Below are 56,565 nucleotides of genomic sequence, written 5' to 3'. Positions count from 1 at the left end.
CCAGCCCGCCCTGGAAGTTGGTGGCGCCGACGCTGAGCATCCCCTCGGGCGGCGGCTGCCGCGGGTCGACGACGACGAGCGGCGTGCCGGTGTCCTCCAGCGCGCGCCGGGCGCCGGCGTCGGGCACCGCGACGACGCTGACCAGGCCGTCGGTGCCGCGCTCCAGGGCGTGCCGCACCCAGGCGCTGCAGTCGTCGGGGTCGGGTTCGACGGCGAGGACGACGTCGAGGCCGAGCCGCCGCGCGCCGGCGACGGCGCCCCGCACGACGGCCTCCGACCAGGTGCCCTCGAAGTCCACGATGCGCACGTCGATCATCCCGGTGGGCCTGGCCGACGGCGGACGGACCGCGTAGCCGTGCCGCTCCAGCACCTCCTTGACGCGCGCGCGGGTGGCGCCTGCGACGTCGGGCCGGGTGTTCAGGACCTTGGAGACGGTGGGTACCGAGACGCCCGCCTCGGCCGCGACGACGGCGAGCGGGGTGCGGGGCGGGTCGGCTGCCATGGGTCCTCCGGCGACGTCGGCGAGATGCGTTTCCGAAATCAGGATCGTAGCCGATGCCGCACCCGGCGGAACGCGTCCGCTGCAGCAAGCCTGACGTTTCGCAGACGATCCGACACTCGCGCCGCGCACCCGTTGACACACCCCCGCGACGCGTCTAGTCTCCCGGCGTCTTTCCGAGATGCGCCGTCGAAATTTCGGAGGCGCCGGTCGGCGCGGATCACAGTGCGGGATCGCAGTGCGGATCACGGTGCGGATCAAGACGCGGATCAACAAAGGAGTGATCGTGAACAGGACACCTCGCCTCGTCGCAGCGGCGACAGCGTCGACCCTCACGCTGGCCCTCGCCCTCGCCGGGTGCGGGCGCGGCGACGGGACCGGCACCGCGGCCGAAGGCTCCAGCGAGCTCACGGAGGGACCCGCCACCGGCACCATCGAGGTGTGGGCGATGGGCACCGAGGGTGAGCTGCTGCCCGAACTCGCCGAGCGGTTCGAGGCGGACAACCCCGACGCCACGGTGAACGTCACGCCCGTGCCGTGGGAGTCGTCCACCGAGAAGATCAACACGGCCATCGCGACCGGCGAGGTGCCCGACGTGATGCAGGTGGGCACCACGCTCATGAGCGGCTTCGTGGGGCTCGGCGGTCTCGCCCCCACGCCCGAGGAGATCGACCCCGCGGCGTTCTTCCCGGGCGCCTGGGACACCACGGTGGTGGACGGCACGTCGTACGGCGTGCCCTGGTACGTCGAGTCGCGTGTCCTGTACTACCGCACCGACCTCGCCGAGGAGGCCGGCGTCGAGGCGCCGGAGACCTGGGAGGACCTGACGGCGTTCGCCGCGGGCCTGCAGGACGCCGGGGCCGACCACGGCATCGCGCTGCAGACGCGCGGCAACTCCACGGCGCTCATGTACCTGCCGTTCTACTGGCAGGCGGGCGGCGAGATCATGGACGACGCCGGAGAGTTCACCCTGGACAACGACGCCCAGGTCGAGGCGCTGGAGTACTACTCGTCGTTCATGCGCGACGGACTCGCCCCGCCGGTGCTCGTCGAGGACGAGAAGGTGCAGAACTTCATCGACGGCAGGCTCGGCTCGTTCGTGTCCGGCCCCTGGGAGCGGGCGAACCTGCTGACCACGGCGGGCGACGACTTCGAGGAGTCGTTCGGCGTCGTGCCGCTGCCGCAGGACGTGGAGACGGCGTCGTTCATCGGCGGCTCCAACCTCGCCGTCCTCGCCGACGCCGCCAACCCCGACGCCGCGTGGAAGTTCGTCCGGTTCGCGACCGACCCGGCCACCCAGGTCGACTGGTTCGAGATCTCCAGCGACCTGCCGGCCGTCCAGGCCGCCTGGGACGACCCGGCCCTGGCCGACGACGACGCGGTAGCCGTGTACGACGGCGTCCTGGAGACCGCACGCTCCACCCCGGCGATCCCGACCTGGGCCGAGATCGAGCACGAGATCGACCTCCTCATCGAGCAGGTCGTCGCCGGCGACCTGAGCCCGGAGGACGCCGCCGCACGGATGCAGGAGGCCGCCACCTCGATCGGGACGGGCCTGGACCGGCCGTGACCGTCTCCGCACGACGCCGCCGCACCGGGATCGCCGCCTGGGGTCTCGCACTGCCGTTCACCGCGCTGTTCGCGGTGTTCCTGCTGGTCCCGGTCACGTCCTCGCTGTACATGGCGTTCACGGACATGCGCGGGGCCGACCTGCGCACGCCGTGGGCCGTGAACTTCGTGGGGTTCGACAACTTCGTGACGGCTCTGGCCGACCCGAAGTTCCAGCAGGCCGCCGGCAACACCCTGTACTTCGTGGGCGTCGCCATGCCGCTGACGCTCGCGATCGCGCTGCTGCTGGCGGTGCTGCTGAACTCGGGTCTGGTGTGGTTCCGGTCGGTGTTCCGCGTGGGCTTCTACGCCCCCGTGGTGACGTCGATCGTCGCGGTGGCCGTGGTGTGGCGGTTCCTGCTGCAGCCCGACTTCGGGCTCGTGAACTCCGCGCTCGGCGTGATCGGGATCGACGGGCCGCGCTGGCTCACCGACGAGGTCTGGGCCATGCCGTCCCTCATCGTGATGGCCACCTGGCGCAACGTCGGCTACTCGATGGTGATCCTGCTCGCGGGTCTGCAGGGCATCCCCCGCGACATGTACGAGGCGTCCGCCATCGACGGCGCCGGCGCGGTGCGGCAGTTCTGGTCCGTCACGGTCCCGCTGCTGCGGCCGACCCTGCTGTTCTGCGCGGTCATCACCGGCATCGGCTACCTGCAGTTCTTCGAGGAGCCGTTCGTGATGACCCAGGGCGGCCCGCTGGGCGCCACCAACTCGGTGGCGTACGAGATCTTCAACCGGTTCGGGTTCGGCGACTACGGCCTGTCCGCGGCGATGAGCTACCTGCTGTTCCTCGCCGTCGTGATCCTGTCCTACCTCCAGTTCCGACTGCTCAGGACGGAGAAGTGATGACGTCCACGTCCAGCCGTCCCGCGCCGGGGGCCGCCGCGCGCGACGTCGTCGCCGGCCGCTCCCCCGCCCGCGGCACCCGAGCGCCCGGCGCCACCGCGCGCCGCACCGGCCCCCGCGCGATCGTCCTCAACGTCGCGCTCCTGATCGGGCTCGCGGCCTCGATCGCGCCGCTCGTGTGGATGCTCCTGTCCTCGGTCAAGCCCGAGGGCGAGATCCGGCAGTTCCCGCCCACCCTGATCCCCGACCAGGTGACGTGGTCCAACTACACCGAGCTGTTCGCCTCCCTGAGCTTCCCGCGGTACTTCCTCAACTCGGTGGTCGTCGCGGTGGCCGTGACCCTCGGGTCCGTGCTGTTCAGCGCGATGGTCGGGTACGCCCTGGCCAAGCTCGACTTCCCCGGCAGGCGCACGCTGTTCGCGCTGGTCATGGGCACGCTGATGGTGCCCGGCATGGTCACGTTCGTCCCGCTGTTCGTGCTCGTGGCCAATCTCGGCCTCGTCAACACCTACGCGGCGCTCGTCCTGCCGTTCCTGGCGGCGCCGTTCGGGGTGTTCCTGATGCGGCAGTTCATGCTCGACGTGCCGGACGAGCTGCTCGACGCCGCCCGCGTGGACGGCGCCGGCGAGTTCCGCACGTTCTTCCGCATCGTGCTGCCCCAGACGCGGCCCGCGCTGGCGACGCTCGGCATCCTCACGTTCCTCGGCTCCTGGAACAACTTCCTGTGGCCCCTGGTCGCCGTGCAGTCCGCCGACCGGTACACCCTGCCAGTGGCACTGGCGCTGTACTCGACGGGCCAGAACACCGTGCGGTACGGCCTGCTCGTGGCGGGCGCGACCGTCATCGTGCTGCCCATCCTCGTCGTCTTCCTGATCCTGCAGCGCCACATCGTGCAGGGCATCTCGACCACCGGCCTCAAGTAGCCACCTTCGTACCACCCCGAGGAGTTCTTCCCGTGACCGAACAGCTCACGCTGCCCACCGCGCCCGGCTTCCTGTGGGGCGCCTCGACCGCCGCGCACCAGATCGAGGGAGGCAACGTCAACAGCGACTGGTGGGCCAAGGAGCACGCCGCCGGGACACCGTGCGCGGAGAGCTCCGGCGACGCCGTCGACAGCTATCACCGCTACCCGGAGGACGTCCGGCTGCTCGCGGACGCCGGACTCAACGCGTACCGCTTCTCCGTCGAGTGGGCGCGCGTCGAGCCCGCGGAGGGCGAGATCTCGCGGGCCCAGCTGGCGCACTACCGGCGCGTGATCGACACGTGCCTGGCGGCGGGCGTGACGCCGGTGGTCACACTGCTGCACTTCACGCTGCCCCGGTGGTTCGCCGAGCGCGGGGGCTGGTTCGCGCGCGACGCCGTCGACGCCTACGCGCGCTACGTCGAGACGGTCACTTCGATCCTGGACGACGTGCGGCACGTCGTGACGATCAACGAGCCCAACATCACCTCGATGATGCTCGGCGCGAGCCGGCGCAGCACGCTGGACGCCGTCGGACTCGCCGCCCCGGACGAGGCGGCCTCCGAGATCCAGGCCACCGCCCACCGGCGCGCCGTGGAGGTCCTGCGCGGCCTCGGGCACGTGCGGGCGGGCTGGACCGTCGCGAACCAGGTGTTCCAGGCGGCGCCGGGCGCCGAGGCCGCCCGCGACGCCTACGCCTACCCCCGGGAGGACTACTTCCTCGAGGTGGCGCGCGACGACGACTTCGTGGGCGTGCAGAGCTACCTGCGCACGATCATCGGCCCGGACGGCGAACCCGTCCCGTTCGGCGACGACGTCGAACGCACCCTCACCGGCTGGGAGTACTACCCGCAGGCACTCGGTGAGGCGCTGGAGTACACCCACCGCCTCACCGGCGGGGTGCCGATGCTCGTCACCGAGAACGGCGTCGCGACCGCCGACGACGACCGGCGCATCGACTACACCACCGGCGCGCTGGAGGGCATGGCCCGGGCGATGTCCGGCGGCTGCCGCGTCGAGGGGTACCTGCACTGGTCACTGCTGGACAACTACGAGTGGATGAGCGGCTTCGCCCCGACGTTCGGCCTGATCGCCGTCGATCGCACCACGTTCGAGCGCACGCCCAAGCCCAGCCTCGCGTGGCTCGGCAAGGTCGCCCGCACGGGCGAGCTACCTGGCTGATCCGCGGGCCGACGACGGCCGCCGCCGGGCCCTACGGCGACCGCGCCGCCACGACGACCACCGTCACGACCACTTCCGTCACGACCACCACCGTCACGACTACCACCGTCACGACTACGACGACGTAGGGAGACACACGATGAGAAGATTCCGGACCACGGTGGCGACAGCCGCCGTCGCCGCCCTGACGTTCACGGCCGTGCCCGCGAGCGCCGGTACGGACCCGGCACGCGTTCCGGACCGGGACGGGGTCCCGGCGCCGGCCGACCCGAGCGGAGGCATGGCGCCGGCCGCCGACCGGGCATGGAGCGCGGACCCCACGCGCAACCCGGCCGACGCGGAGACCCCGTCGGCCGGGGACCGCCGTCAGCTGCGCACCTGGGCGGCCGACACGTGGCGCTCGTTCGACGCCCTGGTGGTCGACGAGACCGGCCTGCCGGACGACAACATCGGCGGGGACCTCGATCCGGGCGGCCGCGGCGGGTACACCTCGCCGACCAACATCGGCGCCTATCTGTGGAGCACGGTCGTGGCCCGGGACCTCGGGCTGATCGGGCGCCGCGAAGCGCGCGAGCGCATGGCGACCACGCTGGACACCGTCGCCGGGCTGGAGCGCCACGAGCCGAGCGGCATGTTCTACAACTGGTACGACCCGGCGACGGGCACGAAGCTCCTGGAGTTCCCGACGAGCGGCGATCCGATCAAGCCGTTCCTGTCGAGCGTGGACAACGGCTGGCTGGCCACGGGCCTGCTGCTCACGGCGCGCGCGGAGCCGTCCCTGGCCGGGGAGGCGGACGCCGTCCGCGAGCGGATGGACTTCGGCTGCTACTACGACGCGGCGCAGAACCAGATCCGCGGCGGGTTCTGGGACGACGACCCGCAGGAGACCGCTCCGGTGCCAGGTGACTACTGCGGCATGGGCGCCGACGTCTGGTACACGGGCCATCACTACGGCGCGTTCAACACCGAGCCGCGGATCGCCTCGTACCTCGGCATCGCGGAGGGACAGATCCCGGCGGAGCACTACTTCGGCACCTACCGGACGTTCCCCGACACGTGCGACTGGTCGTGGACCGAGACGCGTCCGGTCGGCGAGTGGGCGGAGTACCTGGGGGTTCCGGTCTTCGAGGGCGCGCTGCCGTACCGCGGCATGCGCGTGGTCCCGACGTGGGGCGGGAGCATGTTCGAGGCGCTGATGGTGCCGCTGTTCGTGCCGGAGGAGCGGTGGGGCCCGCGCTCGTGGGGCCGCAACCATCCGCTGTACGTGCGCGGGCAGATCGAGCACGGGATGCGCGAGGCGGACTACGGGTACTGGGGCTTCTCGCCGTCGAACGATCCGGCGGGCGGGTACCGGGAGTACGGCGTCGACCAGCTCGGGCTGGACGGTCCGGGCTACACCTCCGACCAGGAACGCACGAGTGTCGACCAGCCGTACGAGGGCTGTCGCGAGGGTTCGCCGGCGCCCACGGAGTACGGCGACGGCGTCGTGACGCCGCACGCCTCGTTCCTGGCGCTGCGCTACGCACCTCGCCAGGCCATGGCGAACCTGCGGAACATCGCCCGGGACTTCGACGCCTACGGCCCGGGCGGCTTCTACGACGCCGTGGCCGTGCGCAGCGGCCAGGTCTCGCAGCGCTACCTGGCGCTGGACCAGGGCATGATCATGGCCGCACTCGGCAACGCGCTGGCCGACGACGCCGTCCGGCGCTACGTCGCACCCGGCGCGCTGGAGCGGGAGGTCCGTCCGCTGATGGCGATGGAGACCTTCGCGGTCGGCCGCGAGTGATGTCCCGGACGTGCCGGACGCTCGGGTCGCCTCGGGCGGCCCGGGCGTCCGGCAGGCTGGACGTCCGCATCACGTACGAAGGAGCAACCCCGTGATCTCCACCGCCGTCGACCTCGCCGCGCGCCTCGGGCGCACCGTCCTCTACCAGATCTATCCGCAGTCCTTCGCCGACGCGAACGGCGACGGGATCGGCGACCTCGCCGGGATCGCCGGGCGCCTGGACTACCTGGCGTGGCTGGGCGTGGACGCGATCTGGCTCAGCCCGTGCTTCGTCTCGCCGTTCGCGGACGCCGGGTACGACGTCGCCGACTTCCTCACCGTGGCCCCGCGCTACGGCACGAACGACGACATGGCCCGGCTGACCGAGGAGGCGGGCCGCCGCGGCATCTCGGTGCTGCTCGACCTGGTGGCCGGGCACACCTCGGACCAGCACCCGTGGTTCCGCGCCGCGGCCGACGACCCGGACGACGACCGGTTCGTCTGGAGCGACGTGCCGGTGGACGGGTTCCAGCCGGGTCGTGGCGCGCGCGGCGGGTACTACCGGCCCAACTTCTTCCCGGTGCAGCCGGCGCTGAACTACGGCTACGCCCGCCCGGACCCGGCCGAGCCGTGGCGCAGCCCGGTGAACGCGCCGGGTCCCGTGGCCAACCGGGCGGCGCTGCGCGAGATCATGGCGCACTGGTTCGGCCTGGGCGTGGCGGGCTTCCGTGTGGACATGGCGTCGTCGCTGGTGAAGGACGATCCGGGGCACGTGGAGACGGGCAGGGTGTGGCGGGAGATGCGCGCCTGGCTGGACCGTGAGTGGCCCGGCCGGGTCATCGTGAGCGAGTGGGGCGACCCGCGGGTGTCCGTCCCGGCGGGCTTCCACGCGGACTTCTTCCTCCAGTTCGGCGGGGACGACGACGGCCTCCCGCTGCGCTCCCTGTGGAACAACGGCGCCGGGACGGTGAACCTGTCCTGGGGCGAGGTCCCGGCCTGGGCCGACGCTCGCGCACGGGGTGACGCCGCGACGTTCGTCCGGGCGTGGCGCCAGGCAGCGGACGCCATCGCGGCCGACGGGCGCGGCGGCGTGGTGGGCCTGCCGACGTCGAACCACGACTTCACCCGGCTCGTCGCGGGTGCGCGCGACGCCGAGCAGGCCCGCGTCGCACACGTACTGACGATGACGTGGCCTGCGATGCCGTCGGTGTACTACGGCGACGAGATCGGCATGCGGTACGTGCCGGGCACACCGACCCTGGAGGGCTCGCGGCTGAGCCCGACCTACGACCGGTCCGGCTCGCGCACGCCGATGCAGTGGGGCGATCTGGTGCCGGGCATGCTCGGCCCGGGCAGCCCGGCGATCTCCACGTACCTGCCCCAGGACCCCGATCCGGACCGTCCCACCGTCGCGGCCCAGCTCGCCGACGAGGGCTCGCTGCTGCACCTGGTGCGCGAGCTCATCGCGCTGCGCCACGGGGACCGACGGCTCGACGTCGCCGCGCCGGTCGACGTCCTGGCCACCGGATACCCCCTGGCGTACCTGCGGGGCGGCACGCTCGCCGTCGTCCTCAACCCCGGTGGCGCCGGCGTGCGCCTCCCGCTCGACGGCGCGGCACGCGCCCGGGCGCTCGTCACCCGGGGCTGCCGCGTCTCGACGGGCGACGGCGGGCCCGACGTCGTCCACCTCGCCGGCCACGGCTACGCCGTGCTCGACCTGGCGAGTGCGTAGCACCTGACCGCGACGGCTATCGGAGGACGCCGCGCACGATCTGCTCGGTGAGCCGTTCCTGGAACCCGCGGTCGGCGGCGTCGGCTCCGGACGCGGAGCGGCCCAGCACCCCGAGCAGCAGCGCGCCGAGGACGGCGTTGGCCGCGTCGCCGACGTCGTCCACGGTGAGGACTCCCGCGGCGGCGCCGTCGCCGAGGAGGTCCCGCAGCGGGCCGGCGATCCAGGTGTCGTTCGCGTCGAGCGCCTCGCGCAGCTGGAGGTTTCCCGCGAGGCCGCCGAGCAGTCCGGCGCAGATACCGGGCCGGTCACCGAGGAACCGGGCCAGCGTCCCGATCGTCGTGCGCAGCCGCGCCTCCGGCGGGTCGTCCGGATCGACCGCGGCCCGCACCACCTCCGCGCCCTGGCGGGCGTGCGAGGTCAGCAGGAAGGCGACCAGGTCGTCGCGACCGGCGAAGTAGTAGTAGAGGGTCGCGCGCGAGGCGCCCACCAGCCCGGCGACGTCGGCCAGGCGCGGTGGCGGGTCGCCGTAGAGCACCTGTTCGCTCACGTTGAGCAGCCGACCTGCCAGTTCCGGGGGTGGAGTCTTCACGCAGTCAGTGTACGGATCTTGTTTTAGACTCCAGTCCAGACTACAGTCCAAACCATGATCCAGATCAACGCATACGGTCCCTGGGCGGTCGTCACCGGAGCCTCGTCCGGCATCGGCGAGGGCTTCGCCCACCAGCTCGCGGCGGCAGGGCTGAATCTCGTGCTCGCCGCCCGTTCCGCCGACAAGCTCGAAGCGCTGGGCGCCGCTCTGGCGGGGAGCCACGGCATCTCCTACCGAGCGGTCGCCGTCGACCTCAGCCTCCAGGACGCGGCAACGACGCTCATCGAGGCGACCGAGGACCTCGACGTCGGCCTTCTCGTCTCCAACGCCGGCACCGGCGTGCCCGGCCGGTTCCTCGACCAGGAGATCACCGACCTGCGCCGGCGCCTCGTCCTCAACGCCGGCTCGCACCTCGAGCTGGTCCACGCCTTCGGCCGGCGATTCGCCGCCCGGGGCCGCGGCGGAATGGTGCTGGTGTCCGCGCTCGGCGCGGCGCACGGCATCCCTAACATGGCGCAGGACAGCTCGGCGAAGGGCTACCTGCTCCATCTCGGCGAGACGCTCCACCACGAGCTCGCCCGGGACGGGGTCGCCGTGACGGTGGCCATGCCGGGCAACGTCGACACGCCGATCATCGACAAGCTCGGGTTCGCCCGGACGGACCTGCCGGTCCGCCCCCAGCCGGTCGAGAAGGCCGTCCGGGAGATGATCGCCGCGTTCCTCAAGGGCAGGGCCACCCACGTTCCCGGACGGATGATGCGCACGATGGCCCGGCTGATGCCACGCTCGCAGTCGATCAGGATGAACGGCCGGATGCTCGGGAAGGCGGCGCGCAACCTCGCGGAGCGGGAGCAGGTCGGGGCATAGGCGGACCGTGGAGCGACACGTCCTTGCGCAAGGTCGACCGACGTGCAAATGTTTACGTCACCATCGGTATCAGCGTGGCGTTCACACACCTCGATGCCCCGGACGGCGGCGCAGTGACGCGCCCCCAGATCGGAGTCCCATGAAACGAGCAATCCGGACCAGCGCCCTGACCGCCGTCGGCCTCCTCACGGCGGCGACGGTGGCCGCCGGCCCCGCCGTCGGCGCCCCGTCGGGCGGACCGCCGGACCGGGCACAGCCCGGCACCACCGAGTTCCGCGGCGTCAACTGGGCGGACCCCCGCGACAACTACGCCGACGACGAGGTGGTCCCCTCCGGCCTCAGCACGGACGACAGCTACCGCACGACCTACCGCAAGGCGTCCCGCATCGTCCGCGAGTTCCGGAAGGAGGTGCGGGCCAACACGGTGCGGCTGCCGATCAACCCGTCGAGCGTCGGCACCGACTGGTGGGACTCCTACCAGGGCGCCGTCGACGCCGCCACGCGGCACGGCTTCAAGGTCATCCTCAGCTACTGGGAGGGTCCCGACGGCAAGGACGGCCGGGCCGACGACCCCGCGGCCTTCGACGCGATGTGGGACACCGTCGTGGACGAGTACGGCAAGAATCCGCGCGTGTACTTCGAGCCGATGAACGAGCCGTTCGGCTACTCCCTCGACGAGTGGGTCGACCTGACCGCCGCATGGCTCGACGAGCACGACGACGTGCCGCGCGGCCGCGTGATCATCTCGGGCACGGGCTACAACGACGACGTCACGGGCGTCGGCGCCGCCGAGGAGCTGGAGGGCACGCTGCTGTCCCTGCACTTCTACGGGTTCTGGGCCGACCACACCACCGAGGACGAGTGGAAGGCGAACCTGCTCCCCCGCCTCGGCGAGTACGGGTGGCGCACGGTCGTCAGCGAGGCCGGCTCCCCGATGACGACCGGCCTCAACTACGGCAACCACGAGGGCGACACGTACACCTCGTACCTCGGGGCACTCACGGAGGTCGCGCGCGACCAGGGCATCGGCATCGTCTACTGGCCCGGGCTGCGCACGGGCGACGCCTACACGCTGACCGAGATGGTCGGCGACGGCGACCTCGAGGTCACGAACGAGTCCGGGCTGGCCCAGCTCCAGTGGGGCTGGGGCCTGCGCAGGCACGAGGACCTGAACGACCTGCCGCCGGCGCCGCCCGGCGCCCCGCTGATCAGCGTGCACCACAGCGGCGACGGGAACGTGTGCGTCGACGTGCCGGGCTTCTCGACGACACCGGGGACGGCGCTCGGCCTGTGGTGGTGCAACGGCGGCGGCAACCAGTCGTTCGACTGGAACGCCGACCGGGAGCTCACCGTGTACGGGGACATGTGCGTCGCGCCGGGCAACGGACTCGTCGCGGGAAGCTCGCTCGTCGTCACCGACTGCACGGGCACGCCCGAGCAGCGGTGGGAGCTGCACGACGACGGCGCGATCAGCAGCGTCGGCGACCCGGCACTGTGCCTGGCGAGCCCGGAGGACTCCTGGGGGCTCTCGCTCGAGGCCTGCGCCCCGGGCGCGACGACCCAGCAGTGGACACGCTCGGCGTAGCAGGCACGACGGCGGCCGCCGCGCACCCGCGCGACGGCTGCTGGGCGCCGTCGTGCCCGCCACCTCCGACGTCGTGCGAGCCGGCCACGACCTGTTCGGCTGGATCGGCCGGCACGGCCTCGCCGTCGTCGGCCCGACGCTGGAGGAGCATCTGGTCGACGACGACGGGCGCGGCGGCACCGTGCTCGAGATCCCGGTGCGGCCCGCCCCGGGGCGCGTGTCCGGTCCCTGAGGGTCAGCCGACGGCGTCGCGCAGCTCGCCGAACATCGCGAGCAGCCGCTCGTCCATCTCGACCTGGGCGAGGACGATGCAGATCGTCCCGTCCGGATCGACGAAGAAGTCGGTGCCGTATCCGCCCGACCAGCCGAAGCGTCCGCGGTGCGGGCCCTCCGCCGTGACAGAGACGCCGAACCCCCAGCCCAAGCCGTCCCAGAAGCCGGGGAAGAAGCTCTCCGGGGTCTTGACCGCGGCGTCGACCTGGTCGGTGCGCAGCTCGTCCAGGAGGGCGGGGCCCACGAGTTCGCCGTCGAGCAGCGCGCGCAGGAACGCGTGGTAGTCGGCGAGCGTCGAGACCAGCTCGGAATGGCTCTCGTCGAACGGCGCGGGGCCGGTGTGGAAGCCGCCGCCCGCGGGCTCCGCCTCGACGAGCCCTTCGGGCGTGCGGCGATACGCCGGCAGGAGGCGATGCGCCTGGTCGTCTGGTACGCGGAAGCCGGTGTCCGGCATCCCCACCGGGTCGAGGACCGACCGCCGCAACAGCTCCGCCGTGCTGGTGCCCGCGACCCGTCCGAGCAGGATGCCCAGGATCCCGAACCCCAGGTGGTACCGCCATCCCCGGCCGGGCTGGTGGGCGAGCGGCAGCGTGGCCAGCGCGTCGAGCCAGTCCTGAGCGCCCCGGCCCACCGGGTCGTTGTTCGCCTCCAACCCGGCGTCCCGCAATGCCCGCTGCAACGGCGAGTCGACGGTGATGATCCCGTAGCCGGCCTGGTTCGTCAGCAGGTCGCGTAGCGAGACCGGGCGCTCCGCGAGCACGGTGTCGTCGACGTCGGCCATCGGGTGCGCGAGCACGCGCCGGTCGGCGAGCTCGGGCATCCAGGACTCGATCCCGTCGTCCAGCGCGATGGCGCCCTGCTCGACGAGGCGCAGCGCTGCGACCGTGGTGATCAGCTTCGTCATCGACTGGATGCGCACGATCGCGTCGGCCTTCAGGGCCCCGCCGTCGACCCCTGCCGACCCGACGAGCAAGGGGTCGCACTCCGTGCCGTGGGTCGCGATCGCACCGGGGATCGTCCCCGCCTCGACGTGCCGGGCCAGGACCTCGCGCAGACGCTTCGCCATGCCCGCGAGCCTATCGAGCCGATGCGGGAATCCCCGCACGTCGTCCCGGCCAGGCCGGTGGTCAGTCCACCCACCGCTCGTACTGCACGAAGAACCGGGTCGAGTCCGCGTCCGTGTCGATCACCCCGGTGCACACCCGGCGCAGGTCCACCGGACCCCGGAATGCACACGCCCTGTCGTCGGGCACGATTGCGCGCGCCAGTTCGTCACCCGTCATGCCCTCCGCGGCCTCGACCGTCAGCTCCAGCCAGCAGCCCCCGGAGCCGCACCCCATGCCCTCCGCAGCCAGGTGAGCGCCGTCGGGCAGCGCGGGCAGGGCCGACGCCGGGGGTACGGCCGCCTCGTCGACGAGCAGGGACAACGGGGGCAGGGCGAGGCCGACCCCGGCAACCACCGCGAGCACCGCCGCACCCGCGATCACCGAGCGTGATCGGACCATGTACTCCTCCTCCGTGGGCTGCCGTGACCCTATCGGCCGATCAGCTCCGGCTCGACGCGCGCCGCCGGGTTCGATCCCGGACCTCATGGTGGACTTCATCATTTCCCTCGACGGCCACGCGGCGGCGGCCGGCCTGTCCCCACCGTGCTCGACGGTCCTCCCGGGGCAGGCGGCTGAACGCCGAGAGCCGGGTCCGGTGCGGCGCCACGGAGAGAGTCGTCAGGGGTTCACGATGCCACCGCAGGGCGGGCGCCACCTGGGAGCGGACGAGCGGGCGCCGTGTCGGCAGCCGTGCGGAGGGACCCCACCGAACGGGCCGTGCCGGACCGGCGCGCCGCACCGGGAGACATGCCGTGATGACGTTTGAAGGCCCGGCCGAAAGCGGCCTCGGAACCGTAGCCGACCTGTCGGGAGATCGCGGCTACCGGGTCGGTCGTGGTGGTCAGCGCGACGTACGCCTGCTCCAGGCGCCAGCGGGCCAGGTAGCGCATCGGAGGCTCACCCAGCAGGCCGGTGAACCGCTCGGCGAACGCCGACCGGGACATGCCGGCCAGCTGGGCCATCTCCACCAAGCTCCAGGCGAGTTCCGGCTGCGCGTGCAGGTGGCCGAGCACGCGGCCCACGTGCGGGTCCCGCAAGGCGGCCAGCCAGCCGGTGCTCGCCTCCCGCGAATCGCGCAGCCACCGGCGCAGCACCTGGATGACGAGCACGTCCGCCAGACGCGTCATCACCGCCTCGCCGCCCGGCGCGAGGGTCTGGGCCTCGTGGGCGAGCAGGCGCAGGACCGTCCCGAACGCACCCGGTTCGCCGTCGTCCCAGGGGTCCACCCGGATCACGTCGGGCAGCTCCTGGACCAGCCGCGCGGTGAGCGGCTCATCGACGGTCATCGCGGCGTAGGCGATCTGCGTGCGCTCTCCCCCGCCGCCGAAACGCATGCGCTCGTAGGTCTCCCCTACCCGCTCGACGGGGATGTCGAAGAGCCCGGTACCCGGAGCCCCGGGCGAGCTCAGCAGCCGGTGCGGCGTGGCGTGCATGATCAGGGCGGCGCTGCCCGCCTCCAGCAGGTGACGCTCGCGGCCGATCTCGAGCACGCATCGTCCGCTCAGGACGACAGGCAGCATCACGCACGACTCGATCCGTGGGAACTCCACGCCCCAGGGTGCTGTCAGGTCGGCCTGGCAGTAGAGCGCACCGGTGAAGCGCAGGAGGTGGAGTCCGTCGCCCAGCGGCGCGTCCGTGTCGACCATGCGTCCAGCGTGGCATGCCGATCTGCCGGGCGTCCGAGATCTCGGACGCCCGGCATGGAATCGCGGACGACGGGGGATGGATCGTCCGCCCTGCCGGCCTCAGGGTGGACGCATGGAAACCGAAGCACAGACCTTGACGTACGCCGTGATCGGCGCGACCGGAAAGTCCGGTCGCCGCGTGGCCGACCTGCTCGAAACCGAGGGGTACGACATCCGCCGCCTCGCCCGCGGCACCAGCCCGCGGTTCGACTGGGAGGAGCCCGAGGGGTGGGAGCGCGCTCTGCGCGGCGTCGACCGCCTCTACGTCACGTACGTCCCCGACCTCGCGGCCCCGGGCTCGGACGCGGCGATCACGCGGCTCGTCGAGGTCGCGCGCGAGGCCGAGGTGGGGCGCGTGGTGCTGCTGTCCGGCCGTGGCGAGCAGGGCGCCCGCCGCTGCGAGGAGATCGTGCTGGGCTCTGGCATCCCCGCGACCGTCGTCAGCGCCAGCTGGTTCACGCAGAACTTCACCGAGGGCGCGTTGAGCGGAGCCCTGCAGAGCGGGTTCCTCGCCATCGCGGCCGGACAGATGCGAGAGCCGTTCGTCGACGTGGACGACGTCGCCGCCGTGGTTGTCACGGTCCTGACGCGTGACGGGCACGAGGGCCACCGCTACGAGCTCACCGGGCCGGAACCGCTCACGTTCGGCGAGGTCGCTGCCCTGCTCACCGAGCTGACCGGGCGGGACATCCGGTACGTCCCGATGGACTTCGACGAGTTCCACGCCGCCGTCCTGCAAGAGGCTGGTCCGGAGACGGCGACCCTCCTCACGGAGCTCTGCCGCGAGGTGTTCGACGGGCGCAACGAGAAGCCCACCGACGGTGTCCGCGAGATCCTCGGGCGTGCACCACGCGGTGTGCGGGCCGTGCTCGCCGACGCACTCACGGCAGCACGTCGCGCATGACACGGCACATGTCCCGGTGGCTGCTCGCCGCCACGGGCCTCACGCTGGCCGTCGTCGGCTCGGGCGTGGCCTTCGTGCCACAACCCTTCTATGCGGGCTACGGCATCACGCTGGCCGACGGCGCCCCGCTGCTCGGCGAACTGCGTGCCTCAGGTCTCACTCTCCTGACGTGGGGCGCCCTCGTCGGGGCAGGAGCCGTCATGAGCCGCCTCGCGGCCACGTCGGCGCTGGTCGGTTCCGTGACGATGCTCGCGCACGCGGCAGGGCGGGTGCTCTCCTGGGCCTCCGACGGCGGGCTGGCGCCCGGTCTGGCCGCCGCAGGCGCCGTCGAGCTCGCCCTGGGCGTCGCCTGCGTGTGGGTCCTGACCCGGCCTCAGGCCGACGGCGGGTCCGAGCGGCCGCGTCCAGCAACCGTCCACGACGCCGGACGCTGATGCCGGCGGGCGTGCGGAGACCCGGCCATCGGCGCAGCCGCTGCCGGGCCCGGACTCACGGTGTTTCCCATCCGGCGAGGTGGTCCGCGATCGGCCCGGCGGTGAGCAGGCCGGAGGCCGCGGCGACCTCGCCCGCGGCGGGCAGCAGCGCGTCGTGAGCCGCGCGCAGCATCCGGCGGTCGTCCACCGCGAGTGCTGCTCGCCCCGCGAGGATCCAGAGCACTTCCTGGAGCAGTCCGGGTGATGGCGCCCGCAGCCGGCTGACCGCGCGGGCCGCGGCGTCCGCCCTGCCCTCGGCGAGGAGCAGGTGCGGGCGGGCCCAGGGCTCGTACGAGCCCCAGTCGGTGTCGTCCGAACCGGCCGTGCCACCGGCAAGCACGCGCTCCCCGCGCCAGACCCGCAGGGCGAGGACGGCGAGCGGCAGCAGTCCCCGCGCCACACCAGGCATGCCCGCGGTGTCGAGGGATCGTCCGGCCTCGCGGTAGGCGGTCTCGACGACCTCGCTCGCGGCGCCGTCCGCGGCGAGACGCGCCGCGCGCCACCACCCCGTGAGCACCGGGACGAGCGGCCTCTCGTGCCGGGCGGCGAGCGCCTCCGCTTCCGCGGCACATTCGGCTGCCCGGTCCCAGTCGCCGAGGGCCGACCGCGCCTGGAGCCGCACCAGATGCCCCTGGATCTCGAAGTTCTCCAGGCCGTGGCGGGCGGCGAGGCCGACGAGCTCGGCACCGATCGCGTCCCGCTCCGGGGCGAGTCCGGTCCTGTCGAACGACTGCAGGTACCGGCCGGAGAGCGCGTGGGCCAGCACCGCGGGGTCCCCGGAGCGGCGTGCGAGCGTCTCCGCCTCCCGCGCGGCGGCCGGACCGCGAGGGCCCGGGGTGCCGCGGGTCTCGGTCGCCACCGTCGCCAGGAGCCGCGCACGAACGCCGTCGGGCGCGTCGGCGCCGAGGCGGGCGAGGGTGCGCTCCGCCGCGGCGGCGACCTCGGCCGAGGCTTCCGCGTCGTCGGGTGTCGTCCAGACGGAGGGGACGTCGAACGCTCCGATCACCCGCGCGGTGAGCCGGGGGTCCCCGTGCTGCTCGGCCGCTTCGATCGCGGCCGGTCGCTGGTTCGTCGCGGCGACGAGGCCCTCGCCGCCGGTGACCGCGAGGGAGCGGAGCAGGACGGTGGCCTGCTCCAGTCGTGCCTGCGCGCGGGCCGCGACCGCCCGGTCGTACGCGCTGGTCGCCGCCTGCCAGACGTCGGGCGGCCCGGCCGGCCCGGCGTCCACCTGGCGCAGGATCGTGCGTTCCAGGTCCGCGAGCCGGGGCCCGGGGTCGATGCCGAGCTCGTCCCGCAGCAGCGTGCGGGCCCTCCTGAGGGCGGAGAGAGCGTCCGCCTGCCGCCCGGTCCGGTACAGCGCCAGCGCCAGCAGTCGCCAGCCCTCCTCGCGCCACGGGTGCCCGGCCACGTGCAGGTCGAGGTCGGGGACGACGTCGTCGGCACGACCCAGCGCGAGCAGCGCGCCGGCTCGCTCCTCGACGGCACCGGCGTGCAGCTCGGCGAGGCGGGCCCGCTCGGCCGTGGCCCAGCCGGAGTCGATCCCCGCGTAGGGAGTGCCGCGCCACCGCGCCAGCACCTGGTCGAACAGGTCGAGTGCGGCCACCGGTGCCTCGGTCCGCGCCCGGACGACGTCGTCCTCGAACGACCAGGCGTCCGCACCGACGCCCCGGAGGGCGTATCCGGGCCCGTCCGTGACGAGCAGGCGCGCGGCGGTCCGGGGCGCGCGTTGCGGTTCGAGCGCGACGCGCAGCGCGGCGACGAACGTGCGCACCGCCCCGACGGCGCCCGCCGGTGGCACCTCCCAGAGGTCGTCGACCAGCCGGGCCGTCGTCACCGTCCGTCCGCGGGCCGCGACGAGCCGCGCCAGCACCTCCCGGTGACGCGGCCCCGGGAGCCGGACCGGCTCCCCCGCGTCTCCCCAGGCCTCGACCGGGCCGAGGACGCCGATCATCACCACCTGTCACCTCGCTGCTCATCCGCTGCTGATCGGGATCGCCGAGTCTGGGACACACCTACCGGCCCCGGCAACAAGGAGACATTTCCATGCCGATCACCATCCCCGAACTCGAGTACCGGCGCGTCACGGTCGCCGACGACGTCGCCCTGCACGTCGGCGTCGGCGGCGAGGGCAGCCCTGTCGTCCTCCTGCACGGCTTCCCGCAGACCCACCTCATGTGGCGCCGTGTCGTCCCCGATCTCGCCCGCGACCACACCGTCATCGTGCCCGACCTGCGCGGGTACGGCGACAGCGACAAGCCCGCCGCGGACTCCCCCGCCGTGTACAGCAAGCGGACCATGGCCGCCGACGTCGTCGCGCTCGCCGACGCCCTCGGACACGAGCGGTTCGCGCTCGCGGGACACGACCGCGGGGCTCTCGTGGCGGTGCGTGCGGGTCTCGACCATCCCGATCGCGTCACCCATCTCGCCGTGCTCGATGTGCTCCCCGTCCCGGACATGTGGGACGTCCTGCACGGCGCGGACGCCGCTGTCGCGTTCCACCTGTACCTCATGGCGCAGCCGCCGGGTCTCCCCGAGAAGATGATCGCCGCGACCGGCGACGAGTTCTTCGGCCACTTCCTCGACGCCTGGGACGCCGGCGGGACCACGATCCCCGCCGACGTGCGCTCCGAGTACCTGCGGGCCTCGCGGCAGGCCGTGCCGTCCATCGTGGCCGACTACCGGGCGTCCGCCGGGATCGACCTGGACCATGACCTCGCGGACCGGGCGGCCGGGCGTCGTCTCGGCATGCCCGTGAGCGTGGTGCAGCAGGACTGGGGCGCCGTGCTCGGGTACGACGCCGCGCGGCTGTGGTCGGCCTGGGCCGAGGACCTGGACCACCGCACGCTGGACGCCGGCCACTTCATGGCCGAGCAGGCGCCCGAGAGGATTGCCGGTGTGCTGCGGGAGCTGCTCGAGCGGTGAGGAGCTGGGACGGGAGATCATGCCCTCGCCGGTCCCGGAATCACGCGACGGCGGTCTGCGCGACAGCCATCTGACCGGTCGTCGCCACCGCATCGGGGTGGATGTGCCTCCGGCAACACTGCTGAGCGCTCAAGAGGTTCTTCGGGGGCGTCGCTTCAGCGCAGCGACTGCGCGCCGATGACGGACAACACCTGCAGCTTCTCGTAGCTCTCGGTGCCGGGGACGGCGGTGTAGACCATCAGGGAGTGCGCCTGGTCGGGGTCGACGAGGCGCTGGCAGTTCAACTCCAGCGCGCCGACCTCGGGATGGACGAAGTGTTTGACCTCGTGGGGGCGGAGTCCGATCTCGTGGTCGTCCCACACCCGCCGGAATTCCTCGCTGCGGTCCAGCAGCAGGTCGGCCAGGTGGGCGGCCCGTGAGTCGGGACCACGGAGGGTGACCAGCCCGCGCAGCCCGGCGGCGTACATCCGGGTCAGGAACGCGTGTTCCGCCGGGTCATAGATGTTCCGGGCGTCCGGGTCCGTGAACCACCGGTAGCCCATGCTGCGGGCGGGCCCTGTGAACCGCGTGGTGTCGCCGGTGAGCGCGACACCCATCGGCGTCTGCCGCAAGGTCTCGCCGAGTTCCGTGACGATCTCCGCGGGAGTGTCCTTCAAGCGATCGAGGATGCGCAGCAGGCCGGGGCTGATGTGCTCACTGGAGCTCCCCCGGGGCGGTGGGTTGTGCCCGGCGAGCCGGAACAGGTGGTCGCGTTCGTCGATCGACAGGTGCATTCCCTGCGCGATCGAGGCGAGCATCTGCTGCGACGGCTGCGGACCGCGCTCCCGCTCCAGGCGGGAGTAGTAGTCGGCCGACATGTTGCACAGCGCTGCCACCTCCTCACGCCGCAGCCCGCTGGTCCGACGCCGTCGCCCGCGCGGGAGGCCGACGTCCTCCGGCTGCAGTGCCTCACGACGGCTGCGCAGGAACCCCGCCAGCCCGGTGCGATCTCTCACGACGCGCTCTCCTTTCTGGAGTACTGCCTCGTTTCTATCCCGTTCGGAGGACGGTAGCCACGGCCCGGCGCTCCCCCTTTACCGAGCGGAGCCGTGACCTCGCGAGCCTGTGATCGGGAGGCCCTGGATAGGTCTTCCCCGTCCGTCAAGGATCAGCGCCATGGCCGAGTACGAACGGCCCACGGCCCCACAGCCACAACCGGAAGGAGCAGCAATGCCACGCACATCGATCGACGTCACCATCCCCAGCCTGTCCGGAAAGCGCGCGCTGGTCACCGGCGCCAGCGACGGCATGGGCATGAGCATGGCTGCCCGGCTGGCCGCCGCCGGCGCGGAGGTCGTCATGCCCGTGCGCAACCCGCGCAAGGGCGAGGCCGCAATCGCCAGGATCAAGCAGTCCGTACCCGGCGCGAACATCTCGCTGCGCAACCTCGAGCTCTCCTCCCTCGCCTCCGTCGCCGCCCTCGGCGACACCCTGCGCGAGGAGGGCGACCCCATCCACCTCCTGATCAACAACGCCGGCGTCATGACCCCGCCCGACCGCCAGACCACCGCCGACGGGTTCGAGCTCCAGTTCGGCACCAACCACCTGGGCCACTTCGCCCTCGTCGCGCACCTGATGCCGCTCCTGCGTGCCGGCGGTGCACGGGTGACCTCACAGATCAGCGTCGCCGCCCGCAGCGGAACCATCAACTGGGACGACCTCAACTGGGAACGCAGCTACGACGGGATGCGGGCCTACCGCCAGTCCAAGATCGCGTTCGGCCTGTTCGGCCTGGAACTGGAGCGGCGCAGCAAGGCCAACGGCTGGGACATCACCAGCAACCTCTCCCACCCCGGCGTCGCGCCCACCAACCTGCTCGCCGCACGCCCCGAGCTGGGCCGCGCCCAGGAGACCGCCGGACGCAGGATGATCCGCTGGCTCTCGGCCCGCGGCATCCTCGCGGGCACCGTCGAGACCGCGGCGCTGCCCGCGCTCATGGCCGCCACCGACCCCCGGGCCAAGCCCGGCGCCCTGTACAGCCCCAGCGGGCTCGGCAACACCAGCGGGGCACCGGCCGAACAGCGGATGTACTCTCCGCTGCACAGTGCCGACGAGGCCGTACGCGTCTGGGAGGTCTCGGAGCAGTTGACCAGGACGGCCATCTCGGCCGCCTGAGAACGCCCGACTGTCGCCACAGCTGGGACTTCGCCATGCCGACCGTTCAATCAGCGGCCGCTGGCCTTGTGAACCATCCGCGTCAGCGCGCGTCCGCCTCGCCCTACCGGTGGGTGGTCAGGATCGCCGTGAGGCCTTCTCGCAGGTCGTGGACGAAGTAGTCGGGGACCTCGAGTGAGGGGAAGTGTCCTCCGGTCTCGGCCGTCCGCCAGCGGACGATCTGCCGGTAGCGTTCCTGGGCCCAGGGCAGCGGGATCTTCTCGATGTCGCGCGGATACATCGTGATCGCCGAGGGGACCTCGACCCGGAGCCCGGGGTCGAGCGCGTTCACGCCGCCGTGGCTCTCGTGGTAGATACGAGCCGCCGACGCGCCGGTTCGTGTCAGCCAGTAGAGGGTGACGTCGTCGAGGATCCTGTCCCGGGAGATCGTCTCGAACGGGCTGTCCTCGGTGTCCGACCACTCGGCGAACTTGTCCAGGATCCAGGCCAGAAGCCCGACGGGTGAGTCGACGAGCGAGTAGCCGATGGTCTGCGGCCGGGTCGCCTGCTGCTTCGCGTAGGCCGCGCGGTGGTGCCAGAAGTCGCGCGTCTCCTCGGCCCAGCGGCGCTCGGTCTGCGTCAGCCCGTCCGTGGTCAGCCCCGGCGGTGCCTGCGCCAGCGTCGAGTGGATGCCCAGGACCTGCTCGGGGAACCTGCCGCCGAGCACCGTGGTGACCACGCCTCCCCAGTCACCACCGTGAGCGAGAAACCTGCCGTAGCCGAGCCTGTCCATCAGTTCCACCCACGCGGCCGCGATCCTCCCCACACCCCACCCCGTGGTAGTCGGCTTGTCGCTGTAGCCGAAGCCCGGCAACGACGGCGCCACGACATGAAACGCCGGCGCACCCGCCTCCCGGGGATCGGCCAGCTCGTCCACCACATGGGCGAACTCCGCGATACTCCCCGGCCAGCCGTGCGTCATCAGCAGCGGCGTGGCATCCGCCCGCGGGGAGAGGCGGTGCAGGAAGTGGATCCCCAGACCGTCGATCGTCGTGCGGAACTGCCCGATCCGGTTCACACGCTCCTCGAACGACCGCCAGTCATACCCGGTACGCCAGTAGTCCACGACCTCGACCAGGTCGGCGAGCGGGACACCCTGCCCCCACCGACCAACCCCCGACGCGGCACGTTCGACCGTCTCGCGCTCGGGAAGCCGCGCCCCGGCCAACCGCGCGCGCAGATCATCGAGATCGGCCTCGGCCGCACGGGCCTCGAACACGTGCACCTCACTGGCGGGACGGGACATGAGACCTCCTGGCTGCCGCGGAACCGACTCTCCGGGATCGTGAACCGGCTATGACGGTTCTAGCACGACGCCGCACGGCGGCCGCGAACCAGGACGCTCTCCCCCACGTCTGCCGTCCAGGTCATCGCCCACCGCCGCGCCCAGGGGCGGGCCGCCGTCGTCCCGACACCCGAGGGACGACGTGAGTGGCGCGGGCGACGTCGCGTACCAGGACCGGTGTGCGGCGTCGCCGGACGCCGCGCCACCACTCGCCCACGGGGTAGGACAGGCGGACCACGAAGTAGTTGAGATACTCCACGACGGCGAAGAGCCAGACCCCGACGACCAGGACGGCCGCGGTCGCGTTCTCAGGCCAGAAGGTGACGACACCGATCGCCGCGGCCGCGAGCAGCAGCGGATCCAGCACGCGAAAAAACCGGAAGGCGCGCGCGAGCGGCGCGGGCATGAGGGCTGTGGTGCCGATCCGGCCACGGGCCGTCAGCCAGTAGCAGCCCGCCTGGACGAGCACGACGAGCAGCGGCGCCAGCGCGAACCAGAGGGCCTGCTCGGCGCCCGGGGAAAGCATCGGTGCAGCGGTGGTGGCCGCAAGGAGCGCGAACACCGCCGCGGCGGTCAGCTCACCCGTACCCAGCGAGAAGTAGGTACGGCGCAAGGACATGAACCGGTCGATCACAGCCCAGACGGTACCCGTCCACGAACAGGAGGCCGTTTCGACGTGTCCGCGCGTCGCACCGCGGCGCGGGTCACCACGCCGTGCCGGGGTGCGAACAGCCAGGCCAGGAGGAAGACCGCGGTGGCGACGAGGACGATCGTGCCGCCCACGGGCAGGTCCAGGCTCCAGGACAGGTACAGCCCCACCAGCGCCGATCCGCCGCCGATGACCGGGCCCAGCAGCATCATCGGCCCGAGCCGGTCGGTCAGCAGCCGGGCCGCGGCCGCCGGGGTGACCAGCAGCGCCAGCACGAGCACGTTGCCGATCGTCTGCACCGAGATCACGATCGCCGCCGCGACCACGACGTACAGCAGCAGGTCCAGCCGTGTGACCGGCAGTCCCAGCGCTCGCGCCGACTCCCGGTCCAGACTCACCGCCACCAGCTCCTTGTGGAACGCGAACAACACGGTCATCAGCACCAGCCCGACCACGACGGCGATCGTCACGTTCTCGTCGGGGATGCCGACGATGGACCCGAACAGGAAGTCCTGCAGCGACCCCGCGTACCCGGGCGCCGTCGAGATGATCACGATGCCGAGGGCGAACGCGGCGACGAAGAAGACGCCGATCACCGAGTCCTCGCGCAGCCGGCGGTTCTGGGCGAACAGCGCGACCAGGAGCGCCGTCGCGATGCCCGCGACGGCACCGCCGAGCACGAGCGATCCCTGCAGCACGAAGGCGACCGCGAGACCGGGGAAGACGGCGTGCGCCACGGCGTCGCCGATGAACGCCATGCCGCGCAGCACCACGTGGGTACCGACCACGCCGCACACGACACTGCACAGGACCGCCATGAGCAGCGCCCTGGGCAGGAACGCGAGGTCGGGGTTGAGCAGGTCACCGACGAAGTCGACGGGCGAGATCATGCGCGCTCGCCCCCGTCCCGGCCGTCGTCCACCGCGCCGGCCGACCCGTTGCCCGAGCGTCCCTCGGCGACCCTGCCGATCGCCGCGAGCAGCGGTGACCCGGCCGAGACGCCGAACGCTCTCATCCAGGGCTCCGGCCCGCCGAGCTCGGCCGGTGTCCCGGACGCGACGACGGTGCGGTTCAGCAGGAACAGGCGGTCGCTGGCGTGCACCGCGCCGACCAGGTCGTGGTTCGTCATGACAACTGCTCGGTCCTCGCTCGCCAGCTCGCGGAACAGGGTCGTCAGGTGCTCCTGCGTCGGGACGTCGAGGCCGGTGAAGGGCTCGTCCAGCAGCAGGATCCGCGGGTCCAGCGCGAGCGCGCGGGCGACCAGCACGCGTTGCCGCTGCCCGCCGGAGAGCTCGCCGACCGGGCGACGGCGCAGGTGGGTCATCTCGACCCTGTCCAGGGCACGACGCACCTGGCGGTAGTCCTCCGCACGGGCGCCGCGCAGCCAGCCGATGCGCGCCACGCGCCCGGTGAGCACGGCCTCCTCGACCGTGACCGGGAAGTCCCAGGCGAACTCGTGCCGCTGGGGCACGTAGCCGATCGACCGCGTCGCACGTGCCCGCCGGGTCCGCGCCCGGTCCTGGCTGACATCCTGACCCGCGATACCGATCCGCCCGGACGACGGCACGAGTCCCAGCACGGCCCGCAGCAGGGTCGTCTTGCCCGCTCCGTTCGGACCGACCAACCCGACCAGCTCGCCCTCGGTGGCCTCGAGTCGGACGCCGTCCAGCACGCGCCGCCCACCGAGCGCCACGGTGAGGTCCCGCACCCGCAACGCGACGGGAGTTCCCGAGCCGACCGAGACTCTCGTGTCGCCCGCAACGGTCGCCGTCATGACTCGTCCTCGGCGTCGTGATCGGCTGCGGCCCGCGCCCGGCGCGTCCGCACGGCACGGGCGACCAGGAGCAGGAGCAGCACAAGGCCGGCTGCCGCGGCGCCCCAGACCAGCACGCCCGGACCCGTGTCCGACGACGGCGCGCTCGCCTCCGGCGCGTCCGTCGCCCCTGCGGCCGTATCCTCCGACGGCGTGGCGGCCGGTGAGGCGGCCGTCTCGGCCGACGCCTCGCCGTCCCCGCCGGGCGTGGCGTCGTCGGCCGCACCCGCCAACGCCTCTTCTGGATCGGTGTCCTCGCCGACGGCGAACACCAGGGTGCTCGCGTCCTCGACCGAGGTCCCGTCCTGCAACTCGGCGAGCATGGTCACGTCGAGCCGGTAGATGCCCGGCTCCGTGAACACCCAGTTGGCATGGACGTGGGTGTTGACCTCCATCCACAACTCCTGCGGCAGGGGCTCGCCCGAGTCCCACAGCACGTTCGGCGGCCCGGTCACACCCTCCTGCAGGAACACGAACACCTCGCCAGGACCGTCCAGGCCGTCGAGCCGGAGCGACGCACCCCGGTCGATCGCATCCACGACCTGCGGATCCTGGGTGTTCCAGCCCAGCCAGACGACGTCGGGCGCCTGCGTCTGCGGGACGACGTGCAGCGAGGTGCCGGGCTCGACCCCGAGGAACTCGTAGTCCGGGCCGTCCGGTGCGGGCAGCACCGCCGCGTCGCCGAGGTGCAGGACGGTGCGCTCGGGGTCGCGCCACACCGACGGGACCTCGCGGTCGTCGCGCGCCAGCATCGTCCACTCGTCGTCGAGGAACCGCGGTCCGACGTCGACGTGCCCGTCGACGACCACCTCGTCCCCGGCCACCACCTCCTCGTCGGCCTCGACGGTCTGCTCCAGCCCGGCGTCGTCCGGCGCGTCGGCAACGGCCGGTGCCGCATCGACGACCAGGCCGGCGAGCAGCACGGCCGTGCACGCGGCCGCGCGGCTCCGTGTGGTTCGGGCTCTCATGGGTACTCCTTCTGCTTTCCGGCGTGCGTCCGCCTCCACTCGTGGGCGCGCCTCCGCGCTGCAGCCGGTCACGTCAGGCACCGGCGGAGGCTGTCGGCATTGGCACGCATCAGGTCGACGTAGGTGGTGACGCGGTCGTCGAACGCGTCGGAGTAGATCACGCAGACCCGCAGGTCGTTCTCGCGGGCCACCTCGGTCAGCACGGTGGACCGTGCCACGAGGTTGGGCTCCAGGAAGACGGCCGGCACGTCGAGCGCCTGGACCGTCCGGGTGAGTTTGATCCGGTCGGCCACACTGGGTTCCGAGGCAGGGTTCGGCGTCACGAAGCCGGCGATGTCGACGTCGTACGCCCGCCCGAGGTAGGCGAACGCGTCGTGCGTGGTCACCAGGTACCTGCGGGAGCGCGGGATCTGCGCGATGGTGCTCTCCACGTAGGCATCCGTCTCGCGCAGCAGGGCCAGGTAGGCCTCGGCGTTCGCCCGGAACTCGGCGGCCCGGTCCGGTGCGGCCGCGACCAGGGTGTCGCGGATGACCTCCACGTACGCCTGCGCGTTGCGGACGTCCTGCCACAGGTGCGGGTCGATCTCACCGTGCACGTGCTTGCCCAGCACGGCCTGGGGCAGCAGGTAGATCTGTTCCCCGGGCCTGCCCAGGAACCCGAACCCCGGCTGTGCGGGCACGGCGGCGAGCGCCTTGTTCGGCACCGAGATCACGGTCTCGGCCGGGTCGAACACGTGGGCATGCGCGTGACCGGCGTCGTCGTGGCCACCCGGTGTGTCGTTGGCGTCCTCCCCGCCGGCCTCGCCCGCCGGGGCATCGGTCTGCAGCACGATCGCGCCGTCGTCCAGGTCCACGGTGACGTCCGCGTGACCGCCGTCGAGCACCTCAGCATCCGGCATGCCGGGCACGGAGTACGGGTCCACGCCGACCGCGAAGGTCACCGACGTCTCCCCCAGCGGCCGCGGATCCTCGCCGGGTTCGACCACCAGGTCGGACTCCATCGCGACCCGGTAGACACCCGGTTCGGTGAACGCCCAGCTCATGTGCGTGTGTGCGTCCGCCGGCAGGGTCGCCGTGTCCCGGGCGTACCCATCGGCGGCGTCGAACCCGTCGCCGGAGTCGAAGTAGACCCGCGGCTGCCCGAACGTCTCGGTCAGGTACCCCGCAAGGCGCCCCGGCCCGTCCACGCCCGTCACCCGCAGACGGACGTCCGACGCCCGTGTCGCGCCGTACTCCTCGCCCGTTCCGGCGACCCGGAGCCCGAGCCAGATCGTGTCCAGGTTGACGTTCTCGACCAGCGGGATCACCTCGGCGGCGTACTTCGTCGCCGACTCCGCCAGCGAGATGTTCGGGGCCTCGTCCGGCAGGTTCGCGTCCAGGGTGGTGACCACGGCGTGGTCCTCCAGCAGCAGGTAGTTGCTGAAGGCCACGTCGGCGTAGACGACGTCGCGGACGTCCCGCAGGGTCGGGTCGTAGGAATGCGGGTCGCCGGTGGGCGGCACGATCGAGGTGACCTCGACCCCGCCGCCGACCACGTTGCGCACCAGGTCGGCCAGGATCCCGGTGGTGGTCACCACCCGGAGCCGGTCGTCGTGCGCACTGCCGCTGTCGCTCGCACAGCCACCGAGGACGAGCGAGCCCGCTGCTACCAGGCTGACCGCGGCCGAGCGCCGCCGTGAGGTCACGGCCGGGCCACCGGTGCGCGCGGGACCAGGTCGCGGAACTCGCCCATGCCCTCAGGGGCGCCGGTGGCGCCGCCCTGCCCGGTCATGCGCGTGCCTGACGACGTCGCGCGACGACGACGAGCGCCGCGCCCACCGACACCAGAAAAGCGGCCAGGGCGAGTGGCCGGAACACGCTCGCGCCGGTGTCCCCCAGCGCGGAGCGCTGGGCGGCGGTGAGGTCGCATTCCTCGCCGGACACCGTACGGCCGACGTACGTGGTCCGCGTCGTGGTCCCTGCCGTGTCGCCCACGGAGAACTTCAGCGTGGCCCGGTCCGATACCGTTCCGCCGCTCTTCAGCCGGACCGACTGCGTCATCGTCACCGAGTAGACACCCGGCTTCGTGAACGCCCAGTTGGCGTGCACGTGCTGGTTGAGCGGAACGGTCATCGACTTCGGGAACCCGGGCAGGGTGCCGAAGTTCTTGGTCCCTGCTCCCCCGAACGTGCCGGTGAAGTACACGCCGAGCTGTCCGGGGCCCTCGACCCCGGCGAGCGTGAACGTGACCGGGCCGTCCGCGGCCTTGATCAGGCTGGGGTGCTGGGTGTTCCAGCCGATCCACGGGACACCGTCCTCCTGGACCTGCCCGACCGACCAGATCGTCGAACCGGCCGCGCCGAGGAACGCGAACTCGCCGCCGGACGGCACCTCGTCCTCGGCCGCCTCACCCAGCCGGAAGGTGAGCGACGCCGGGTCGACCCAGGACGCGGGCTGCTCGCGGTCGTCCTTCACGCGGGCGACGAGCTCGCCGTCCCGCACCATCGAACCGAAGTCGAAGTGTCCCGAGCTGATCCCGCCGACGGCGGGCGTGGTGACCTGACGGGTGACCGGCTGCGGCACGCACTGCGCGGGTTGGTCGTCCGGGCCGGGCCCGCCGCCGGCCGGCGGATCATCCCGGTCGTCGCCGGGATCGCCGTCCGGCGCCGTGCCCGGATCCGCGCTCGGGTTCTTGCCCGGGTTCTGGCCTGGATTCTTGCCCGGGTCGTTTCCACCCGGACCGTCCCCCTGCGGCGTTCCGGCGCGGAAGTGGTAATCGGCGGCCGGCCCGGTGATCGTGCGGCCGTCGGCCGTCCGCAGGCGCGGCGTGACCTCCAGGTGGTAGTCGCCCTCGGCGGTGAAGATCCAGTTGGTGTGCACGTGCGCGTTCGCCGCGACGGGGATGGTCCCGCCGTCGGACGTCGTGGTGTCGAGGTAGCGGTTGACCGGCTGCCCGAACGAGTCGTTCTGGAACGTGAACACGTCCCCCGGCCCGTCGACCTTCACCACGAGGGACACCGGGCTGCCGGACGCGGGCGTGATGCCCGTCCCGGCCAGTGAGGACAGCAGGCGTTCGGTGCTCCAGCCCGCCCACGGCAGGTAGTCCTGGTCGCTGCCCGTCTGCGAGCCGAGCCAGGCCGTCTCGCCACCGTGCTCGCCGAGGAACGCCCAGACGCCGGTCGCCTCGGGCAGCTCGACCTTGCCCCGGGGATCCTCGTAGGCCAGCGTCACGTCCTCCGGCGAGCGGTAGACCGTGCGGTCGGCGTGGATGCGGGTGTCGTCCTTGACCGACAGGATCAGGCGTCCGGAGTCGTCGTCGTAGGTCGTCTCGAACGCGTCGGCGTGCCCGTGGTCGAGCACGTACCGGCGGTCCTGCCCGGGGTCAGGCTTCGTGCCGGGGTCCGTCGGGGTCGGCGTCGGCGTGGGGTCCGGCGTCGGACCGGGCGTCGGTGTGGGGGTGGGCGTGGGGGTGGGTGTCGGGGTCGGGGTGGGTCGCGGCCGCTCCGCGACCGAGAGGGTCACCGGCTCGGAGGTCCCGGCGACGCGGTCGCCGTCGAGCAGGACCGCACGCACGCGTGCGCCGTCGTCCGTGGCGGCGAGCTCGCGCCGGTAGGTCGCGGACTCCTCGCCGTCGACGGCCGTGAACCGGTCGGAACCCGCGGAGGCGGCCTCCCAGCGATGGACCGCCAGGTCGGTCACCGGGTCCTGGGTCGCGGTCAGCACCGCGATGTCGCCCTCGGTGTAGGCGGTCCGGTCGGCGGAGACGGTGACCGACGTCGTGACCGGACGCTCGCCCACCCGGACGTGGTAGGCCGCCGCCGGACCCGTCACGGTGCCGCCGTCGGACGTCGCAAGGGACGGCGTCACGGTCAGCGTGTAGTCGCCCTCGGCGGTGAAGATCCAGTTGGTGTGCACGTGCGCGTTGGCCGCGACGGGGATGGTCCCGCCGTCGGACGTCGTGGTGTCGATGTACCGGTTGACCGGCTGCCCGAACGAGTCGTTCTGGAACGTGAACACGTCCCCCGGCCCGTCGACCACGACGTCGAGCGACACCGGCCAGCCCGAGGCGGGCGTGATGCCGGTTCCGGCCAACGAGTCCAGGAGCCGCTCGGTGCTCCAGCCGACCCAGGGGGTGTGCTCCTGGTCGCTGCCCGTCTGCGAACCGAGCCACGCCGTTGACCCGCCGTACTCACCGAGGAACGCCCAGCCACCCTCGGCCGGGGGCAGCGTGACCTGGCTCCGGGGGTCCTCGTACGCGAACGTGGTGGACTCCGGAGCCCGGAAGACGGGCTCGCTGTCGTAGATGCGGGTGTCGTCCCGGACGGACAGCACGAGCTCGCCCGCGTCGGCGTCGTAGGTGGTCTCGAAGCCGTCGACGTGTCCGTGCGTGAGCACGTACTCGCGGTCGGGCACGGCGGCGGCTGCCGGTCCGGCGGCGGTCTCCCGCCCCCCGGCGAGGGCCGTCGCGCTCGATGCCGGGACGACGAGCGCGCCGAGCAGCGCGACGACGGCCGTCAGAGCGACGATTCCATGAGAACGGTTCTCAGTCACAGACCGCAGTGAACCAGTACCGGGAATCGTTATCAAGTACGAGCGAGGCATTTTCACCCGTTCGCCAGGCGTCGCCGTGCTCGCGAACGACGCCGGAGCTCGATCAGCACGATGCCCACCCCGACGAGGGACACGGCGAGCAGCACGGCCGCGCCGACCTCGGACCCGGTGGACGCGAGCGGCCCTCGGTCCGCCGGGGTGGACCCAGCCGCCGGCGTTCCGTCGCTCCCGGTCGCCGGCGTGTTGGGGTTGTCCGGCGCGGGTGCCGGGTCGCCGTTGCCCGGGCCCGGGCCGCGGTCTCCGTCCGGCCCCTGTCCGTTGCCCGGGTCGTCGGGGTTGCTCGGGTCGTCCGGTCCCGTACCCGGGCCGTCCGGATCAGGGCCCGGGTCATCGGGATCGCCGGGGTCGTCGGGCCCTGTGCCCGGGTCGTCCGGCCCCGGGCCCTGCGGCCCGGCCGCGAACTGCGCCGCCGTGAGCCCGCAGTGCTCCTCGGTCACACGGCGAGCGTCCACGCCGACGGCGAAGAGCAGGGTCGCCCTGTCGGTCGCGGCGGTCGGGACGTCGCCGTCGACAGCCGTCTGCGACACGTCGAGGCAGTAGACGCCGGCAGCGGTGAACGCCCAGGAGCCGTGCGCGTGCTGCGCGTAGTCGAGCCGGTCCGTACCGGCGCCGAGCAGCACCCGTGGTGCGCCCCAGTCGTCACCGCCGGAGTCGAAGAGCACGAAATCGCCCGGGCCGTCCACGTCCAGCAGCGCCATTCGGACCGCGTCCGCGGCGGCGCCATCCATGACCTCCAGGTTCCAGCCGGGCCAGACGAGGTCCGGGGTCGGGCTCTCGGGCAGCACCCATACCGGATCGGCTGGCTGGCCCAGGAAGCCGTAACGGTCGTCGTCGGGCACGGCGACGCGCGCGTTGTCGGGCACGGCGAATGCCACGTCGGCGGGGTCGTGCTCCTCTGCGGGGACCACGGCGTCGTCGCGCACCACGGTGGTCAGGCCGCCGGGCGCGACGCGCGCCAGGAGGTCGACATGACCGCTGCGCAGGACCGTGCGGTCCGTGACGGGCCACCCGGCCGGATCGCCGGGATCCGGGTCCCCTGGATCGGGATCGCCCGGGTCAGGGTCGCCGGGGCCGGGGTCGCCGCCGGCCGGGCAGGGCTCCACCTGCGCCGGATCGACACCCGCAGCGATCGTCAGCGTGGTCGTCGCAGACGCCGTCGTCCCGTCGGCCGCGGTACCCGCGAGCGTGGTCGTCACGCAGTACCGGCCCGCCGCCGTGAAGACCCAGCGCAACAGGTTCATCCCGCCGGGACGAAGCTCCGTGCCGGCCGCCTCGTAGCCGGGAACCGTACTGAGCAGGGCCCCCTTGTGACCGGGCACGAATGCCTCCTGGTCGTCGACCAGAAGGAACTCGCCCGGCCCTGTCGCGTCGTCGAGCGTCCAGGTCAGGTCGCCGCTCCAGTCGGCGCGGTCCAGGTGCGCCAGGTCGAGGTCCACCGCGTTGAGCAGGCCCGAGCCAGGTCCGAGCTGGTATCCGTCGATGTACTCCTGCTCGGCGTCGCGCCAGTCCTCCCGCAGGCGCTCGACGTGCAGGCCGCGGGCCGTCGTGCCCGTCGTGAGCACCACGTCCGCCGGGTCGTGGCGGACGCCGTGCCCGCGCAGGTCTCCCGTCACCAGGCCGGCAGTCAGCTCACCGTCCGTCAGGCGCGGGGTCAGCGCGGCGAACGCCGCCCTGCCCTGCTCCTCGGGAGCCGGGACGCGCGTCACCTCGCCGGGGACGGCGTCCTCCGAGGTGTCGTCGTGGCTGCGCGCCCGGTCGGCCTCGCGCTGCATGCAGGTGGGCGCCGACGTCGGGTCGTAGCCGGTGCCGCCGACGATGAAGGTGAGCACCATGTCGTCGTCGCGCGGGGCGCCGTCTGTCGTCGTGGCCGTGGAGGTGAACCGTGCACAGTACGTGCCCGGCGCGGTGAAGTCCCAGCTCAGGTGCTTGTGGGCGAGCGAAGGCGCGAGCGCCGGGTGCGCCTGGGGCAGGCCCTGCCGCGTGGAGAACCACGGGGCGGCACCGGAGCGGACGTGGTCCTCGTCGGCGCCGAGGAAGAACTCACCCGGCGGCGGGCCGCCGTCCGCGCCGGTCACGCTCTCCAGCCGCATCATCGGCAGGCGGTCGTAGTCCTGCGCTCTGAACGTCTCGGACGAGACACCGAGCCACGGCAGGCCGGCCTTCGGCACCTTGGGCAGCCGGTGGATCACCGAGCCTGCCGGAGCGAGGAACGTCGAGTCGGCCGACGCCGTCGGCTCCGGCACCGTGACCCGCGCCGTGTCGGGCACGTGGACCACGAGTGTGGCCGGGTCGTACCAGGTGAGCGTGTTGCCGTGGGACTCGCGCACCATCAGGCGCAGTTCGTCGTCGCCGGGCCGCAGGGACAGGTCGGAGTGCGTGGCGGGCAGCAGCACGTTGTTCCGCGGGTCGGTCAGGTCGTCCGGGTCCGGCGCGTCGGGGTCGGGATCGCCGGGGTCACCGCCGTCGTCGGGCGGGAGGACCGGCAGGTCCGGGTCGACCGGGGCGCCGCATTCCGCGGTGGCCGGGTCCGGCACGTTCCCGACGGCCACGCGGACCGTCACCACGGGTGAGGTCCGCACCTGGCCGTCGGTGCCGGTCACCGAGACGCGCAGGTCCAGGCAGTGCAGGCCGAGGTCCGAGAAGAGCCAGCCCTGGGCCTGCGGAGGGGAGATGCTCGCCGCGCTCGGCGTCCAGGTGACGTCGGTGTGCAGGCCGTGGCCGGCGTACCAGACCCGGTTCATGGGCAGGTCGGGCATCGGGACGGGGCCGCCGATCGCGACCAGCCCGCCCCCGCGTACCCCGGTGATCTCCCAGGAGACGCCGTTGCGCGCGACCTGGTCGCGCGGCAGGCCGTAGTTGTTCAGGCGTGGCACGACGTCGGTCCCCGTGTAGTCGAGCGCCGGGAAGTCCTGGCTCGTGGCCCACAGCGGCGTGCCGGGCGGACCGAGCGGCGCCAGCCCGGCGTCGTCGGGCGTCGTGAGAGCGATGGGTCGCGGCACGGAGACGACGACGTCGTCCGGCGCGTACCTGTCCGTGATAGTGGCGGGACCGGGTTCGGCGGACCAGCCGACGTCGATCACCGGCTCGCCCTCCACGAGCAGCGCGTTGACGAACGCGTTGCCGTCGTCGAGGACGGCGCGCGGAGCCTGGCCCGCCGCGGTGACGGCCGGCGCGGACGGAGGCCGCTGCGCCGGCGCGGTCGACGTCGTCACCGACGCGGATGTCGCCGACGCCACGGCGGGCGCGCCTGCCGCGACGAGCCCGACGGCGAGGACGGTGGCCGCCGCGCGGCGAACCGGTAGGGACGTTCTGACCACGACGGGTCTTCCTCTCGGTGCGGGGACTGCAGGGGTGGTGCGGGGACTGCAGGGGGCGGATGGCTCGGGTGCGCTGCCGACGCGGGTGGCGCGAGCCGGATCAGGGAGCGCGGGGAGGGCGGTGCGACCGCCCTCCCCGCCGAGGTCAGGAGCGCTTGAGCGGAACGTCCTCGGACAGCACCGAAACGCTGCCGTTGACGGTCACGTCGAACGTCAGCAGGTACGTGCCCGTGCCGCTGAAGGACCACGCGAGGTCCTCGTGCCCGGACCCGTCGAGCACCACGGAACCGGAGGCGTCGGTCTTGCTGGACGAGATGCTGCCCGCGGCCCCGGTACCCGAGACCGTCCCGCCCGTGCTGGACGAGTCGAGCACGTTCGGCTCGAACTCGACGTCGAGCGTCCCGCAGGACGCACCCGGCTCCACCGCGAAGCCGACCTCGGGCCCGCTCGTGCCGGTGAAGGTCAGCCAGTCACCCTCGGGCAGCTCCACCTCCCCGCCGTTGACGTGCTCGTGGACGTGCACCGCGACGTCGGACACCTGGCCGAACACGTCACACTCGACCTCCGCGGCGACGTCGAAGTGGCCCGAGGTGCGGTCGGCGGCCGCCGCGGGCGCCGCGAACGCTCCCGCCATGCCGGCGGTCGCACCCATCGCGACCAGCGCCGCCACGATCCGACGTCCAGTCTTTCGCTTGATCGTCATCCTGGCTTCCTCCATCTCTCCGACCGCCACCCTGGCGACCGGAATCCGGGCAAATGAGAACGCTTCTCACGTACGCCAGGAGTGAATCAGACATGAGAACCATTATCAAGAGATGTCGGTCAAGTTCACCCGCTCGTGGGGGGCGAAGGAGGCGCAGGCCGTTGAGCACGACGACGACACGGCGCAAGAGGGCGTCACGGGTTGGAGTACATGGCCACGACCACCCGGTCGAAGCGACGGGCGGCGAGGTCCTGGCGCGTGACGGTCCAGTACACCGACGCCATCGGCAGCCCGTCCCACTGCGCCAGGAGCACCCAGTCCTCGGGGCGCGACCAGCCGTCCGGCTCGCCGTCGGGGGCGGCGGACCGGCGTGCCGGATCGCCCCAGCCCTCGTGGTCGAAGGCGTGACCGCCGATGCGCCACGCCCCCGACCCGCGCTCCGGCGCGACGGTGTCCGGGATACCTCCCCACACGTCCATGAGACGGCGGGCGTGCGGGTGCTCCGCCTCGAGCTCCCGCGTGACGTCCGGCAGCGTGTACCCGCGCCCCACCCGCAGCTCGCCCTCGCTCCGCAGGTGCTTGTCGAGGTCCTCGGGCGAGTCGTACTCGTACACCGGCTCCCAGTCAAGGGCCGTCTCCCGCTCGACGACCGGCGTCCCGGCCGGGACGTACACCGCCGAGCCGGCCGGGTAGGGCTCCAGGTCCGGGTTCGCGAACAGCAGCAGGTGCCCGTCGGGCGGGAGCGGGATGTCCGTGTGACCCGGCGGGATCGCCGCCAGGTCGATCGTCGCCAGGAGCTGGTGCTCCACGACGTACTCCTCCCCCGGCGAGGTGTACCGGTCCGCCGGAACCGGCACGTCCGACGGCAGCATGAGCGGGCTGCCCTGACGCGCGGCGACGGGCCCGTCCCATCCGTGCCCGAGCCGCACGTCCGGCCGGGCGAGCGCCAGCCACCGGTCCACGTCCGCGCGGGGGACACCGTGTCCCAGCGCCTCCTGCCGGAAGAGGTCGATGTGGTCGAGCACGGCACGCGGCAGCGACCGGACGTGCGCGGAGACCCCGGGCGGGAGCTCCCAGCCGGGCTCCGGCGCCACGACCGTGGCGTCCCCCAGCGCGGCGTGCCACTCCGCGGCGGACCTCCGGACGTCCGGGTCGCCGTCGTGCAGGCTCGCCGCCGCGAGTTCCGCCGCCCCCGGGTGCGACGCGAGGGCGCGCCGCGCCGCGTGCCGGTACCGCGTCCGGCCGACGGCGATCCCGGCCAGGCGCGGGACCAGCGGTTCCGGCGTCACGGGGAACCGCTCCAGCACGGTCAGGACCACCGACGGCGTGTCGACCCACCGTTCGTAGTCGAGGTGGCCGTACGGTCCCGGCTCCGGCCGCCGGACGGCGCCGGACGGGTACCCGTCCACGTCGTCGCCCAGGTACTCGGCGACCAGGTCCAGGCGTTCGGCGAACAGCGGCCACCAGCGGTCGGCGTGGTCGGCCACCTCGGCCGCGACGCGTGGCTGGAGCAGGCAGCCGGCGACGCGGCGATCGGCGTCGGACGCCCCGGCCGCGGCGAGCGCGTCGCGCAGGATGCGCACGTCCGGGAGGCGCGGGAGCAGGTCTCTCACCCGGTCGCCGAAGGACGTGCCGCCGCCGCGGGCGTGCGCGACCTGCGCGCGCACCTCCTCCAGGAGGTCCTCGTCCGGCGGTTCGTACGCAGGCGCGGACGGCCCTGCGGCCGGCTCCCGGAACGTCCGGGCGCGAGTTGTGAGCTCGCGCAGCTGCAAGGCACGCTCGACGTCGTCCGAGCCGCCCGCGGTCCGGGACAGGATCTCGTCGAGTGCCTCGAGGCCGCCGTCCAGATCGGCGAGCCGCAACGCCGCTTCCCGGGAGCGGGTGGGCTCCGCGCGCCCGACCCGCGGAGCCAGGAGGCCGACCTGGGCGGGCGCGTCAAGCCAGGCCAGCATGGCGAGGGCCTCGTCCCGGACGGTGGCCTCCTCGTCGACGGCCAGGTCGCCGAGGAGCGGGCCGTGCACATCCGGGGCGGACGCGCAGAGCCGCGCGAGGTAGCCCTTGACCTGCGCGCCGAGACCAGCGGCGAGCTCCGGGAGCACGTCGTGGTGGTCGCTCAGGAACGCGTGTCCCGCCGGGGTGTCCAGCAGGCGGGTGTAGCGGTAGAAGTTCCGCGGGTCCAGCAGGACCGAGAGCACCAGGCGGGGCGCACGCCCGGCCGGCACCCCGCCGGCCCGTGCGAGGTCGGCCATCGTCCGGGGCTGCCACCGGAGCCGGGCGGGCCGCGGACCCTCCTGGGTGGGATTCCGCACGACGACCCGCGCGACGTCCGCGACCAGCAGCCGGAACCGGCCCTCGTCGTCGTCCGGGTCCTCGTCTGGGGTCACCGCTGTCAGGACGCGGCCGAACCGGACGAGGGCGTCTACCGACGCGTCCAGGTAGAACGCGTACCGGCCGTCGTCGGCGGCCCGCTGGGTCCAGCCCGGGTGCAGCGCGGCGACCGCCCCGATCCGCTCCCGTCCGAAGTATGCGCCCGGGCGGGCGACGAGCGCGGCGCCGTCGTCGGGCAGGGACGGCAGGGTCGCGAGGATGTCCCGCCCCGATCCGTCGAGCACGTAGTCGACGGTCTGGTCACGGAGTGCGACGCTCCTGGTCAGCAGTGGTGCGAGGGCAGCGCGGACCGCCTCGGGAAGTGGATGCATGGAGGGCAACGTAGGGGCTGCGGGACCCGCGGGGCAACGATGCGGAGTGGCCCCGTTTGGGCCAGGCCGCTCAGGCGGCGACGGCGCGCGACAACGAGAGCTTGACCTCCCGGTAGGTTGCCGCCGTGGCAAGGAAACAGCGGAAGGAACCAGAACTTCTTTTCTCAGGGCCGCCGACAACCGACCCCACCGCGCTGCACCGAGCGCTCGTCGGTGCCACGAGGGCGGACGTCACCGTCGGCGGCTACCTCGTCCTCGCCGTGAACTCGGACGACGACGTCCTCGACGACTCAACGCTGAAGCGCATTGCCGTCAGCCGTGGAGGCCGTTCAACGTCAACTGTCGACACCGACGACCTCATTGCGCTCGTGGGCGCGCTCCGCGTTGAAGAGGTGACCGACTTCCTCTGCATGTGCATGGGCGACTACGTCATCGAGTTCTTCGACGAGAGGAACACCCTGACCGAGGTCGTCCGCATCGACCTACCGTCAGGTATCGAGAGTCGACACTGGTTCGGCGGAGCGCGACTCGCCGATCCGCCCCTCCTCCACTCCTGGCTGAGATCCCACGGCTTCGAGCTGGCGTAGAGCGCACCCCAGCGACGAGGAATCCGCCCACCAGCGCATGCGGTCGCCACCGATTCACCCTGCCTCGCCGAATACGGTCAGCACCTACGTGGGTCAGGTCCGTCAGCATGTGGATCGCGATCACGCTGGCGTCTCGTCCTGATACGGCTCGGCCCGGTATCCATCAAGCGTGAACGGCGCGGTCTCGGCGAACCGGACTGGAAGCCGCAGCAACCCAGCTGCCTGCGCAATCTCTGGGTCGACCTCGCTGGCGCGGAGCATCACGGACGGCACGGAGACCCGTTCATAGGGCCCGTGAAGCAGCTGCCAGTCGTAGGTGTAGAGCCCGCGCCTGCTCGCTTCGAACCAATCGGAGTAGTCACCGGAGCGGTCTCCACCCCTGCGATCGAGCGACTCGCCGATCACCGGGAGCACCTGCAGTGCCGCGACAGCCGTCTCGACTGATCGTCCGTGGTTCAGGACCAGCTTGGGAATCAGCCCGTATCCGGCGCTGGAGATGAGCGCGATCGCTCCAGCACGGTCGAGCGCGAGGAAGTCCCACTCTCTCCCACCGACGTTGTCTCGGTCCAAGGCTGTTGTCTCGGTCCAAGGCTGCCCTCCTGGCGTGCATCCTGCCAGCGACGCGAACTCAAGGAGGCGCGTCAGCTCCGCTTCTGCACGTGGCTGGTCAACAGGGGCACGCTCGATACCCGACCCAGGGTCCCTACCGGCCTGCCGGTAGGAGTCAGAATGGCAGCGAAGCACGCATGTCGACGCACCGGTCATGATGTCGACCTCCTGACTTGGCTCAAATGGCTTAGCTAAGGCGCAGCGCCTTGAGGACCTTGAGAGTAGGGCGCACCTGCATGACCATGGCCGCACACTACGATCCGGTGTCACGACCCGCTCCTTTCGGAGGTCCTCTGCTCAGGAGCATTTGACACGGCTCCGCCGCCAATACTCAGCTCAGGAGTCTCGGCCCCTCCCAGCTGCTCAAACATCAGGTCTTCGTGTCGGTTCCGGCGGATCGCCTCCCACGGGTAGGACGTCGTCCGACTCGCCTGCTGGAACCGTCGATAGAAGTCCCCCATCACGGCGGCGACCGGCGCGTCACGGACCATGACGTCCCCGAGCGCCGTCGGAACATCCTCCGGGAGCACTCCCTGGGCGCAGGACCGCACGAAGGCCCTGCGATCCTCTGGTCCGTACCCGTACAACGCGACGGCCAGCCAGTTCACCAGGTGGGTGGCGGCGTAGCTCCAGTCGTAGTCACGGTGTTCGTCGAAGAAGGCGGCCTCGTCCTGGCTGAGCTCGAAGTGGGAGGAGATCGCCAAACCATAGTCGGCGAAGAAGAGACGCCTGCCATCGGTCAGGATGTTCTGGAAGTGGGCGTCGAAGTGCAGCAGCCCTCGCGAGTTCATGAACGAGATGCCAGCCTTCAGTTCGCGGTCCACCATGGCGCAGGCCCGCTCGGCGGCCTCGTCACCGGCCTGGATCTGGACGTCCAGCCAGTCGTGCAGGTTCTGCGGGATGTACTCCAGGAACAGCACGATGCTCGCCGACGACTGCTCCAGGGCCTCGATCCGATGGCGTATCTCCGACCCGCCTCCCCAGTAGGCGACGGCGTGTTCGACGTCGGCCAGTTCCTCGGGAAGCGGCTGGCCGGAGTCGGGAAGCACCCGCCAGTGATACATCAGTGGGAAACCCTCGTAGACGCCCGCGATCACCCAGTTCGTCGTCATGGTGTGCACGGCCAGCTCCCGCCAGGCACCGAACCCCGGGCCGCCGATGATGCCGACGCCGTAGTGGCAGAACATCGGTAGCCCGAACAGGTTCGCCGTGGAGTGGACGTTCTCCTGCCGCCGCTCAAGATCGGTCAGACGCACCTGCTTCACGAAGACCGGCGTTCCTTCGACGTCCAGCCGAACGGTCTTCCCACCGATCCCGGTACCGATCGGTGTGCCGTCGTCCACGAGCTCGGCCAGCCTGCGATCGCTGCACAACGACAGCGACGTGGACACGGCACCGTACGCGGCCAGACGAGCACCACGGGACATGTCAGGGTCCGCCGGCTCTGTTCCGCTCAAGGCTGCGCGAGCGAAGTGGTGGCGGTGGCCCGGTGGCTTCCCGCTTCGAGCGCGCGGGCGACGGCCTCAGCAAGCCGGCCGGCGTGTGCGGGAACATGCGCAGCAGCCCAAGTGGCAGCGCGGTCGCAGAACCCGTCGAGGTCCACTTCGGCCACAGCTAGGGCGGCACGCACCTCCTCTGGGCCAAAACACAGAACCGGCCGGGTGGAGTCCTCAGCGTCCTGTGTGATCTCGACATTCCCGTTCCGCATGGTGACCCCTGCGTCTGGACTGTGCCCGAGCCAACACCCTGGCAGCTCGCCGTCGAGCACATCGACGATCTCTGAACGTTCGTCGATCGAGTAGCAGCAGCCCGGCAGAACCGTCTCTCCGCTCATGAGGTCGGTGAACTGCAGGCCGCCCGTCGCCAGCGGCACGGCGCCGTCCGGATCGCTCGGCCCAAGTGCCCGGTCGAGGTAGATGTCGCGGCTGGCGGCCTCGTCCCCGTTCTCGTCGGTATGGAACCAGTGCAGGATCTGGTGGACCGCAGTGCCGACCTCGGCATCGGACAAATCGCCGTGCAAAGCCAGGTACCAGCAACCCCCTCGTCCTACGACCGGCCACAGGTCGAACGCGTCGTCCCCCAGGACCTCGATCACTGGTTCGATCCGCAAGGCTGCCATGCGGGACACCGTGTCAGCCGACCGCTGCCGTGGTCAACGAGAATCCGGCGGCATCGCCGTGTCCACGCGTCCGGAACGAACTGGACTCGACGACCGGGCACCCACACCATGGCTTGGTGCAGATCAAGGTGTGGTACTCCGAGTGGCAGATGGCGTGCTGTGGTACTCCGTTCGCTGTCAACGACAAGATCGAGTGGGGCATCTCCCACGGCGGCCACGACGAGGTACTTGAGGACATCTTCGATGAGACAACGGCGGCTCAGTGCTTCGGGAGCGAAGAACACCACGGCGACACGGACGAAACCATCCGCGGGACAGTGAAAGCGATCGCCGTCGTGCGCGCGCAGTACGAACCGGATCCGGACAATCCTCGGATGCTCTTCGCCGCGCGCGGAACAGGGGCGATGGACCCGGCGCAGCATGTCGATGGCACGGAAGGCAACCGGGGCGATCATCAACTCGTCGGATACCTCATAGACATCGCCATCGACCCGAACGGTTGATCTGTGCTGATCAGCTTCGACCCTTGGAGGCTCGTCCAGCGGCAGCTCGGGGGAGCGTGCCCCGATCCGGCGATCTCCACTCCTGGCCCAGGCCTCACGGCTTCGAGCTGGCCCTCCCGCGATGACCGTCGTCAGGAATCAGCGACGACCCGCAGGCCCGGATTGAGCTGAACGAGTTCACCGACGCCCTCGAGATCGCACCGATCGTTGTACTCCTCGTGGCGGTTTCGGGGCCACTCACCGCCACCCGCTTCCACGGTGTCCCCGGCGCGGACCGTCACCCCGGGAGGTACGACGACGGCGTCGTCGGCCTCCGTGCTGCGCTCCGTCCCGTACGGCCACGAGACCAGCGAGGGTTTCTCGCCCCCGAGGAGGACGAAGCACCCGCCCTGCACCGCGATCTCACCGTGGATCAGGGCTTCCATGTACGCGTCAGGCTCCTGCGTGGGCCGCACGATGTACGGCGTCCCGCCGTCGTCGCCCCCGGCCGCGGACGCGGAGGCGCAGGCGGCCGCCGACAGCACCACGGCTACCGGTGCCAGGACGTACGTGAGACTTCTCGTCGACAGCAAGCGCATGTGGTCCTCCCTGTGCCATATGGCCGGCGGATCGCGCGGCCTGCCATGCTGACGATGTCCTGTTGCTCCGTATCCTTGCGCGACGGCGTTCCAGCGTCGATCGGTCACGCGTCAATCGGTCACGCGTCGATCGACCTCGCGCCGGTCACCGGCGGCTCGGCGGACCACGGGAAGGTGATCCACAGGTCGGTGTCCTTCCACGAGTAGTCGGGCTGGATGATCGTGCGCGGCTTGGTGAACAGCACCGCGGAGCGGGCCTCGGCGCCCTGCTTCTCCAGCAGATCCATGACCAGGGCGAGAGTGCGCCCGGAGTCGGCAACGTCGTCGACGACCAGAACCTTGGCGCCGGGGAGATCGGACGTGTCCATGAGCGGGGGCAGGACGCGCGGATCGTCGAGCGTCTTGCCGATGTCCGTGTAGAACTCGATGTTGAGCGTGCCGACGCCCTTGGTACCGAGTGCGTACGCCATGGCGCCGCCGGGTACCAGTCCGCCGCGCGCGACGGCAACCACGAGCTCGGGTACGAACCCGCTGTCCACCACCTGATGCGCAAGGTCGCGCACCGCGACGGGGAAGGTCTCCCAGGTGAGCACCTCGCGCTCGGGCGGCGCGTCGGACTCCGGGGAAGGCAGTTCTGTCGACGTCATGAGAAGACCCTACGAGACGTAACGGGAACCCGAACTCACGCCCTCAGGGGTCCACGAGGCGGGACGCGGAGCGCCGGCGAAGCTGATCGGCGGCACCTCACGTTGGTGGTTGATCTCGGTGATCACCTCCGGGACCGTCGTCCTGTCGAGATCGAGCCTCACACGTCGCGAATCATCGCTGCGGCCTGCGCCATCCCGTATCGGACCGACAACAGGTCGAGCAGGTCGTCGATGGCGCGCGGCGGGTTGACGTACCGGGCGCTGATCCTTCCCAGCGCGCGTCGCGCCATCTCAGGTGAGACGGAGACCGAATCCGCCGCGAATCGCGCAGCCGTGACCACCGAGATGCCATGGGGCAGGAGCTTGGCCGGCAGGTCCTTGACGTTGTCGCTGACGATCACTCCGGCACCACCCACGACCGCAGCGGCGACCAGGTGCTCGTCGTCGGGATCCGGCAGGCCATACGAACCCTCCAACGGTTCCCAGCCCTCGACGCACGAGTCGTCGAATGCCCAGCCCATCTGATCGACCAACCGCCGGGCCGCCGCCTCAGCCTGCTCCGGCTCTGCACCACGGTGAACTCGCTTGTCGGCCTCGACCCTAACCAACTCGTCCAGGATCGCTTGCGACCAGATCGGCCGGTACAGACCTTCAGCGGCCATGCTCAGCAGGAAATCCCGCTGCAAGCTCGGCCACAGCACCGAGGTGTCCAGCAATGCTGTGAACACCGGTCACCTCCGCCGCTCTCGCGCCGCCGCCCTGCGCGCCTCGCGCAGACGCTCGATCATCTCGGCGGGATCGTCCTCGTCCTCGAGGTCCACCGCCGTGGCGTCGAGCATCGCGTACTGCCGGGCACGCCGCCGCTCGCGGTACGCAAGCACATCACTCAACAGCAGGCGCCGCCGGTTCCCGTTGCGCTCAGCGGCCAGTTCACCCGACTCGATCATCCGCACCACCGTGGGCCGCGACACCCCGAGCAGATCAGCCGCCTGCTGTGTCGTCAGCTGTGGCTCCTGCGGCGACACCGTGACCGCCTTACCCGCCGCGAGCGCTTCGACCACCTGCACCAAGGCCCGGTACACCGTTCCTGGCAACTCGATCTGCTCACCCTCGTCACTGCCGACGAGCAAGAACCGCCGGGCAGGCTCGGTTCCCCGCCGCTCGCTGTGAGCAGCAAGGAAACTGAGAACCTCGACCGCCCCAGGGCCCGACTCCTCCGGGACATACGTCTGTGCTGCCAACTCTGCGCCCATGACACTCCCTTGATCGCCCCTACGAACGTAGGGTAACTCCTTTCGAAACGTTCGTACAGGGTCGATCGGCCCCTCCATGCTTGCTGGCCAGAAACACCCGATACAGACTCGACCACGGCCCATACCGTTGGGGCACGTCTCGCCACGGACACCCCACCCGGACCCGATGCCGGATCCCGTCGACCTTCCGACACAAGTTCCGTGCCGGTCGCCCGCACGACGCCACGGGCAGCAGCAGATCGACCACCGCCCACGCCTCATCGCTCAGATCATGCCGCCCCGCCGCATCCAGCACGGACCCGCCGCATGCCGAACCCGCAGGTCACACGCCACTTCCGAAACAGGACTCAGCGCAATCCGGGACTCCTCACGACCTCAGGTGTCCACGTGACACCAGACGCAAAGAGGCCCGGACCCGCGGAATTCCGCGGATCCGGGCCCCTCACCAGGCCGACCGCCCAAAAGCGGCCCACCCATCAACTAAAAGTTGATCATGTGCCCGGCAAGCCCATGAATCGACTCCTGCACCGACTCCGACAGCGTCGGGTGCGTGTGCACGTTCCGCGCCACCTCGTCCGCCGTGAGGTCCCACTTCTGCGCGAGCGTCAGCTCCGGCAGCAGCTCCGACACGTCCGGCCCGATGAGGTGCCCGCCCAGCAGCTCGTTGTACTTGGCGTCGGCCACGAGCTTCACGAAGCCGGTCGTGTCGCCGAGCCCGTGCGCCTTGCCGTTGGCCATCGTCGGGAAGGAGGCGACCTTCACGTCGTAGCCCTCGTCCTTGGCCTGCTGCTCGGTGAGCCCGAACGACGCGACCTGCGGCGAGCAGAACGTGGCGCGCGGCATCATCCGGTAGTCGCCGAGCGTCTGCGTCTCGGCGCCGGCGATGGTCTCGGAGGCGACGACGCCCTGCGCCTCGGCCACGTGCGCGAGCATGAGCTTCGCGGTGACGTCGCCGATCGCGTAGATGTGCGGCACGTTGGTGCGCATGTGGTCGTCGATGTCGATGGCGCCGCGGTCGGTGAGCGCGACGCCGGTGTTCTCGAGGCCGAAGCCCTCGACGTTCGGCGCGAAGCCGACGGCCATGAGCACCTTGTCGACGGTCAGCTCGCCCGCCTTGTCGTCCTTCACGCCCTTGTAGCTGACGTGGACGGACGAGCCGTTGTCCTTGACGGTCTGCACGGCGGTGGAGGTCAGGATGTTCACGCCGAGCTTCCGGTACTGCTTGGCGATCTCCTTGGACACGTCGGCGTCCTCGTTGGGCAGGGCCCGGTCGAGGAACTCGATGATGGTGACGTCCACGCCGTAGTTCTTCAGGACGTACCCGAACTCCATGCCGATGGCGCCGGCGCCGACGATGGCGATCGACTTCGGCAGGTCGCGCGTCATGATCTGCTGCTCGTACGTGACGACGTTGTCGCTGAGCTCGACCCCGGGCAGCAGGCGGACCTTCGAGCCCGTCGCGATGATGGCGTTGTCGAACGTGACGCGCTCGGTGCCGCCCTTGTTGAGGGTGACGTCGATGGTGTTCGCGTCCACGAACGAGCCGCGGCCGTCGTACTCGGTGATCTTGTTCTTCTTCATGAGGAAGTGGACGCCCTTGACGCGGCCGTCCGCTACGGTGCGCGAGCGGTCCCAGGCCTTGCCGTAGTCGAACGACACCTCGCCCGACATCCCGAACAGGTCCTTGTCATGCGTGAAGAGGTGGGCCAGCTCCGCGTTCCGCAGGAGGGCCTTGGAGGGGATGCAGCCCACGTTGAGGCAGACACCACCCCAGTACTTCTCCTCGATGATCGCAACGGACTTGCCGAGCTGCGCCGCACGGATCGCGGCGACGTAGCCGCCAGGGCCAGCTCCGAGGAGAACGACGTCGTAGTGGGAAGCCATGGCCCCCAGCCTATGGCCAGAGCCGCCATGCCGTGGCGTGACGTCCGTCATGAACCACCACCATGGACGACGACGGCGGTCGTGGCGGGCCCGGTCCCGTCCCGCTCAGTGGGTGACGCGGAAGCCGGTCTCGCCCACGGGCTCGAGCTCCGCGACGTCGACGGCGGTCACCACGGCCGCCGTCGGCCCCTCGCGCAGGACGGCGGCCAGCTCCTCGACCGCGTCCGGCTCGCCCTCGACCTCCGCCTCGACGGCGCCGTCCGGCGTGTTCCGGACGAACCCCGCGACGGGCAGCCGCCGCGCGGCGCGTGCCACGGCCGCGCGGAAGCCGACGCCCTGCACCCTGCCGCGCACCGTCACCCGAACCCGCTGAACCATGCCGCCAGCATATTCGCCGCCCCACGGTCGCCGCTGACGGCGCCCGGAAGTACTGCTCGACCATCACGACGCGTGGAAAAACGTGGCGCCGTCATCCGCCACGCGCCCTAGGGTGAGCCGGTGATGCCGCTCGGACGGCCCGAGGTCACCGACGACCGCGGCACGCGGCACGCGTCGCCAGAAGGGTTGGGGATCATTCCGATGGATCAGGCTTCGCCACACACCGTGGCCTCGCTGGCAGGCGAGCTCCGGGCGCTGGGCGTCGCACCGGGCGACGTGTTCCTGGTGCACTCGTCCATGAGGTCCCTCGGCTTCGTCGCAGGCGGAGTGCACGCCGTCGTCGAGGCCCTGCTCTCGGCGGTGGGTGCGGAAGGCACCGTCGTCGTCCCCACGCACACCTCGGAGTACACGGACCCCGCGGGCTGGCAGCACCCGCCTGTCCCCGAGTCGTGGTGGCCGGTGATCCGTTCCGAGACACCGGGGTTCGACCCCGCGCGCACGCCCAGCCGCTGGGTCGGCGTCCTTCCCGAGGTCGTCCGGGCCTGGCCCGGGGCCCTGCGCAGCGCTCACCCGCACGTCTCCTGCGTGGCGCTCGGCGCGCGGGCCCCGGAGATCACCGCGGAGCACGACCTCGGCGAGTCCCACGGCGAGAGGTCGCCGATCGGCCACGTCTACCGGCTCGGCGGCAAGGTCCTGCTCCTCGGCTGTGGCCACGACGCCAGCACGTCCCTGCATCTGGCCGAGAGGCGTCAGCCGTCGCCGCCGATGGCGGAGACCGGTGCAGCGATCCGCGACGCCACCGGGACGAGCCGCTGGGTCACCTGGACGGACCTCGTCATCGACGAGGAGGACTTCCCGCGGATCGGGACGGCGTTCGAGGACACCGGCGCGGTCACCGTCGGGACCGTCGGATCCGCGACCGCCCGGCTCATGGACCAGCGGCAGCTCGTGGACTTCGCCGTGGACTGGATGGCGCACCACCGCGCCTGACCCTCGCCGGGCGGCCGAGCACGTCGCCCGCCCGCGCCGGCCTCAGGCGTCGCGCGCCGTGACGTGGCCCGCCAGAATGCGGCCGAGGAACCACCTCGCGGACTCCGCGTAGTCGAGCGAGTGGTTGACGTGTTCGACGTCGGGCCGGGCGGCGTCGAGGCCCGCGTGCAGGAGCGCCCAGCCGACCTCGCGGACCATGTTGAGGTACTTGAAGTCGTGCAGCGCGGCCGCGTGCTGGTCGTCGTACTCCCCGAAGTAGGCCTCGATGAGCACATGTTCCTCCTCCGGCGTGCAGCCCTCGTGGAACGCCGGGGTGGCCAGGTCGAAGTACACGTTCCCGACGCCGGACAGCTCCCAGTCGAGGAGGGTGAGGCGTCCGTCGTCGGCGATGACGTTGAAGCGGTAGAAGTCGTTGTGGCAGTAGGCCATGCCGTCGCCGCGCGCCTCGGCGCGGGCCTCGATCACATCCACCTCGTGCAGCACGCCGTCCAGGCCGTCGGGCATCGGCACGCCCAGCTTGCGGGCGCCGTCCAGGTACGTCCGCACGAGCCAGAACGGGTCGCACCGCCGGTCCACTCCCTCGATCGCGTGCACCTCGGCGAGCACGTGCGCCATCGCGCGGAGGTACCGCGGCTCGTGGCACTGCTCGGGGGTGAGCAGCGGGCCGGGGACCAGTTCGGTCAGCAGGTGGTCGGCACCCGCCGCGAGCACCCGCGGGGCGATCCCTCGCGCGGCCGCGGCACGGACGGCGGCGGCCTCCGCGGTCCGGCTCAGGCCCAGGGCATCGTTCTGGTGACCGTTGAGCCGCAGGACGGCCTCGACCGGGCCCCCGCTCACACGGTAGGTCTCGTTGGAGAACCCCCCGTCAAGCGGCTTGGCCACGGCGGTGGGCAGACCGGCCTCGGCCAGGATCTCGGTGACATCTCTCATCGGCGGCGCTCCTGAATCCACATCGGCATCCCCCACCGACGTCCCGTCGACTCGGTGTGGGCCGGAGCATTCCTGGCGGGCACGCTCGGCGGCAAGGCCGTACCGCCACGGGAGACGGCGCCGGGCGTCGCGCGCCTCAGGCGCCCGCGCGTTCCAGCGGAAGGCTCGCCGCGCTCCATTCGAGGACGCCGTCGGACAGGCGGCGCGCGGTGATGCCGTGGTCGTGCAGGATCCGGACGGCGTCGTGGGAGAGCACGCAATACGGCCCCCGGCAGGTGGCGACGACGTCGGTCCCGGCGGGGATCTCGCCGAGGCGCTCCGCGAGCTGGCCGAGCGGGATCGACATCGCGCCGGGGATGTGGCCGCTGGCGTACTCCTCGCCCGGGCGGACGTCGATGACGGTGACCGAACCGTCCTGGAGGCGCCGCAGGAGTTCCTCGCGACCGATCTCCTCGGAGTCGTCCTCGCCGAGGAACGCGGTCGCGACTGCCGGCAGGTCGGGCAGGTGGGCCTCCGCGATGCGCTGGACCTGCACATAGAGAGCGCCGACGTCCGGGCCGGCGAGCCGATAGTAGATCCGGGTGCCGTCACGTCGCGTCGCCACAAGGTTCGCCCTCCGCAGCGCCTGGAGGTGCGCGGAGACCGTGGTGAGGTTCGTGTCGGTGGACCGCGCGAGCGCCTCGACGGACCGCTCACCCTGGGCGAGCAGGTCGATCAGCTCCAGGCGCCTGGGGCTGCCCAGCGCCTTGGTCACGCGGGCGAACTGCTCGAAGAGCGCCTCCTTCGCCTCTCGCCGCGTCTGCATCGGTGATCCCTCCTGGTGGACAGCGTCTCCCGGCGCAGTCTACGCTCTTGTCTTATATTCCAAAGAGTTTTGGAATAATCTAGGAGCCGAGCGGGACGGAGCACGCATGCCCGAGACCCAGGTCGGAGCTCCGGCCCCCGGGGTGACCGAACCCCCGCAGCAGCGCCGCACCCTGGGCGTCCTGGTCGCCGCTCAGGTCCTGTCCGGGGCGGGCCTCGCGGCGGGGATCACGGTCGGGGCGCTCCTCGCGCAGGACATGCTGGGCTCGACAAGCCTGTCCGGGCTGCCCAGCGCTCTCTTCACGATCGGTTCGGCCGGGGCGGCGTTGCTGATCGGCCGGATCTCGCAGCGGCTCGGACGCCGTCCCGGGCTCGCCTTGGGCTATCTGGGCGGAGCGCTGGGCAGCGTCGGCGTCATTGCGGCGGCGGTCCTGGACAACGCCGTCCTCCTGTTCACGACCCTGTTCGTGTACGGCGCGGGGACCGCGACCAACCTCCAGGCCCGGTACGCCGGGGCGGACCTGGCCGCGCCGGCGCGGCGTGGCCGGGCCGTCTCCACGGTCCTGGTCGCGACGACGCTCGGCGCGGTGGCGGGCCCGAATCTCGTCACCGTGATGGGCGACGCCGCCGGTTCGCTGGGGATCCCCGCGCTGGCCGGTCCGTTCCTCCTGTCCGGGGCCGCGTACGGGGCCGCGGGCCTGGTGCTGTGGGTGTGGCTGCGGCCCGATCCGCTGCTGCTGGCGCGCGAGGCGGCCGCCGGTCACGGCGCGGTCTCCACGAGCGAACCGGTTGCGGAGATCGCCCAGGTGCCCCCGTCGGACGACGCCGCACGGGACGCTGCGCGGACCGTCCTGCTCGCCGGAACGATCATGGTCCTCACCCAGGCGGTGATGGTCGCGGTCATGACGATGACGCCCGTGCACATGCACGCCCACCACCATTCGGTCGGCGCGATGGGCATGGTGATCGCCGCGCACGTCGGCATGATGTACCTGCCCTCGCCGCTGTCGGGGTGGCTGGTCGACAGGTACGGTCCCGTGCGCGTCGCCGTGGCGGCGGCCGGTGTCCTGCTGCTGTCCGGCGTCCTCGCGGCGGCCGCGCCCGCCAGTTCGCTGGTGCTCCTCGCGATCGCGCTCGGGCTGCTCGGCCTCGGGTGGAGCTTCGGCCTCGTGGCGGGCACGGCGATGCTCACGGCGGCCGTGCCGATCGAGTCGCGGGCGAAGACCCAGGGTGCCGTCGACCTGTCGGTCGCCCTGGCCGGCGCCGCGGGTGGCATGGGATCGGGAATGGTCGTCGCCGGCACGAGCTATGCGGCGCTGGCGCTCGGCGGCGGCCTCTTCGCGCTGCTGATCCTCCCGGCCGTCGCCGTGACGGTGCGCCGCTCCGGCACCCCGGCCTGACGGCCGATCGACCGGTACCGGCCCGAGCCCTCTACGCCACGAGCAGCGTGATCACCGTGATCGCCGGGACCGAGCCGATCGTCGTCACGAAGATGGCGTCCCGTGCCAGCAGTTCGGCCCGCCCGAAGCGGGTCGCGTGCACGAAGATGTTCTGCGCACTCGGGAGCGCCGCGGTGACGGTGAGGGCCAGCAGGGCGACGTCGTCCACCCCGAGCAGGCGGCCCGCGGCGTAGGCGCCGAGCGGCTGGACCACGAGCTTCAGGAACGTGACGAACCCGAGCTCGACCGCGGGAACTCCGCGGCCTGGCAGCGGACCGAGCCGCAGCGAGATGCCGTAGGCGATGAGCACGCCCGGCACCGCGAGTCCGCCGACGAGCCCGACGGGTTCCATGACGAGGTCCGGCAGGCGCAGGCCGGTCAGCGAGATCGCCAGCCCGAGCAGCGTCGCGACGGTGAGCGGGTTGGTGAAGGGCAGCCGGGCGGCCCGCCAGAACGCCTCGGTTCGGGTGCGGCGCGCGCCCTCGCGGCCGGCGTCGAGCACCATGAGCGCGATCGGCTGCAGGACGCCGAGCTGGAGCAGCAGCATCGGCGCGATGAGCGCGGCGTCGCCCAGCACGTACGCGGCGACCGGCAGGCCGAGGTTCCCGGCGTTGCAGTAGGCGGAGCACATCGCGCCGATCGCGATCTCGTCGGCCCGGCGGCGCTGCACCAGCGCGGCGACGAGGACGTAGGGGATCGCGGCGGCGACGACACCCGCGGCCGTCGCGACGAGGTTGCGCGAGAGGAACCCGGCGACGTCGGTCTCGGACACCACCACGAACAGCAGGCACGGGCTCGCCACGAAGAACGAGAGCTGCGTCAGCACCGTCTGTGCGTGCTCGTCCAGCAGCCTGACCGCCGCGATCCCGTACCCGACCGCGATCACGGCGGCGATGGTGGTGAACCCGAGCAGGACGTCGTGCACGTGGCGAGCGTATTCCGTCGCCCGGCGCAACGGCCGAGCCGTCTCACCAGGGGCACGTCAGATCGCCGGCGGCCCCTGGCGGGCCTTCTTCAGGAGGAACTCCGGCGTGACCGTCTCCGGGTCCCACCAGGAGTCGATCCACCAGGTCGCACCCGCCTCCTGCATGGCGCGCGCCTGCTCGGCCGCCTGCCCGGGGTCCTCGGCCAGCTTGCCCTGCGCGACGACGTCGAACGGGCGCTCCGGGTCGCGCTCGGTCCAGGCCGGCTGCGAGCTCAGCCACCGGGTGAGCGCCACGACGGAATCGGGCCCGGGTTCGTCGGCGGTGCCGCGGTTCTGGGTGACGATCCCGTCCCAGCGCAGCGTGCGGGCGAGGTTCTTGGCGGGCGGCCGCGCGGGGTCCCAGACGCCGACCGGCCAGACGGGGATCCGGCCGTTCACGGGTGGCTCGGGGAAGACCATCTCGCCGACCTGGGTGCGGCTGCCGGAGAACTCGAAGGGCTCGCCCTTCCAGGACTCGCCGAGGTAGACGAGGACGTCGTCGAGCAGCTCGGCCCGCTCCTTGAGGCCGGTCGCCTGCCCGGGGACGGCCCGGAAGGCGCCGTCGTCCAGCACGCCGACGCCGACGGGCAGGACGAGACGGCCGCCGGACAGGTGGTCGAGGGTGAGCGCGCGCTGTGCGAACTCCCACGGGCGGTGCCGCGGTGGGGCGAAGACCATCGCGCCGAGCGTGATCCGCTCGGTGACGGCCGCCACCGCCGAGAGCAGGGAGAACGGATCCCACGTGGGCCCGAAGGGCCCCATGCTGATCGCGTCCCACGTGAAGAAGCCGTCCCAGCCGTGCTCCTCGCACTCGCGCGCGAGCGCGATGTGCTGCTCCGGCGTGCCGAAGCTTCCGATGAGCCCGAATTTCATGCCGCAACCTCCGAGTGGTCGGACCTGACTGCCGTTCTCCGCCACGCTACGCCCGGACACTGACATCGACGCCGGATGCCGGCCGGGGCCGGGCCCCCGGACCCGGCCCACCGGCAGATGCGGCAGGAAGCACCGACGCGACTAGTGTTGGACCCCGTGACCAGCCCCGCAGACACCACCGCCAGCGCCCGTCCCGTCGTCGAGATGTGGACCGACGGCGCCTGCAAGGGGAACCCCGGCATCGGCGGCTGGGGCGCGCTGCTGCGTTCGGGCACGCACGAGAAGGAGATCTTCGGGGGCGACCCGGCCACGACGAACAACCGCATGGAGCTGACCGCCGTCGTCGAGGCGCTGCGCGCGCTCAAGGGCCCGAGTGACGTGACCATCCACGTGGACTCGTCCTACGTGATGAACGGGATGAAGTCGTGGGTCGCCGGCTGGAAGCGCAACGGCTGGCGGACGGCGTCGAAGCAGCCGGTGAAGAACGTGGACCTGTGGCAGGCGCTCGACGCCGAGGTCGCCCGGCACGAGGTGCGCTGGGTCTGGGTCAAGGGTCACGCCGGCGACCCGGGCAACGAACGCGCCGACGCCCTCGCGAACAAGGGCGTCGACAGCGTCCGCTGACGTCTCCGAGCGTCCCCCGACGTCTCCGGTCGGTCATTACTTGAGTGATCGGCAGATCATTCTGCCGATCACTCAAGAACGGACCGACCGCGCGTCTGGTCGGTCAAGCGATGACCGACCAGGCGCGCCGACCAGACCGGGCGCGGACCGTCAGCCCACAGCCCGGGCCGGCTCCACCGTCTCCGTCGGCCAGTGCTTCGCGGGCAGCGTCTTGGGGCGCCAGCTCGCGCGGGTCTCCTCGAACGCGGCGATGTCGTCGGCGTGCTGGAGGGTGAGGCCGATGTCGTCCAGGCCCTCCATCAGGCGCCAGCGCGTGTAGTCGTCGATCTGGAAGGGCACGGTGACGTCGTCGGCCGTCGCGGTCCGCGCCTCGAGGTCGACCGTGACCTCGGTGCCCGGCCTGGTCTCCAGCACCTTCCAGAGGATCTCGATGTCCTCCTGCGCGACGACACCCGCGAGCAGACCCTGCTTGCCGGAGTTCCCTCGGAAGATGTCCGCGAAGCGCGAGGACAGCACCACGCGGAAGCCGTAGTCCTTCAGCGCCCAGACGGCGTGCTCACGCGAGGAGCCGGTGCCGAAGTCCGGCCCGGCCACGAGCACCGATCCCGCGGAGTAGGCCTCCTGGTTGAGCACGAACGACGGGTCGCCCCGCCAGGCGGCGAACAGCGCGTCCTCGAAGCCGGTGCGCGTGACCCGCTTGAGGTAGACGGCCGGGATGATCTGGTCGGTGTCGACGTTGCTGCGGCGCAGCGGCACGCCGACGCCCGTGTGGGTGGTGAACTTCTCCATGGTGGTCTCCAGGAATCCTCGGGCCCGGCGCGTCAGCGGGCGCCGGCCGGCACGGGCATGGGCAGGTCGACGACGGTCTCGGTGATCGGCGGGGCGCCCACGCCGTCCAGCGGCGAGCCGTCAAACGTGGTCAGGTCGACGTCCTCGGCCAGGTCCAGGTCCGCGACCGACGACAGCGTGCCGCGGATCGCGGTCGCCGCCGCGACGAGCGGCGAGACCAGGTGGGTCCGCCCGCCCTTGCCCTGCCGTCCCTCGAAGTTGCGGTTCGACGTCGACGCCGACCGCTCCCCCGGCGCCAGCTGGTCCGGGTTCATGCCCAGGCACATCGAGCAACCGGCGTTGCGCCACTCGGCGCCGAAGTCCTTGAAGATCACGTCCAGGCCCTCGGCCTCGGCCTGCAGCCGGACACGGGCGGACGCGGGGACGACGAGCACCCGGACGTCGTCGGCCTTCCTCCGGCCCTGGACCACCTTGGCGACGGACCGCAGGTCCTCGATGCGCCCGTTGGTACAGGAACCGATGAAGACCGTGTCGACCTTGACGTCCCGCAGCGGCGTGCCGGGCTCCAGGCCCATGTACTCCAGCGACCGCTCGGCGGCGACCCGCTCGGACTCGTCGGCGATGTCGGCCGGTACCGGCACGGACGCCGAGATCGGCAGGCCCTGGCCGGGGTTGGTGCCCCAGGTGACGAAGGGCTCGAGGTCGGCGGCCTCGAGGACGACCTCGGCGTCGAACTCGGCGTCGTCGTCGGACCTGAGCGTCTTCCAGTACTCGACGGCGGCGTCCCAGTCAGCCCCCTCGGGGGCGTGCGGGCGGCCCTTGAGGTACTCGAACGTGGTCTCGTCGGGCGCGATCATGCCGGCGCGCGCGCCCGCCTCGATGGACATGTTGCAGATGGTCATCCGCGCTTCCATCGACAGCTTGCGGATCGCCTCGCCGCGGTACTCCAGGACGTAGCCCTGGCCGCCGCCGGTGCCGATCTTGGCGATGACGGCGAGGATGATGTCCTTGCTGGTGGTGCCGGGCGGCAGGGCGCCGTTGACCGTGATCGCCATGGTCTTGAACGGCTGCAGGGGAAGCGTCTGGGTGGCGAGCACGTGCTCCACCTCGGACGTGCCGATGCCGAACGCGAGGCCGCCGAACGCGCCGTGCGTGGAGGTGTGCGAGTCGCCGCAGACGACGGTGAGGCCCGGCATGGTCAGGCCGAGCTGGGGCCCCACCTGATGGACGATGCCCTGGTCGGCGTCGCCGAGGCTGTGCAGCCGGATGCCGAACTCGCGGGCGTTCGCCCGCAGGGTGTCGATCTGGGTGCGGCTGGTCTCGTCGGCGATCGGCCGGTCGATGTCCAGCGTCGGGGTGTTGTGGTCCTCGGTGGCGATGGTGAGGTCCGGCCGGCGCACGGGGCGCCCGGCGAGCCGGAGCCCTTCGAACGCCTGGGGACTCGTCACCTCGTGGACGAGATGCAGGTCGATGTACAGCAGGTCGGGCTCGCCCCCGGTGCCACGTCGCACCAGGTGTGCCTCCCAGACCTTCTCCGCCAGCGTGCCGGCCATTGCGGGTCGCCTCCTCGTCACTTCCAGTTTCGCCCTGCATCGATGTTCGATCTATGGTGCCGACTTGCCATCTCACGCCCTGAGACGGCAATATCGAGGTATGGACGATACTAGCGGAGTCGGCGTACTGGACAAGGCCGCGTCCGTCCTCGGCGCGCTCGAGGCCGGTCCGGCCACCCTGGCACAGCTCGTGAACTCGACGGGCCTGGCCCGTCCGACCGCGCACCGCCTGGCGGTCGCGCTCGAGCACCACCGCATGGTCGCACGCGACATGCAAGGCCGCTTCGTGCTGGGTCCGCGCCTCAACGAGCTCGCCACGGCCGCCGGCGAGGACCGGCTGCTCGCGGCGGCGAACCCGGTGCTCATCGCGCTGCGCGACCACACCGGCGAGAGCGCCCAGCTCTACCGCCGCCAGGCGGACCAGCGGGTGTGCGTGGCCGCGGCGGAACGCCCCGTGGGCCTGCGCGACTCGATCCCGGTGGGCGCGACGCTCACGATGCACGCCGGCTCCGCGGCGCAGATCCTGCTCGCCTGGGAGGAGCCGGACCGCCTGCACCGCGGCCTGCGGGAGGCGGTGTTCACCGCGACGATCCTGTCGGGTGTCCGACGGCGGGGGTGGGCGCAGTCGGTCTCGGAGCGCGAGCTGGGCGTGGCGTCCGTCTCGGCCCCCGTGCGCGGCCCGTCGGGCCGCGTCGTGGCCGCGGTGAGCGTGTCCGGGCCGGTGGAGCGGCTGTCGCGGCAGCCGGGCCGGCTGCACTCGGCGGCCGTGGTGGCGGCGGCGAACAAGCTCACCGAGGTGCTGCACCGGTCGGGTGAGTGACCGTCGCGGGACCACACGGCAAAGTCTTTACCAAACCTTCGCGCCACACCGAGGTCGGTGACCCTGCAGGCTGGACCCGGAAAGTACGCTTTCATTCGACGTGTGCTACCAGGCCCGCACGCGCGTCGTCGTCGTGAGGAAGACAGATGTCGCCGAAACTGAGGCTCGTCCTCATCTGGTTGGCGGTGATCGCCATCGTGTCCATGATCATCAGCGACCCCAACGGGTCGGCAGACTTCGTCCTCACGATCTGGGACATGATCTGGGGTGCGGTGCTGTCGATCGCCACGTTCTTCGAGCAGTTGTTCACGGGCATCCTGGCCGGGTGACCCCTGCGTGACCGAGACCGAGGAGTTCTTGCGCGGCCACCGAGGGCTGCGCAAGTACATCCTGAGTGGTGAGGAGATCATCTTCGCCACGCACCGGCACTGGATCCGCCTGTGGGAGCCGGTGCTGACGACGGTCGGCTCGTTCGTGGTGCTCGTGGTGGTGTTCCTCGCCGCGAGCAGCGAGATGCGCGACATCCTGGTGTGGTTGTTCTGGGGCTGGGCCCTGGTGGTGGGGCGCCTGGGATGGAAGTACCTGGAGTGGCGCCACGACTGGCTGCTGATGACGAGCCTGCGGCTGATGACGGTGACGGGTTTCGTGGTGCAGAGGGTGGCCACGATGCCCCGGGACAAGGTGACGGATCTCGGCTACCGCCAGGACGTGCTGGGCCAGATCCTCGGCTACGGCACGTTCCACTTCGAGTCGGCCGGCCAGGACCAGACACTGGGCACCGAGGAGTACATCCCGAGCTCGGACTCCCTGTACCGAACCCTCATGACGGCCCTCTTCCACCCGGACGCCGACCCGAAGCCGCCCCAGATGCCGCCGTCCATCCTCCCGAAGCAGCGGGAGACCCCCGCCGAGGCCGACCCCCCGGACCCCGAGGCCACCCGCTCGACCCCCCGCACCCAACAGATCCAGATCCGCCCGACCCGCGAGGACTGAGGCAAAAGCCC

At 71.7% G+C, this 56,565-nt stretch carries 53 protein-coding genes and 1 pseudogene (1 of these 54 cut by a window edge); 21 read left to right on the top strand and 33 right to left on the bottom strand.

Going from position 1 to position 56,565, the window contains the following annotated elements; translation table 11 throughout:
* On the bottom strand, positions 1 to 502 hold the beginning of the coding sequence (locus IIE03_RS20550; protein WP_192864634.1) for a LacI family DNA-binding transcriptional regulator. It extends 506 nt beyond the left edge of the window; the window shows 502 of its 1,008 coding nt (coding positions 1-502); the start codon lies at positions 500 to 502; its stop codon lies beyond the left edge, outside the window.
* Between the two features lie 283 nt (positions 503 to 785).
* Between IIE03_RS20550 and IIE03_RS20545 the strand changes: the two genes are divergently transcribed.
* The 6 genes from IIE03_RS20545 (at position 786) to IIE03_RS26905 (ending at position 8,596) form a co-directional block, all read left to right on the top strand.
* Entirely contained in the window at positions 786 to 2,069 is a 1,284-nt protein-coding gene (locus tag IIE03_RS20545) for an extracellular solute-binding protein (RefSeq protein ID WP_318843101.1), read from the top strand.
* Positions 2,066 to 2,956 (top strand): carbohydrate ABC transporter permease, encoded by an 891-nt coding sequence (locus IIE03_RS20540; protein ID WP_192864633.1) that lies wholly within the window; start codon positions 2,066 to 2,068, stop codon positions 2,954 to 2,956. The genes IIE03_RS20545 and IIE03_RS20540 overlap by 4 nt, the downstream gene beginning before the upstream one ends.
* The gene (locus tag IIE03_RS20535) at positions 2,956 to 3,879 is read left to right on the top strand and encodes a carbohydrate ABC transporter permease (protein WP_192864632.1); all 924 of its coding nucleotides are present in this window, start codon (positions 2,956 to 2,958) and stop codon (positions 3,877 to 3,879) included. Before IIE03_RS20540 ends, IIE03_RS20535 begins: the two co-directional genes overlap by 1 nt.
* Positions 3,880 to 3,911: 32 nt before the next feature.
* Positions 3,912 to 5,099, top strand: coding sequence for a glycoside hydrolase family 1 protein (locus tag IIE03_RS20530; protein ID WP_192864631.1), 1,188 nt, complete (start codon positions 3,912 to 3,914; stop codon positions 5,097 to 5,099).
* Positions 5,100 to 5,238: 139 nt separating this feature from the next.
* On the top strand, positions 5,239 to 6,885 hold the full coding sequence (locus IIE03_RS20525; protein ID WP_192864630.1) for a glucoamylase family protein: 1,647 nt from the start codon (positions 5,239 to 5,241) through the stop codon (positions 6,883 to 6,885).
* 91 nt (positions 6,886 to 6,976) lie between these two features.
* Positions 6,977 to 8,596, top strand: coding sequence for an alpha-amylase family glycosyl hydrolase (locus tag IIE03_RS26905; RefSeq protein ID WP_318843100.1), 1,620 nt, complete (start codon positions 6,977 to 6,979; stop codon positions 8,594 to 8,596).
* 16 nt (positions 8,597 to 8,612) lie between these two features.
* On the opposite strand, the gene IIE03_RS20515 is transcribed toward IIE03_RS26905, so the two are convergent.
* Positions 8,613 to 9,185 (bottom strand): TetR/AcrR family transcriptional regulator, encoded by a 573-nt coding sequence (locus IIE03_RS20515; RefSeq protein ID WP_192864629.1) that lies wholly within the window; start codon positions 9,183 to 9,185, stop codon positions 8,613 to 8,615.
* Positions 9,186 to 9,239: 54 nt separating this feature from the next.
* On the opposite strand from IIE03_RS20515, the gene IIE03_RS20510 reads away from it, so the two are divergent.
* The 3 genes from IIE03_RS20510 (at position 9,240) to IIE03_RS20500 (ending at position 11,869) form a co-directional block, all read left to right on the top strand.
* Positions 9,240 to 10,052, top strand: coding sequence for an SDR family NAD(P)-dependent oxidoreductase (locus tag IIE03_RS20510; RefSeq protein WP_192864628.1), 813 nt, complete (start codon positions 9,240 to 9,242; stop codon positions 10,050 to 10,052).
* A gap of 139 nt (positions 10,053 to 10,191) precedes the next feature.
* The gene (locus IIE03_RS20505) at positions 10,192 to 11,637 is read left to right on the top strand and encodes a ricin-type beta-trefoil lectin domain protein (protein ID WP_192864627.1); all 1,446 of its coding nucleotides are present in this window, start codon (positions 10,192 to 10,194) and stop codon (positions 11,635 to 11,637) included.
* 52 nt (positions 11,638 to 11,689) lie between these two features.
* Positions 11,690 to 11,869, top strand: a complete 180-nt coding sequence (locus tag IIE03_RS20500; RefSeq protein ID WP_192864626.1) for a hypothetical protein — start codon at positions 11,690 to 11,692, stop codon at positions 11,867 to 11,869.
* Between the two features lie 3 nt (positions 11,870 to 11,872).
* Here the strand turns inward: IIE03_RS20500 and IIE03_RS20495 are convergent, their stop codons facing one another.
* The 3 genes from IIE03_RS20495 to IIE03_RS20485 all read right to left on the bottom strand — a co-directional run bounded on the left by IIE03_RS20495 (position 11,873) and on the right by IIE03_RS20485 (position 14,662).
* Positions 11,873 to 12,976, bottom strand: coding sequence for a serine hydrolase domain-containing protein (locus tag IIE03_RS20495; protein WP_192864625.1), 1,104 nt, complete (start codon positions 12,974 to 12,976; stop codon positions 11,873 to 11,875).
* 61 nt (positions 12,977 to 13,037) lie between these two features.
* Positions 13,038 to 13,415, bottom strand: a complete 378-nt coding sequence (locus IIE03_RS20490; protein WP_192864624.1) for a hypothetical protein — start codon at positions 13,413 to 13,415, stop codon at positions 13,038 to 13,040.
* 227 nt (positions 13,416 to 13,642) lie between these two features.
* Entirely contained in the window at positions 13,643 to 14,662 is a 1,020-nt protein-coding gene (locus IIE03_RS20485; RefSeq protein WP_192864623.1) for an AraC family transcriptional regulator, read from the bottom strand.
* A gap of 112 nt (positions 14,663 to 14,774) precedes the next feature.
* Here IIE03_RS20485 and IIE03_RS20480 point away from each other — a divergent pair, with 112 nt between their 5' ends.
* Both IIE03_RS20480 and IIE03_RS20475 read left to right on the top strand, forming a co-directional pair.
* Positions 14,775 to 15,605 (top strand): Rossmann-fold NAD(P)-binding domain-containing protein, encoded by an 831-nt coding sequence (locus IIE03_RS20480; protein ID WP_192864622.1) that lies wholly within the window; start codon positions 14,775 to 14,777, stop codon positions 15,603 to 15,605.
* Positions 15,602 to 16,039, top strand: coding sequence for a DUF4345 domain-containing protein (locus IIE03_RS20475; protein ID WP_192864621.1), 438 nt, complete (start codon positions 15,602 to 15,604; stop codon positions 16,037 to 16,039). Before IIE03_RS20480 ends, IIE03_RS20475 begins: the two co-directional genes overlap by 4 nt.
* Positions 16,040 to 16,094: 55 nt before the next feature.
* Here IIE03_RS20475 and IIE03_RS20470 read toward each other — a convergent pair whose 3' ends face one another.
* On the bottom strand, positions 16,095 to 18,029 hold the full coding sequence (locus IIE03_RS20470; protein WP_192864681.1) for an AfsR/SARP family transcriptional regulator: 1,935 nt from the start codon (positions 18,027 to 18,029) through the stop codon (positions 16,095 to 16,097).
* A 92-nt stretch (positions 18,030 to 18,121) separates the two neighbouring features.
* Here IIE03_RS20470 and IIE03_RS20465 point away from each other — a divergent pair, with 92 nt between their 5' ends.
* On the top strand, positions 18,122 to 19,000 hold the full coding sequence (locus IIE03_RS20465) for an alpha/beta fold hydrolase (protein WP_192864620.1): 879 nt from the start codon (positions 18,122 to 18,124) through the stop codon (positions 18,998 to 19,000).
* A gap of 155 nt (positions 19,001 to 19,155) precedes the next feature.
* On the opposite strand, the gene IIE03_RS20460 is transcribed toward IIE03_RS20465, so the two are convergent.
* A complete protein-coding gene (locus IIE03_RS20460; RefSeq protein ID WP_192864619.1) occupies positions 19,156 to 19,995 on the bottom strand; it encodes a helix-turn-helix transcriptional regulator in 840 nt (279 codons plus the stop codon).
* 214 nt (positions 19,996 to 20,209) lie between these two features.
* Here IIE03_RS20460 and IIE03_RS20455 point away from each other — a divergent pair, with 214 nt between their 5' ends.
* On the top strand, positions 20,210 to 21,154 hold the full coding sequence (locus IIE03_RS20455) for an SDR family oxidoreductase (protein ID WP_192864618.1): 945 nt from the start codon (positions 20,210 to 20,212) through the stop codon (positions 21,152 to 21,154).
* A 103-nt stretch (positions 21,155 to 21,257) separates the two neighbouring features.
* On the opposite strand, the gene IIE03_RS20450 is transcribed toward IIE03_RS20455, so the two are convergent.
* From IIE03_RS20450 to IIE03_RS20405, 10 genes are all read right to left on the bottom strand, one after another.
* Positions 21,258 to 22,439 (bottom strand): epoxide hydrolase family protein, encoded by a 1,182-nt coding sequence (locus IIE03_RS20450; RefSeq protein WP_192864617.1) that lies wholly within the window; start codon positions 22,437 to 22,439, stop codon positions 21,258 to 21,260.
* 121 nt (positions 22,440 to 22,560) lie between these two features.
* Positions 22,561 to 23,112, bottom strand: coding sequence for a hypothetical protein (locus IIE03_RS20445; RefSeq protein WP_192864616.1), 552 nt, complete (start codon positions 23,110 to 23,112; stop codon positions 22,561 to 22,563).
* Positions 23,109 to 24,017 (bottom strand): anchored repeat-type ABC transporter permease subunit, encoded by a 909-nt coding sequence (locus tag IIE03_RS20440; RefSeq protein WP_225998096.1) that lies wholly within the window; start codon positions 24,015 to 24,017, stop codon positions 23,109 to 23,111. Before IIE03_RS20440 ends, IIE03_RS20445 begins: the two co-directional genes overlap by 4 nt.
* Positions 24,014 to 24,901 carry an anchored repeat-type ABC transporter ATP-binding subunit gene (locus IIE03_RS20435; protein WP_192864615.1) on the bottom strand — a complete coding sequence of 296 codons (888 nt, stop codon included), beginning with the start codon at positions 24,899 to 24,901 and terminating at the stop codon, positions 24,014 to 24,016. Before IIE03_RS20435 ends, IIE03_RS20440 begins: the two co-directional genes overlap by 4 nt.
* Positions 24,898 to 25,908, bottom strand: coding sequence for a choice-of-anchor M domain-containing protein (locus tag IIE03_RS20430; RefSeq protein WP_192864614.1), 1,011 nt, complete (start codon positions 25,906 to 25,908; stop codon positions 24,898 to 24,900). Before IIE03_RS20430 ends, IIE03_RS20435 begins: the two co-directional genes overlap by 4 nt.
* A gap of 68 nt (positions 25,909 to 25,976) precedes the next feature.
* A complete protein-coding gene (locus IIE03_RS20425; protein WP_192864613.1) occupies positions 25,977 to 27,593 on the bottom strand; it encodes an anchored repeat ABC transporter, substrate-binding protein in 1,617 nt (538 codons plus the stop codon).
* Positions 27,594 to 27,675: 82 nt separating this feature from the next.
* On the bottom strand, positions 27,676 to 30,438 hold the full coding sequence (locus IIE03_RS20420) for a TIGR03773 family transporter-associated surface protein (RefSeq protein WP_192864612.1): 2,763 nt from the start codon (positions 30,436 to 30,438) through the stop codon (positions 27,676 to 27,678).
* A gap of 53 nt (positions 30,439 to 30,491) precedes the next feature.
* A complete protein-coding gene (locus IIE03_RS20415; protein ID WP_192864611.1) occupies positions 30,492 to 33,815 on the bottom strand; it encodes a choice-of-anchor M domain-containing protein in 3,324 nt (1,107 codons plus the stop codon).
* A 145-nt stretch (positions 33,816 to 33,960) separates the two neighbouring features.
* On the bottom strand, positions 33,961 to 34,518 hold the full coding sequence (locus IIE03_RS20410) for a hypothetical protein (RefSeq protein WP_192864610.1): 558 nt from the start codon (positions 34,516 to 34,518) through the stop codon (positions 33,961 to 33,963).
* Positions 34,519 to 34,712: 194 nt separating this feature from the next.
* Complete coding sequence (locus tag IIE03_RS20405) at positions 34,713 to 37,217, bottom strand: YwqG family protein (protein ID WP_192864609.1); 2,505 nt, start codon at positions 37,215 to 37,217, stop codon at positions 34,713 to 34,715.
* Between the two features lie 125 nt (positions 37,218 to 37,342).
* On the opposite strand from IIE03_RS20405, the gene IIE03_RS20400 reads away from it, so the two are divergent.
* Complete coding sequence (locus IIE03_RS20400) at positions 37,343 to 37,804, top strand: hypothetical protein (protein ID WP_192864608.1); 462 nt, start codon at positions 37,343 to 37,345, stop codon at positions 37,802 to 37,804.
* A gap of 120 nt (positions 37,805 to 37,924) precedes the next feature.
* Here the strand turns inward: IIE03_RS20400 and IIE03_RS20395 are convergent, their stop codons facing one another.
* From IIE03_RS20395 to IIE03_RS20385, 3 genes are all read right to left on the bottom strand, one after another.
* Entirely contained in the window at positions 37,925 to 38,374 is a 450-nt protein-coding gene (locus IIE03_RS20395) for a hypothetical protein (RefSeq protein WP_192864607.1), read from the bottom strand.
* 305 nt (positions 38,375 to 38,679) lie between these two features.
* On the bottom strand, positions 38,680 to 39,840 hold the full coding sequence (locus IIE03_RS20390) for a protein kinase family protein (protein ID WP_225998094.1): 1,161 nt from the start codon (positions 39,838 to 39,840) through the stop codon (positions 38,680 to 38,682).
* 26 nt (positions 39,841 to 39,866) lie between these two features.
* A complete protein-coding gene (locus IIE03_RS20385; protein WP_192864606.1) occupies positions 39,867 to 40,532 on the bottom strand; it encodes a hypothetical protein in 666 nt (221 codons plus the stop codon).
* Between the two features lie 116 nt (positions 40,533 to 40,648).
* On the opposite strand from IIE03_RS20385, the gene IIE03_RS20380 reads away from it, so the two are divergent.
* The gene (locus IIE03_RS20380; RefSeq protein ID WP_192864605.1) at positions 40,649 to 41,035 is read left to right on the top strand and encodes a DUF6578 domain-containing protein; all 387 of its coding nucleotides are present in this window, start codon (positions 40,649 to 40,651) and stop codon (positions 41,033 to 41,035) included.
* A 131-nt stretch (positions 41,036 to 41,166) separates the two neighbouring features.
* Here IIE03_RS20380 and IIE03_RS20375 read toward each other — a convergent pair whose 3' ends face one another.
* From IIE03_RS20375 to IIE03_RS20345, 7 genes and pseudogenes are all read right to left on the bottom strand, one after another.
* Entirely contained in the window at positions 41,167 to 41,613 is a 447-nt protein-coding gene (locus IIE03_RS20375; RefSeq protein WP_192864604.1) for a hypothetical protein, read from the bottom strand.
* Between the two features lie 119 nt (positions 41,614 to 41,732).
* The gene (locus IIE03_RS20370) at positions 41,733 to 42,260 is read right to left on the bottom strand and encodes a phosphoribosyltransferase (protein WP_192864603.1); all 528 of its coding nucleotides are present in this window, start codon (positions 42,258 to 42,260) and stop codon (positions 41,733 to 41,735) included.
* A gap of 158 nt (positions 42,261 to 42,418) precedes the next feature.
* Positions 42,419 to 42,988, bottom strand: coding sequence for a PIN domain-containing protein (locus tag IIE03_RS20365; RefSeq protein WP_192864602.1), 570 nt, complete (start codon positions 42,986 to 42,988; stop codon positions 42,419 to 42,421).
* A gap of 3 nt (positions 42,989 to 42,991) precedes the next feature.
* On the bottom strand, positions 42,992 to 43,513 hold the full coding sequence (locus tag IIE03_RS20360; protein WP_192864601.1) for a helix-turn-helix domain-containing protein: 522 nt from the start codon (positions 43,511 to 43,513) through the stop codon (positions 42,992 to 42,994).
* A 73-nt stretch (positions 43,514 to 43,586) separates the two neighbouring features.
* Positions 43,587 to 43,808 (bottom strand): annotated as a pseudogene (locus tag IIE03_RS27085) (transposase); the annotation flags it as partial.
* Between the two features lie 185 nt (positions 43,809 to 43,993).
* Positions 43,994 to 45,397 (bottom strand): dihydrolipoyl dehydrogenase, encoded by a 1,404-nt coding sequence (lpdA, locus tag IIE03_RS20350; protein WP_192864599.1) that lies wholly within the window; start codon positions 45,395 to 45,397, stop codon positions 43,994 to 43,996.
* A 105-nt stretch (positions 45,398 to 45,502) separates the two neighbouring features.
* Positions 45,503 to 45,775 carry an acylphosphatase gene (locus IIE03_RS20345; protein WP_192864598.1) on the bottom strand — a complete coding sequence of 91 codons (273 nt, stop codon included), beginning with the start codon at positions 45,773 to 45,775 and terminating at the stop codon, positions 45,503 to 45,505.
* Between the two features lie 201 nt (positions 45,776 to 45,976).
* On the opposite strand from IIE03_RS20345, the gene IIE03_RS20340 reads away from it, so the two are divergent.
* Positions 45,977 to 46,765: an AAC(3) family N-acetyltransferase gene (locus tag IIE03_RS20340; protein ID WP_192864597.1), complete on the top strand. Its 789-nt coding sequence runs from the start codon at positions 45,977 to 45,979 to the stop codon at positions 46,763 to 46,765.
* A gap of 42 nt (positions 46,766 to 46,807) precedes the next feature.
* Here the strand turns inward: IIE03_RS20340 and IIE03_RS20335 are convergent, their stop codons facing one another.
* Positions 46,808 to 47,695 (bottom strand): phosphotransferase, encoded by an 888-nt coding sequence (locus tag IIE03_RS20335; RefSeq protein WP_192864596.1) that lies wholly within the window; start codon positions 47,693 to 47,695, stop codon positions 46,808 to 46,810.
* 136 nt (positions 47,696 to 47,831) lie between these two features.
* Positions 47,832 to 48,500: an ArsR/SmtB family transcription factor gene (locus IIE03_RS20330; protein ID WP_192864595.1), complete on the bottom strand. Its 669-nt coding sequence runs from the start codon at positions 48,498 to 48,500 to the stop codon at positions 47,832 to 47,834.
* 106 nt (positions 48,501 to 48,606) lie between these two features.
* On the opposite strand from IIE03_RS20330, the gene IIE03_RS20325 reads away from it, so the two are divergent.
* Entirely contained in the window at positions 48,607 to 49,899 is a 1,293-nt protein-coding gene (locus tag IIE03_RS20325; protein ID WP_192864594.1) for an MFS transporter, read from the top strand.
* A gap of 31 nt (positions 49,900 to 49,930) precedes the next feature.
* On the opposite strand, the gene IIE03_RS20320 is transcribed toward IIE03_RS20325, so the two are convergent.
* Both IIE03_RS20320 and IIE03_RS20315 read right to left on the bottom strand, forming a co-directional pair.
* The gene (locus IIE03_RS20320; RefSeq protein WP_192864593.1) at positions 49,931 to 50,863 is read right to left on the bottom strand and encodes an AEC family transporter; all 933 of its coding nucleotides are present in this window, start codon (positions 50,861 to 50,863) and stop codon (positions 49,931 to 49,933) included.
* Positions 50,864 to 50,920: 57 nt separating this feature from the next.
* Positions 50,921 to 51,775: an LLM class flavin-dependent oxidoreductase gene (locus tag IIE03_RS20315; RefSeq protein ID WP_192864592.1), complete on the bottom strand. Its 855-nt coding sequence runs from the start codon at positions 51,773 to 51,775 to the stop codon at positions 50,921 to 50,923.
* 204 nt (positions 51,776 to 51,979) lie between these two features.
* Between IIE03_RS20315 and rnhA the strand changes: the two genes are divergently transcribed.
* The gene (gene rnhA, locus IIE03_RS20310) at positions 51,980 to 52,399 is read left to right on the top strand and encodes a ribonuclease HI (RefSeq protein WP_192864679.1); all 420 of its coding nucleotides are present in this window, start codon (positions 51,980 to 51,982) and stop codon (positions 52,397 to 52,399) included.
* Positions 52,400 to 52,549: 150 nt separating this feature from the next.
* Here the strand turns inward: rnhA and leuD are convergent, their stop codons facing one another.
* Together leuD and leuC are read right to left on the bottom strand one after the other, a co-directional pair.
* Complete coding sequence (gene leuD / locus IIE03_RS20305; protein ID WP_192864591.1) at positions 52,550 to 53,188, bottom strand: 3-isopropylmalate dehydratase small subunit; 639 nt, start codon at positions 53,186 to 53,188, stop codon at positions 52,550 to 52,552.
* A 32-nt stretch (positions 53,189 to 53,220) separates the two neighbouring features.
* Complete coding sequence (gene leuC / locus IIE03_RS20300) at positions 53,221 to 54,741, bottom strand: 3-isopropylmalate dehydratase large subunit (protein ID WP_192864590.1); 1,521 nt, start codon at positions 54,739 to 54,741, stop codon at positions 53,221 to 53,223.
* A 100-nt stretch (positions 54,742 to 54,841) separates the two neighbouring features.
* On the opposite strand from leuC, the gene IIE03_RS20295 reads away from it, so the two are divergent.
* The 3 genes from IIE03_RS20295 (at position 54,842) to IIE03_RS20285 (ending at position 56,554) form a co-directional block, all read left to right on the top strand.
* The gene (locus tag IIE03_RS20295; RefSeq protein WP_123813501.1) at positions 54,842 to 55,561 is read left to right on the top strand and encodes an IclR family transcriptional regulator; all 720 of its coding nucleotides are present in this window, start codon (positions 54,842 to 54,844) and stop codon (positions 55,559 to 55,561) included.
* A 146-nt stretch (positions 55,562 to 55,707) separates the two neighbouring features.
* Positions 55,708 to 55,890: a hypothetical protein gene (locus IIE03_RS20290; protein ID WP_192864690.1), complete on the top strand. Its 183-nt coding sequence runs from the start codon at positions 55,708 to 55,710 to the stop codon at positions 55,888 to 55,890.
* Positions 55,891 to 55,897: 7 nt separating this feature from the next.
* Positions 55,898 to 56,554 carry a PH domain-containing protein gene (locus IIE03_RS20285; RefSeq protein WP_192864589.1) on the top strand — a complete coding sequence of 219 codons (657 nt, stop codon included), beginning with the start codon at positions 55,898 to 55,900 and terminating at the stop codon, positions 56,552 to 56,554.
* The last annotated feature ends 11 nt before the right edge of the window (positions 56,555 to 56,565 follow it).

This window comes from Myceligenerans pegani (assembly GCF_014892515.1).
GTDB lineage: Bacteria > Actinomycetota > Actinomycetes > Actinomycetales > Cellulomonadaceae > Myceligenerans > Myceligenerans pegani.
This window is presented reverse-complemented; position numbering and strand designations above follow the sequence as displayed.

Coding starts and splice junctions, on each gene's coding strand:
- IIE03_RS20440 (WP_225998096.1), bottom strand. CDS start 24,017: ATGATCTCGCCCGTCGACTTCGTCGGTGACCTGCTCAACCCCGACCTC.
- IIE03_RS20475 (WP_192864621.1), top strand. CDS start 15,602: ATGACACGGCACATGTCCCGGTGGCTGCTCGCCGCCACGGGCCTCACG.
- IIE03_RS20495 (WP_192864625.1), bottom strand. CDS start 12,976: ATGGCGAAGCGTCTGCGCGAGGTCCTGGCCCGGCACGTCGAGGCGGGG.
- IIE03_RS20490 (WP_192864624.1), bottom strand. CDS start 13,415: ATGGTCCGATCACGCTCGGTGATCGCGGGTGCGGCGGTGCTCGCGGTG.
- IIE03_RS20375 (WP_192864604.1), bottom strand. CDS start 41,613: ATGCGCTTGCTGTCGACGAGAAGTCTCACGTACGTCCTGGCACCGGTA.
- lpdA (WP_192864599.1), bottom strand. CDS start 45,397: ATGGCTTCCCACTACGACGTCGTTCTCCTCGGAGCTGGCCCTGGCGGC.
- IIE03_RS20315 (WP_192864592.1), bottom strand. CDS start 51,775: ATGAAATTCGGGCTCATCGGAAGCTTCGGCACGCCGGAGCAGCACATC.
- IIE03_RS20335 (WP_192864596.1), bottom strand. CDS start 47,695: ATGAGAGATGTCACCGAGATCCTGGCCGAGGCCGGTCTGCCCACCGCC.
- IIE03_RS20525 (WP_192864630.1), top strand. CDS start 5,239: ATGAGAAGATTCCGGACCACGGTGGCGACAGCCGCCGTCGCCGCCCTG.
- IIE03_RS20295 (WP_123813501.1), top strand. CDS start 54,842: ATGGACGATACTAGCGGAGTCGGCGTACTGGACAAGGCCGCGTCCGTC.
- leuD (WP_192864591.1), bottom strand. CDS start 53,188: ATGGAGAAGTTCACCACCCACACGGGCGTCGGCGTGCCGCTGCGCCGC.
- IIE03_RS20405 (WP_192864609.1), bottom strand. CDS start 37,217: ATGCATCCACTTCCCGAGGCGGTCCGCGCTGCCCTCGCACCACTGCTG.
- IIE03_RS20345 (WP_192864598.1), bottom strand. CDS start 45,775: ATGGTTCAGCGGGTTCGGGTGACGGTGCGCGGCAGGGTGCAGGGCGTC.
- IIE03_RS20385 (WP_192864606.1), bottom strand. CDS start 40,532: ATGGCAGCCTTGCGGATCGAACCAGTGATCGAGGTCCTGGGGGACGAC.
- IIE03_RS20390 (WP_225998094.1), bottom strand. CDS start 39,840: ATGTCCCGTGGTGCTCGTCTGGCCGCGTACGGTGCCGTGTCCACGTCG.
- rnhA (WP_192864679.1), top strand. CDS start 51,980: ATGTGGACCGACGGCGCCTGCAAGGGGAACCCCGGCATCGGCGGCTGG.
- IIE03_RS20360 (WP_192864601.1), bottom strand. CDS start 43,513: ATGGGCGCAGAGTTGGCAGCACAGACGTATGTCCCGGAGGAGTCGGGC.
- IIE03_RS20435 (WP_192864615.1), bottom strand. CDS start 24,901: ATGACGGCGACCGTTGCGGGCGACACGAGAGTCTCGGTCGGCTCGGGA.
- leuC (WP_192864590.1), bottom strand. CDS start 54,741: ATGGCCGGCACGCTGGCGGAGAAGGTCTGGGAGGCACACCTGGTGCGA.
- IIE03_RS20330 (WP_192864595.1), bottom strand. CDS start 48,500: ATGCAGACGCGGCGAGAGGCGAAGGAGGCGCTCTTCGAGCAGTTCGCC.
- IIE03_RS20430 (WP_192864614.1), bottom strand. CDS start 25,908: ATGAGAGCCCGAACCACACGGAGCCGCGCGGCCGCGTGCACGGCCGTG.
- IIE03_RS20470 (WP_192864681.1), bottom strand. CDS start 18,029: ATGATCGGCGTCCTCGGCCCGGTCGAGGCCTGGGGAGACGCGGGGGAG.
- IIE03_RS20510 (WP_192864628.1), top strand. CDS start 9,240: ATGATCCAGATCAACGCATACGGTCCCTGGGCGGTCGTCACCGGAGCC.
- IIE03_RS20465 (WP_192864620.1), top strand. CDS start 18,122: ATGCCGATCACCATCCCCGAACTCGAGTACCGGCGCGTCACGGTCGCC.
- IIE03_RS20505 (WP_192864627.1), top strand. CDS start 10,192: ATGAAACGAGCAATCCGGACCAGCGCCCTGACCGCCGTCGGCCTCCTC.
- IIE03_RS20485 (WP_192864623.1), bottom strand. CDS start 14,662: ATGGTCGACACGGACGCGCCGCTGGGCGACGGACTCCACCTCCTGCGC.
- IIE03_RS20325 (WP_192864594.1), top strand. CDS start 48,607: ATGCCCGAGACCCAGGTCGGAGCTCCGGCCCCCGGGGTGACCGAACCC.
- IIE03_RS20340 (WP_192864597.1), top strand. CDS start 45,977: ATGGATCAGGCTTCGCCACACACCGTGGCCTCGCTGGCAGGCGAGCTC.
- IIE03_RS20370 (WP_192864603.1), bottom strand. CDS start 42,260: ATGACGTCGACAGAACTGCCTTCCCCGGAGTCCGACGCGCCGCCCGAG.
- IIE03_RS20450 (WP_192864617.1), bottom strand. CDS start 22,439: ATGTCCCGTCCCGCCAGTGAGGTGCACGTGTTCGAGGCCCGTGCGGCC.
- IIE03_RS20290 (WP_192864690.1), top strand. CDS start 55,708: ATGTCGCCGAAACTGAGGCTCGTCCTCATCTGGTTGGCGGTGATCGCC.
- IIE03_RS20410 (WP_192864610.1), bottom strand. CDS start 34,518: ATGACGATCAAGCGAAAGACTGGACGTCGGATCGTGGCGGCGCTGGTC.
- IIE03_RS20480 (WP_192864622.1), top strand. CDS start 14,775: ATGGAAACCGAAGCACAGACCTTGACGTACGCCGTGATCGGCGCGACC.
- IIE03_RS20535 (WP_192864632.1), top strand. CDS start 2,956: ATGACGTCCACGTCCAGCCGTCCCGCGCCGGGGGCCGCCGCGCGCGAC.
- IIE03_RS20455 (WP_192864618.1), top strand. CDS start 20,210: ATGCCACGCACATCGATCGACGTCACCATCCCCAGCCTGTCCGGAAAG.